General features: G+C 60.9%; 31 protein-coding genes and 2 pseudogenes (1 of these 33 running past the window's edge). 5 read left to right on the top strand and 28 right to left on the bottom strand.

The genetic code is table 11. The features are described from left to right. The 17 genes and pseudogenes from HBO10_RS09375 to HBO10_RS09295 all read right to left on the bottom strand — a co-directional run. A protein-coding gene (locus HBO10_RS09375) for a DUF637 domain-containing protein (RefSeq protein ID WP_080757642.1) crosses the window boundary here: on the bottom strand, positions 1 to 7,479 show its 5' portion. Its footprint begins 678 nt before the window's first position; 7,479 of the gene's 8,157 nt are visible here — the first part of the coding sequence; its start codon is at positions 7,477 to 7,479; the stop codon falls past the left edge of the window. 30 nt (positions 7,480 to 7,509) lie between these two features. Further along, positions 7,510 to 9,231, bottom strand: a complete 1,722-nt coding sequence (locus tag HBO10_RS09370; protein WP_034125432.1) for a ShlB/FhaC/HecB family hemolysin secretion/activation protein — start codon at positions 9,229 to 9,231, stop codon at positions 7,510 to 7,512. Between the two features lie 455 nt (positions 9,232 to 9,686). Beyond that, a complete protein-coding gene (pgaD, locus tag HBO10_RS09365) occupies positions 9,687 to 10,163 on the bottom strand; it encodes a poly-beta-1,6-N-acetyl-D-glucosamine biosynthesis protein PgaD (protein WP_034125431.1) in 477 nt (158 codons plus the stop codon). A gap of 2 nt (positions 10,164 to 10,165) precedes the next feature. Then, positions 10,166 to 11,508 (bottom strand): annotated as a pseudogene (pgaC, locus tag HBO10_RS09360) (poly-beta-1,6-N-acetyl-D-glucosamine synthase). A 2-nt stretch (positions 11,509 to 11,510) separates the two neighbouring features. Then, positions 11,511 to 13,508, bottom strand: a complete 1,998-nt coding sequence (gene pgaB, locus HBO10_RS09355) for a poly-beta-1,6-N-acetyl-D-glucosamine N-deacetylase PgaB (protein WP_034125429.1) — start codon at positions 13,506 to 13,508, stop codon at positions 11,511 to 11,513. A 12-nt stretch (positions 13,509 to 13,520) separates the two neighbouring features. Next, on the bottom strand, positions 13,521 to 16,001 hold the full coding sequence (gene pgaA, locus HBO10_RS09350) for a poly-beta-1,6 N-acetyl-D-glucosamine export porin PgaA (RefSeq protein ID WP_034125428.1): 2,481 nt from the start codon (positions 15,999 to 16,001) through the stop codon (positions 13,521 to 13,523). Between the two features lie 335 nt (positions 16,002 to 16,336). Then, entirely contained in the window at positions 16,337 to 17,833 is a 1,497-nt protein-coding gene (locus HBO10_RS09345) for a YdgA family protein (RefSeq protein ID WP_034125427.1), read from the bottom strand. A gap of 252 nt (positions 17,834 to 18,085) precedes the next feature. After that, positions 18,086 to 18,718: a hypothetical protein gene (locus tag HBO10_RS09340; protein ID WP_019819550.1), complete on the bottom strand. Its 633-nt coding sequence runs from the start codon at positions 18,716 to 18,718 to the stop codon at positions 18,086 to 18,088. Between the two features lie 81 nt (positions 18,719 to 18,799). Beyond that, the gene (locus HBO10_RS09335) at positions 18,800 to 20,242 is read right to left on the bottom strand and encodes an efflux transporter outer membrane subunit (RefSeq protein WP_034125426.1); all 1,443 of its coding nucleotides are present in this window, start codon (positions 20,240 to 20,242) and stop codon (positions 18,800 to 18,802) included. Further along, on the bottom strand, positions 20,239 to 21,129 hold the full coding sequence (locus HBO10_RS09330) for an efflux RND transporter periplasmic adaptor subunit (protein ID WP_032878498.1): 891 nt from the start codon (positions 21,127 to 21,129) through the stop codon (positions 20,239 to 20,241). The genes HBO10_RS09335 and HBO10_RS09330 overlap by 4 nt, the downstream gene beginning before the upstream one ends. Next, positions 21,126 to 21,335 (bottom strand): DUF1656 domain-containing protein, encoded by a 210-nt coding sequence (locus tag HBO10_RS09325; protein WP_003187469.1) that lies wholly within the window; start codon positions 21,333 to 21,335, stop codon positions 21,126 to 21,128. Before HBO10_RS09325 ends, HBO10_RS09330 begins: the two co-directional genes overlap by 4 nt. Beyond that, complete coding sequence (locus HBO10_RS09320; RefSeq protein WP_034125425.1) at positions 21,332 to 23,410, bottom strand: FUSC family protein; 2,079 nt, start codon at positions 23,408 to 23,410, stop codon at positions 21,332 to 21,334. The genes HBO10_RS09325 and HBO10_RS09320 overlap by 4 nt, the downstream gene beginning before the upstream one ends. Continuing rightward, positions 23,407 to 23,826: a MarR family transcriptional regulator gene (locus HBO10_RS09315; RefSeq protein ID WP_034125424.1), complete on the bottom strand. Its 420-nt coding sequence runs from the start codon at positions 23,824 to 23,826 to the stop codon at positions 23,407 to 23,409. Before HBO10_RS09315 ends, HBO10_RS09320 begins: the two co-directional genes overlap by 4 nt. Before the next feature lie 285 nt (positions 23,827 to 24,111). Continuing rightward, positions 24,112 to 24,396, bottom strand: coding sequence for a hypothetical protein (locus HBO10_RS09310; RefSeq protein ID WP_125919887.1), 285 nt, complete (start codon positions 24,394 to 24,396; stop codon positions 24,112 to 24,114). Between the two features lie 100 nt (positions 24,397 to 24,496). Continuing rightward, positions 24,497 to 25,432: pseudogene (locus HBO10_RS09305) on the bottom strand (Fic family protein); the annotation flags it as partial. A 157-nt stretch (positions 25,433 to 25,589) separates the two neighbouring features. Then, positions 25,590 to 25,835: a DUF2789 domain-containing protein gene (locus HBO10_RS09300; protein WP_034125423.1), complete on the bottom strand. Its 246-nt coding sequence runs from the start codon at positions 25,833 to 25,835 to the stop codon at positions 25,590 to 25,592. Positions 25,836 to 25,867: 32 nt separating this feature from the next. Continuing rightward, a complete protein-coding gene (locus tag HBO10_RS09295; RefSeq protein WP_034125422.1) occupies positions 25,868 to 27,448 on the bottom strand; it encodes a glycosyltransferase family 39 protein in 1,581 nt (526 codons plus the stop codon). Between the two features lie 194 nt (positions 27,449 to 27,642). Between HBO10_RS09295 and HBO10_RS09290 the strand changes: the two genes are divergently transcribed. From HBO10_RS09290 to HBO10_RS09275, 4 genes are all read left to right on the top strand, one after another. Further along, complete coding sequence (locus HBO10_RS09290) at positions 27,643 to 29,805, top strand: outer membrane assembly lipoprotein YfiO (protein WP_169921971.1); 2,163 nt, start codon at positions 27,643 to 27,645, stop codon at positions 29,803 to 29,805. Continuing rightward, on the top strand, positions 29,802 to 30,506 hold the full coding sequence (locus tag HBO10_RS09285) for a DUF3142 domain-containing protein (RefSeq protein ID WP_034125420.1): 705 nt from the start codon (positions 29,802 to 29,804) through the stop codon (positions 30,504 to 30,506). The genes HBO10_RS09290 and HBO10_RS09285 overlap by 4 nt, the downstream gene beginning before the upstream one ends. Positions 30,507 to 30,711: 205 nt before the next feature. Beyond that, on the top strand, positions 30,712 to 31,071 hold the full coding sequence (locus tag HBO10_RS09280) for a helix-turn-helix transcriptional regulator (protein ID WP_014716379.1): 360 nt from the start codon (positions 30,712 to 30,714) through the stop codon (positions 31,069 to 31,071). Continuing rightward, positions 31,013 to 32,269 (top strand): type II toxin-antitoxin system HipA family toxin, encoded by a 1,257-nt coding sequence (locus HBO10_RS09275; RefSeq protein WP_230633820.1) that lies wholly within the window; start codon positions 31,013 to 31,015, stop codon positions 32,267 to 32,269. Before HBO10_RS09280 ends, HBO10_RS09275 begins: the two co-directional genes overlap by 59 nt. A 62-nt stretch (positions 32,270 to 32,331) precedes the next feature. Here the strand turns inward: HBO10_RS09275 and HBO10_RS09270 are convergent, their stop codons facing one another. From HBO10_RS09270 to HBO10_RS09220, 11 genes are all read right to left on the bottom strand, one after another. Further along, on the bottom strand, positions 32,332 to 34,785 hold the full coding sequence (locus HBO10_RS09270; protein WP_034125419.1) for a TonB-dependent siderophore receptor: 2,454 nt from the start codon (positions 34,783 to 34,785) through the stop codon (positions 32,332 to 32,334). 92 nt (positions 34,786 to 34,877) lie between these two features. Further along, positions 34,878 to 35,828, bottom strand: coding sequence for a FecR domain-containing protein (locus HBO10_RS09265; RefSeq protein ID WP_034125418.1), 951 nt, complete (start codon positions 35,826 to 35,828; stop codon positions 34,878 to 34,880). Further along, positions 35,825 to 36,334 carry a sigma-70 family RNA polymerase sigma factor gene (locus tag HBO10_RS09260; protein ID WP_019819531.1) on the bottom strand — a complete coding sequence of 170 codons (510 nt, stop codon included), beginning with the start codon at positions 36,332 to 36,334 and terminating at the stop codon, positions 35,825 to 35,827. The genes HBO10_RS09265 and HBO10_RS09260 overlap by 4 nt, the downstream gene beginning before the upstream one ends. 74 nt (positions 36,335 to 36,408) lie before the next feature. Continuing rightward, complete coding sequence (locus HBO10_RS09255) at positions 36,409 to 37,854, bottom strand: efflux transporter outer membrane subunit (protein WP_034125417.1); 1,446 nt, start codon at positions 37,852 to 37,854, stop codon at positions 36,409 to 36,411. Continuing rightward, positions 37,851 to 38,909, bottom strand: coding sequence for an HlyD family secretion protein (locus HBO10_RS09250; RefSeq protein WP_034125416.1), 1,059 nt, complete (start codon positions 38,907 to 38,909; stop codon positions 37,851 to 37,853). Before HBO10_RS09250 ends, HBO10_RS09255 begins: the two co-directional genes overlap by 4 nt. 15 nt (positions 38,910 to 38,924) lie before the next feature. After that, positions 38,925 to 40,460: an MFS transporter gene (locus HBO10_RS09245; protein ID WP_034125415.1), complete on the bottom strand. Its 1,536-nt coding sequence runs from the start codon at positions 40,458 to 40,460 to the stop codon at positions 38,925 to 38,927. A 227-nt stretch (positions 40,461 to 40,687) separates the two neighbouring features. Next, positions 40,688 to 41,608, bottom strand: coding sequence for a LysR family transcriptional regulator (locus tag HBO10_RS09240; protein ID WP_034125414.1), 921 nt, complete (start codon positions 41,606 to 41,608; stop codon positions 40,688 to 40,690). 60 nt (positions 41,609 to 41,668) lie between these two features. After that, the gene (locus HBO10_RS09235) at positions 41,669 to 42,541 is read right to left on the bottom strand and encodes a TauD/TfdA family dioxygenase (RefSeq protein WP_152612693.1); all 873 of its coding nucleotides are present in this window, start codon (positions 42,539 to 42,541) and stop codon (positions 41,669 to 41,671) included. A 213-nt stretch (positions 42,542 to 42,754) separates the two neighbouring features. Further along, the gene (locus HBO10_RS09230; RefSeq protein ID WP_014716369.1) at positions 42,755 to 44,119 is read right to left on the bottom strand and encodes an HlyD family type I secretion periplasmic adaptor subunit; all 1,365 of its coding nucleotides are present in this window, start codon (positions 44,117 to 44,119) and stop codon (positions 42,755 to 42,757) included. Further along, on the bottom strand, positions 44,109 to 46,265 hold the full coding sequence (locus tag HBO10_RS09225; protein ID WP_034125412.1) for a type I secretion system permease/ATPase: 2,157 nt from the start codon (positions 46,263 to 46,265) through the stop codon (positions 44,109 to 44,111). The genes HBO10_RS09230 and HBO10_RS09225 overlap by 11 nt, the downstream gene beginning before the upstream one ends. Before the next feature lie 41 nt (positions 46,266 to 46,306). After that, positions 46,307 to 47,662, bottom strand: a complete 1,356-nt coding sequence (locus HBO10_RS09220; RefSeq protein ID WP_034125411.1) for a TolC family outer membrane protein — start codon at positions 47,660 to 47,662, stop codon at positions 46,307 to 46,309. A 339-nt stretch (positions 47,663 to 48,001) separates the two neighbouring features. On the opposite strand from HBO10_RS09220, the gene HBO10_RS09215 reads away from it, so the two are divergent. Next, the coding region (locus HBO10_RS09215) for a retention module-containing protein (protein ID WP_169921970.1) at positions 48,002 to 57,671 on the top strand (9,670 nt) is incomplete at its 3' end.

Here is a 57,671-nt window from a genome sequence, read left to right as displayed (position 1 = left end):
GAAGCCCCGAACGATAGACTGTTCTGCTTTGTTGAGCCCGCCGCTCTGATCATATTTATCCAGCGCTGCATTACCCGCCTCCACGTCTAGGCGCTGCGCATTACAACTCGTAGGATCATCACACTTCAGCAGCGTAATGCCAGTTTTCTTATCGCTGATTCCTGCGTACTTAGTAGCCACATCGCTACGGCAGGATGAAGGGCTGGCTGCCCCACGGCACCCTTTCAAATCCTTAACTAAATCATCAACTTCATGGTGATTTAGGTAGTTATAGGCCGTGGCATTTTTCGCGATTTCAGCACCTTTCTGCACGTCACCGTCAGTCGCACCAGCGGCCGCAATTCCGACCAATTGCGAAGCGGCTAGCAACAACGCTGGATCGCCATCTACCACTTTCGCCAGTGAGGTTACCAGTGCTTCGTTAGCTCCAGCAGCGAGAGCGCCCGTAGCAAAACTGCCGCCGCCAGCTTCACTCAAAAGCCCGCCAACCAAAGCATGCAGAGCGATTTTTTGAGGCCCTGATTCTGACCATTTTTGGCCTTTCGAGTAATCGCCTACAGCGTTAAAGGCGACCGCTTGCAACGTGCTCTGCAACTGCGACCGTAGGGAACTACCGAGATTGTCTCCAAAACTACCGCCTTGAATAGCAGTGCTTAAACTTGCTTGGGCAACTCCTTGCGCCCCCGAATAGACGGCAAACCTACCGATGTCAGACGCGGAACTGAGGTCAAACCCTTTTGTAATGTGATTGACGTTGTCGCCAGTTACACCAAACGCAGGATCAAGCACGCCAGCGGTAAAACCTGCAGCTAACGCCCCAGTTGCATACCCCTTCAAGGCTTTGCTTGACGTAATGTCTTGAAAAGTTGCACCGATGTTTCCGCCGTTATTGATGAAGCTGACGGTGCTTCCACTGGCAACTGAAGTTAACGCAGCAGTTGCCATAACGTTGCCCCAACCGGCTGCTGCGGTCCCAACCGCCGTACCAGCTGAGACCATAGCCGAACTGCCTGCCGCAGCCATTGCCGTACCAGACCCGGCACTGGCACCCGCAGCAGCGCCCGCGACGCTACTTGCGGCCCCAGCCGTCAAAACTGTCACTACGATGATGATCGCCAGCATGGCTCCTTGGCCTAAGCTGGAATGGCTGTACTTGAACGAATCATGCAGTTCCTGCACTTGCCGCCAATCCACATCCCCACGCTTCTCGGCTTCTTTCAACCAAGCCAACTGTGGGTCTGCTTTGGCCATCACATCAATCGTCTGGCTAACCGTGTTCTGATCAATCTGTTTAATGTCGATCTTCAGCCCGTTAACCGCCTTGATCGCCAACTCACCCTGTGCCTTCAACTCACTTTGGCGCAACGTCTCGTCGGTATTACCCTTGCCCTTGGCGCTGGTCCAAGCCAGGTCACCCTTGCTTTTCTCGTGACTCTCCTGGTGCAGGTCTTTGACTGCCTCGAACGTCACCGCACCGCCACTGGTGATCGCCAGGTCGTTACCACTCTCAAGCTTGGCCCGCTGATACAACTGATCACCGCCACTGACCAGTGACAGATCACCACCAGTCTTGATCTCAGTCCCCACATTCGTGACGTGGGTCACCTCATCACGCTTGGTCTTCTTCGCGCCCCAGCCCCCCTTCTCCTTCATGTCGTAAAGGCTGTAGGTGCTGTTCTGCGCAGCCAACAAACTCAACTTATCCCCGCTATACAGATAAGCCTCATTCCCCGCACTGATCCTGCTCGCCACAATCGTGGTATCACGCCCCGCCTGGCTGACAAAATCCCCACCCGCCGTCAGTACGCTCGCCACTTGAGTGGTCTGGTCGTCCGAGGTCTTGATGCGCTTTTTGCCGTCCTTTTCCTTGCCCTCGACGTTGTGCATGTCGCTGACCGAGGCGACGTTGAGGTCGCGGCCGGCGGCGATGTTGAGGTCTTTGCCGGCGGTGGCGGTGCTGCCAATGATGTTGACGTCTTGCCCGGCCTGCATGTTGAGGTTGCCGCCCGCCGTGACGCTGGCGGCGAGGTTTTTGACGTCGGTGGTGATGCTGGATTTCTCGCCGCCGTCGCGGGTTTCGTGTTTGACGCGGGTGTCGCTGGCGGCGATGAGGTTGAGGTCGCGGCCGGCGGTGAGGTTGGCGTCGTTGCCAGCGGTGAGAGCGCCTCGGTTGGTGAGGTCGCGGCCGGCGTCGATGGCGAGGTTTTCGCGGGCGACGATGGTGCCGGCGCTGGTGTCGGTGAGGGTGCGCATGCCGGCGCCGTCACGTACCTGGATGGCGGTGGTCTCGTTGGTGATGTCGCCTTTGAGCGCCGTGAGGCTGACTTGTTTGCCGCGGATTTCGCCGGCCATGGCGTTGCGGATGCTGTCTTGGGCGAGCAGGTTGAGGTTGTTGCCGGCTTCGACCAGGCCGCCGGTGTAGATGCTGCCGCTGCTGATGGCGGAGAGGTTGTTGCTGGCGCGCAGGGTGCCGACGTTGATCAGGTCGCCACCGGTGACCAGGTTGAGGTCGCGGCCCTGGATAAGGCTGTTGCCGCGCACGTTGCGCGAGTCGGCCTGGGCCAGGTACAGCACCGGTACGAGCACGGTCTGGCCGTCGATGACGCGGTTTTCCATCCACACGATGTCGTGGGTCAGGGCGCCGACTTGCTGGTCGGTGAGGGCCACGCCCAGGCTCAGGCGCAGGGCGTCTTTGCTGGCGAGGCCGTTGTCCATCAGGTAGCGGAACTGGTCGGCGTCGCTGTACAGGCCGCCGGCGAGGAAGCGCTGGCCGGTTTGCGCGAGCACGGCGTCGCGGATCAGGCGGGTTTCGTACTGACCGTCTCCGAGGCGGCGCCAGGCGTTGTCGGCGTTGAAGCCGAGCTTGCCGAGCAGGTAGTCGGAGCTGAGGAAGCCCGATACGGAAGTGAACTCGGGGTTGGTTTCGATCAGGTAGTGGCTGGCGGGGTCGGCGTTTTTGACGAACAGGCCGTACTCGCCCTTGGGCAGTTGGAAGGTGGGCGAGGTGGTGGGGTCGACCGGGGCGAAGGCTGTGCCGGTGTAGTCCACGGGCACGAAGCCGCCACCAGGGGCCACGCCTACCACGGGCAATACGCTGCCGGGCGCCTGGGCGCTCGGGTCGTTGGCGTGTTTGCTCAGGTTGATGTTGATGCCGCCGACGGGGATGCCGGTCTGGTCGTCGCCGAGGGTGCCGGTCAACTGGGCCAGGGTGTTGTTGTGTAGCGTGCCGTTTTGCAGGGTGCGGGCGACATTGAGGCTGACCGTGCCGCCCGCTTGCAGGGTGGCGTCGTAGCCGGGGCCGCTGTTGTTGGTCCAGGTGGTGACGTCACTTGCGTAGGCGAACGGCAGGCTATTGGGTGAGCGGCTTTTGAGTTCTTCGAAGCGCGCCTTGTCGAAATTCCCGGCCGCCGTGGCCGCATTGAACGCGGGCACATCGACATATTGCATGCGTTCAAACAAATCGTCGGAGACGTGACCTGGCGTGCCGATGACAAGCTTGCGCTGGCCCGTGCGCGTGGCGGCGCCCTGGTTGAGCAGGTCACCGGCAGTGATGCTCAGGTCGCCATTGGCGGCCATCAGGCTGTGGCGGTTCTGCACGTTGTCGCCTTGCAGCAGCATGTTTTTGCCCGCCACCAGGCGCGCCGCTACCGAGTCCTTGGTCGCCGCCTCAAGGTACGTCTCGTAGATGGTGATCTCGCCGCGTTCCCAGTTGTCGCTCTCGCCGCAGTGCTGGCCACAGATCCAACTCAAGCTGCCGGTGGTCAGCGTTTGCCCGAGTTCGAATTCATCTTTGGCGTTTTCGATAAAGCCCGCATTGATGGCGATCGAGCCTTCGCTTTCCACGGTGCCGGAGCGGTTGCTGAACAGCACGGCACGCCCGCCATCGCGGGCGGCGAAGCTCAGGTTGCCTTTGCTGTAGACATCGCCATAGCTGTTGCTGAAGCCATTGCTGCGCAAGGTCATGTCGCCGCCGCTGAACAGCAGCGTATCGGCGGCATTGGTGATGCCGTTGACTGCGGTGAGGTTCACTGCGCCCTGGGCACCGAGGGTGCCACGGTTGTTGATTTGCGCGGCGGCGATGTCCAGTTGCTGGCGGGCGGTGAGGAACCCGAGGTTGTCCAGGGTGCCGCCCAGGGTCAGGCGCGCATTGGTTGCGGCCAGGCGGCCGCCGTTCTGGCTGAGGTTGTTGGCGGCGACGGTGAGTGTTTGCAGGGCCGAGACGCGGCCGCTGTTGGTGATATCGCCGGTGGTGATGCTGATGTCACTGTCGCTGAGCAGTTCGCCGCCGTTGTCCAGGCTGGCCACGTTGAGGATCAAGCCCTTGGCGCTGGCCATGCGGTCACCGGCCTTGAGGGCCAGCCCTTGGTCGCTCTTGTAGGTGAGCACGTCGTTGAGTTGCACACGGCCCAGGCCGTCGACTTTACCGAATGCCCAGTCGGCGCTGCCCATGCCCTGGATATTGCCCTGGCTGCCTTCGAGGCTGGCGGTGTTGAGGTGGAACAGGCCGGTGCCGGCGTGTTGCAACATGCCGTTCTGGTTGTTGACGCTGGCGGCGTCAAGGCTGAAGGCCTGGCTGCCGAATTCGAGGGTGCCGTTCTGGTTGTTCAACGCACCGCTGAGGTTGAGCTTGCTGCTGGCGCCGCCCAGGGCACGCAGTTGGCCGTCGGCGCTGTTGTCCAGGTTGCCGCCGGTGAGGGTCAGGCCCTGGTTGGCTTCGATCAGGCCGCCCTGGTTGCTGAGGGTGCCACGTGAGGTCAGGTTGATCTGGTTGCCGCTGATCTGGCCGCCCGCGCTGTTGTCGAGGCTGGCGCCGCTGACGGTCACTTGTTCTTTACCGAACAGTTTGCCGCCACGGTTGGCCAGGGCTTCTACGGTCAGTTGCAGGTTACCGACCAGGCTGGCCATCAGGCCGCCGCTGGCGTTGTCGACGCTGCTGGCGGTGACGCTCAGGCTGTCGCCCTGCACGGTGCCGCCCTGGTTGTCCAGGCGGGTGGTGTTCAGTTCGGTGAGGGCGCCGCCGCTGAGGATCAGGCCCTTGCGGTTGCTCACATCCTGGCCGCTGTAGCTCAGGCCTTCGGCGCCGGCCAGCAGTTGGCCGTTGTCGTTGTTCAGGTGCTGGGCGGCGATGTCCAGGCGCTTGCCGCGCAGGGTGCCGCCGTCGTTGTTGAGGGTGGTGAGCTGCTTGACCAGCACGCTGCGTTCGCCTGCGTCGATCTGGCCGCCGACGTTGGTGAGCAGGTCGCTGACCTTGAGCACCACATCACCGCCATCGCTGACCAGCGCGCCTTTGTTGCTGTTGGTGAAGGTCTGCGCGGTGACGTCGACGGTCTGGCCCAGCAGGATGCCGGCGCTGTTGTCGAAGCGCTCGCCTTGCAGTTGCAGCAGGCCCTCGCTCTGGATGCGGCCCTGGGCGTTGAGCAACTGGCCCGGGCCTTTGAGCAGCAGGCTTACGCCCTGGGCACCACCGGCCAGCAGGCCGGCGTTGCGGTTGTCGAGGCCCGAGGCGCGCACGTCGAGGTGGTCACCCAACACGCGCCCGGCGCGGTTGTCGATATCGCCGCCGGCCACGTCGAGCAGCAGTTGCTTGCCGACGATGGTGCCGCCCTGGTTATCCAGGTTGGCGGCGTGCAGTTCCACATCGCCCTGCCCGGCCTGCAAGCGGCCCTGGGCGTTGTTGAGCTGTTGCGCGGCGGTGAGGGTGAGCTTGCCGGTGTCGGCGCTCAGTACGCCGCCTGCGTTGCTGCTGAGGGGGCCGGCCTTCACGTTCAGGTCGGTGCTGGCCTGGGCGAAACCCTGGTTGTTATTGAAGGTGTTGGTAACGGCGAGGTTGAGCGCGCCGCCGTCAGCCTGGATCAGGCCCTTGAGGCTGTTGTCGAGGTTGCTGGCAGTGACGGTCGCGGTCTTGGCCACCAGTACGCCGTTCTGGTTGTTCAGGTTGCCGGCGTTGACGGTCAGGTCGTTGGCGATGACTTGCCCGCCGCTGTTGTTCAGGTCGGCGCTGGTGAGCACCAGGCGGCCACCGGCCATTTCGATACGGCCCTGGCGGTTGTCCAGGGAGGCGCTGTTGAGCGTGGCGGCCTGGCCTTCGCCGAAGCGGATCAAGCCGCCGAGGTTGACGATGGCCGGCGAGTTGATCGCCAGGCTCTGCTCGCCAAACAGGCGAGCGCTGGCGCCCTGGTTGGTGAGTTTGGCGCTGCTGACCTCGACGGTCTTCGCCTGGATGATCGCGCCCTGGTTGGTCAGCGCCTGCGCGGCGGTAATCGCCAGTGCGCGGCTGGCCAACAGGTTGCCGCTGGTGGTGACGGTTTGCGCGTTTACCACCAGATCGCCGGTGGTGTTGCGGCTGTTATCGGCGGCGACGCCGGCTTCGATGATGCCGGGGTTGTTCACGCTGGCCGCGTTGATTTCGATGCGCTGGCCGGCGGCGATGCTCTTGCGGTTGACCAGGGCCTGGGCGCTGGTGACCTGCACGTTGCCGTTGGCGTAGACCTTGTCGGTGAGGTCGACGTTTTGCGCGGTGACCTTGACGTTACCGGTGGCCGCCGCCTGCGCCATGCTGAGGCGCCCATTGGCGTCGAGCTGAATATCGCCACCACTGGCCGCCAGCGTGCCGTCGAGCTTCACGCCCACACCGGCCTCGGTGCCCACCAGTTTGATCGCGCCGGCATACATGCCGCCCAGGGCCGAGGAGTCGATCGCCAGCTCGGGCTTGGCGCTGCCGTCATCGGCACGGGCGGTGGTTTTCAGGCTTTGCGCGTCGACGTCGTTGCGCCCGGCGATCACGTTGAGTTCGCGGGCGTTGATTTGTGCGTTGATCTTGGCCGAGCGGGTGATGATATCGAAGCGTTCGACATTGCTGGCGTTCAAGCCTTCGCCGTCGATGGTCACGGCGCCGCCATCCACTTCATAGCGCTGCAACTGGCCGCTTGCATCGAGTACCGGTTTGCCGGTGGTGAGGGTGACGTTGGGGGTGTTGATAAAGCCGCAACCGCTGCACGTCACGCCGTACGGGTTGGCGACGATGACCTTGGCCGACTGCCCCGCCACTTCGGTATAGCCGCGCAACTGGCTGGGGCTGCCGCCGTTGACTTCGTTGAGGATGACGTTCGCCGCGCCGCCCTTGAGGTTGGGGTTGCCGACAATGATCCCGCCCAGTTGGGTGTTAGTCATGGTGCCGTTGGCGTTGTTGAGGATCACGCCGTTGGGGCCGACGTTGTAGTCCTTGAACTGGTTATGGGACAAGCCCGCGCCATTGGGGGTAGCGATGTTTACCACCGGCACGCCATTGCCCGCCGCGCCCACGGTGGTGCCCGGCGCACTCACCACAATGCCCTCGGCCTGGGCCAGCAGCGGCTGCCAGAACAGTGCGTTGGCAAGGATCAACGCCAGCCCGCGCTTGGGCAGGCCGAAGAACGCGTCCCGGCGCTTCAGGGCGGCAGAAGGTTGGCGGGCCAGGAAGGCGAATTGGCGAACATCCATTGTCAGGCTCTCATGCAGCGGGGCGTTGAATTACAGGAAAAAATCCATGCGGAAGTAGATCGGCGCTTCGCGCTCGGTAACCACACCGGGTCTTTCTAACGAATGGGCTAAGGTCACGCTGGTGCTGACGTGTTTGCCACGGGCGAACAGCTCCAGGGAGTTGCTGGACACCCGGCCATGAACGTTGTCGTTGTAGCGGTCGTTGCGGATCACGCCCTGGTCGTAGCCGACACTGGCGCCGTACTCGGCGAAGGCCGGGCGCATCCAGTCGAGGGTCACCGGGCGCGCCCAGCGCACTTCGTTGCGCCAGTAGCCGCCGCTGTCGCCGGTCAGCAACTGGTCCTTGAAACCGCGCACCGAGGCCGAGCCGCCGAGGCTCATGCGCTGGGGCGAAAACAGAATGTCTTCGCTGCGTTGGCCGGTGGCCAAACTGCTGAAGCTGAACGACTCGCCCCACAGGCTGAACGGTTGCAGGTAGCTGACGGTGGCGGTGTATTTGCGGTAGCGCGAATTGGGCTGGCGCCGACCGAGCGGGTCACGCTCGTCTTGAGACTGGGCGTCGAGCAGGCCGATGCCGCTTTGCATGCCAAGGTCCAGGTTGACGAAGGCACTGCCGATGCGCCGACCGTGGTTGACGCCCAGTTGCAGTTCGCTGAGGCGGTTGCTGCTGGCCTCGGTGCGTGCGTCGAGGATGTAGTTGTTGGTGCGCAGGTGCGCCAGGCCGACGTTGACCGAGGTCTTGCTCACATCGTCGCGATGGATCACCCGCTCGGCGCGCAGTTGGTGGTTCTGGTTGTCGCCGTCCTGCTTGAATTTGAAGCCGTCGGTCACGCCGTAGGTGCGGTAGTCGCTTTCGCTGTAGGTGTAGCTGAAGTTCCACCAGCCCCAGGGCAGGTTGTAGTAGAGCATGGTGTTTTTCGAGGTTTTCTGGTGGTCGCTGATGGCGTCGTGGCCGCCGCGCAGCATCAGTTGGTCGCCCAGGCCGAGTGGGCTGTCCCACTCAAGGCCAGCGCCCCATTGCTGTTCGCCGGTGCTTTTCTGCCCATCGTTGTTGCGCGACAGGCTGGCGCGCCAGGGCTTTTGCGCGGTGTTCTTGACCACCACGTCGCTGCCGCCGATTTGCTTGCCGGGGGTGAGTTCCATCTGCGCCTGTTTGGACGGCAGGCGGTTGAGCTGGTCCACCAGTTGCTCGATTTCACGCAGGTTAAGTGCTTCGCCAACTTTGCCGGGAAAGGCCATGGCCAGTTCGCGGTCGGTCACCGTGCTGCCTTCGGCGCTGCGCAACGCTTCGAGTTTGCCTTCCACCACCAGCACTTGCAGATGGCCGGTGGAGAGGTCTTGCTGCGGCAGGTAGGCACGGCTGGTGACGCGGCCTTTGCCGAGGTAGTAGTCGGTGATGGTTTTGAGCAGGTCGTTCAGTTGGGACACGCCCAGGCACTGGCCGATGTAGGGCTTGAGCAAGCGCTCGCGGTCGGGCGCCGGCAGGCTGTCGGCGCCTTTGAGTTCGATGGTTTTGATCGGGAAGCAACGGGTGTCGGCCGGGGTTGCCGGGGCTTGGGGCTTGTCCGCTTTGCCGGGCAGATCCTGCAGCTCCTGGAGGCGCCGCTGTTGCTCTTCAAGCAAGCGGTTCTGCCGGTCGCGGATCAAGTCTTGATCGCCAGGCGTGGGGGCGGCGGATGCACTGTTCAGGCCCATGCAGGTGAGCAGGAGGGTGCAGAGCAGTAACCGGGTCCGTGGCAATAACGAAGACATGTTCGATCCATCGAAAATCAAGGGCCGCGAAACTAACATCGAACTTCCAGCCCGCCTAGAAACGGGCGACGTGGAGCCGTTCGACTGATTAGCTTTCTAACCTGTTGATTATTAATGATAATTTTTCATCAAAAGAGTTTAAGTCGGGCACTTGCAGTGATTATTCCGACAAGTGGCAACTGTTTTGATGGCGATTCGACGAATGACTTTCCGACTGCCATTACTTAGCCATCAGATGTTCGCCGAGTTAGGTTAGTACCGGAGAAGGGGGAAAAGTTCGCGGGGGTTTTGTGAATTGGATCCCATTTATCGGAATTGCGACACGTGCGTTGAATCAGGTGGGGAGCACTCGCGCCATTTTGTAGGAGCGAGCTCGCTCGCGAAAAACTCACAGGCGCCGCGTTTATTCAGAAAGCACGCGTTATCGCTGGCGTTTTTCGCGAGCAAGCTCGCTCCTACATAATGCCCTTGTCTTTGTCGGGTACCAGGGTCAGGCCGGGGCGTTCGACGTCGCGGGAGACGTGGGACTTCACTTCTTCGACGCCGCCCTCTTCATCGTTGTGAATCACCAGCACGCCGGGGCGGCGCAGTTGTTCGAGGTCGCCGTCGCCCAAGTTGAAACTTTCACTCAGGTGCTGGTCGCTCAGCGCATTGGCCTCGGCACGGCGCTGGGCGAATTTGCGCCCGCGATGCTGCTGATAACGTGCCCAGCTGATCAGGATCACCGCATTGAACAGCGCGATCCACAGGTAAACCTGCAAGGTGTTGAGCGCAGCAAAGATAGGCGCCTCGATGCGTGGACCGCCGTGGGTTTCAAGCATAGCGCTGATGCCTCGCGCCAGCAGCCAGATCAACCCACCCCAGGCCAGCAGGGTCAGCAGCACATCGACGATCCACATCAGTGTGTTTTGGCGAGTTCTGACCAGTTTCATGATCACGCCTCCTCTTGTGCAGGTTTGATACCGCGGTCCGGGCTGACCCAGCGGGCGCGTTTCTGATGCTGGTTGAACAACACCTTGGGAAAGCTGACCAGGGTGGTGAGCAGGCTGACCAGCCAGAACACCATCGGGTACCACACGGTCCAGAACAGGGTTTTCCACAGGTCTTTTTCGTAGCGTCGGTCGATCAGGATGCTCACCGCAAACTGCAGCAGGCACACCATCGCCAGCACCAGCCCGGTGAACGCGGGCGGCACCAAAGAGCTCACGGTGATCGCCGCCGGCAGCGAGACGAATTTACCCACGGCCCAGAAGATCACCGACAGCAGGAAGGTAAAGGCCCAACCGGTAGACAGGCAGTACTCGAACAGCAGCGGCCACAGGTAGCGGTGGCGCCATTGCCAGATGCCACGGATGTTCTTGAACAGCACTTCAGCGCCGCCCTGGGCCCAACGCAGGCGTTGTTTCCACAGGCCGCCGACGGTTTCGGGCATGAGGATCCAGCACAGCGCGCGCGGCTCGTAGAAGATCGCCCAGTGATCGAGTTGCAGCTTCCAACTGACATCGATGTCCTCGGTGATCATGTCGGTGCTCCAGTAGTCGATGCGGTCCAGGGCCTTCTTGCGAAACGCCACCCCACCACACCGGAGACCGTGAAGATCCGACCGAATACCCGCTGGGTACGCTTGATCAAACCGATGATCGAGGAGAACTCGCCCACCTGCACCCGGCCGATCAGGGTCGAGCGGGTACGAATGCGCGGGTTGCCGGTGACGGCCCCCAGGCGCGGGTTGTCGAGCATCGGCGCGACCATGTAGGCGGCCGCGTTTTTGTCGAGCAAGGCATCGCCGTCGATGCACACCAGGTATTCGCTGCGGGCGGCCACGGCGCCCATGCGCAGGGCCACGGCTTTGCCCTGGTTCTGCGCCAGGTGCAGCACGCGCAAGCGCGGGTGTTGCAACGCCAGGGCATCGAGAACTGCGGCGGTGTTGTCGCTGGAGCCGTCGTTGACCGCGATCACTTCGATGTTCGGGTACAACTGGCCGAGGGCCGCGCCAATGGTGTCAGCGACGTTATCGCCCTCGTTGTAGCAAGGGATGATGATCGAGATCAGCGGCTCGCCGGCCAGGGTCGGCGCCGGCGTGTCTTCTTTCCACGGCCAGTGGCGTTCCCAATGCAGCCAGAAGTAAAGGCCACCGGCGATCCACAGCGCCGACATGAACAACGGGTAGAAGAACACGAAGTCCATCAGGAACTGCCCGGTCACCAGGAAGATCAGGCCCAGGGGCAAGCCCAGTACCAGTGCCAACACGAATAGAGCCAGGATTCTGTCAACCATGATCAAGGGTTCCATTGGTTGGAGAGGGCCGGACGAATAGTTTTCAAGTCCGGGGAGTTTTCCAGGAAGTTGTCCGGGTAGTAGCCGAAACTGGTGACGCCCTCGCGTTTGAGTACACCCATCCACTCTGCCAATTGCTCAGCGCTGATATCCGGTGCGGCCTGGGTACGCCAGTCTTTGGCTTGCAATTCGAAGATGGTTTTTTCCATGGCGCCGGGGCGCGCCTTGACCGTGGCGATGAGTTTTTCCAGCCAGGCGTTGGAGGTCTTCACTTCCTGGCCTTCCATCAACGGCATCGCCATCGGCGCGGTCCAGTCGTAGGCCTGGAGGAAGTCATCAAGGTTCTGCGCGAACCAGGTTTCGCTGCCAGGGTTGAGCATCGGCTCGGCGAAGATATTGCGCGCGGTGAGTACCTGCGGCCCACGGATAGCGCGGACCTTGGCGGTGAGCTCATGGGTGAAGTCGATCAGGTAGCGGCTTTTGAAACGGGTCCAGCGCTGCATCACGGCAGGGTCAGCCCGCAGGGCGGCGATGCTGTCCGGCAAACCTTGGGCCGCATAAGCCTTGAGCGCTGCGGGGCTGGCGTCTTCGAAGTCGTTGAACACCGCATCATCGTGGTAAAGGATGCCGTCGATCGGCCCTACACGCGCCAGGTCTTGGTAGATCTCACCGATGATCTGCCGCACCTTGGGATCAAACGGCGACAGGCGCTTGTATTGATCCGGGTCGGGGCCGACCTGGCCGGTTTTCGGGTCCCAGCGGGTGACACGCGGCAGCTTGGGGTCCAGGGCAAAACTCAGCACCGGCATCCAGGCGTACACACTGGCATGGGCACGGGTGTGCAACTGCCAGGCGACACGGTTGAAAAGATCGGCCCGCATCGGCAGGTGACGGTTAGGGAAGTACAGCGAATGCACCAGGCCGTCGCCCTTGGGGTCGGCGAAGGCTTGCAGGAACACGGTGCCAGCACCCATGTCCACCACGCGCTGAACCAGCACGTCGAGGTTGCGTGCCTGCTGGGCCGGGTCGGGGTCGTACACGTTGTCCAGGTCTACGTGCAGCACGCGCATCGGCGCTTTGGTCTGCACGGCGACCATGCTGTTGGCAAAATGCTCGCCGTCCGGGTCTGAGGCCACCAGAAAGCGTGGGCTGTTCATCAGGTTGCCGAGGTCGTCGAGCCCGTCCTCCAGGGTCAGCGCCATCTCGTAGCCGTGCTCGCCGACCACCGCCAACGAGGTGCCATCGGCGGCCCCGTACGGCCACACCCATACACGCGGCGCCTTGCCGGTGACGGTTCGGATTTTGTTCGAAATCGCGGCGACGTCAGCCCGCATACGCGCCTGGAACTGCGCTTCGCTTTCGTAGCCGTTGGTTTTGGGGTCAAAACTTCGCGTGGTGGCGGCCGGTTCCAGGTTGCCCTGGGGGTTGGCCAGGATGCCCTTGTGATTGGCATCGGTGTGGGCGGCGATTTCCACCAGGCCAGACTGCGACACCTCGCGAATCTGCTGCCACGTCAGGAACTCTCCCCGTGGTCGTGGCGTACCGGCAAAATCCACCGGTTGGTTCAACGGCGTGTCGATCCAGGACCCCACCGGTGCCAGCAATGCAGGCCAGTGGTAGGCACGCAGAATCGGCATCACGCGGGTGTAGAAGCTGGAATAACCGTCATCGAAGCTGAGCATCACCGCCTTGGGCGGCAATGCCGGGCCGCCGCGCCGGGCTGCCAGGATCTGGTCGACGCTGACCGCCTGGTAGCCGTTTTCACGCAGCCACGCCAGCTGCTCGATCAAACGCTCTGTGCGCACCGCCACCACGGCTTGATCGGGGTCGCGATCTTCTACGTCGTGATAGGCAATGCCCAAAAAGTGGTTCTTCGGCCACGGCGCTTCGTTGGGCGCTATCGGCCGTTCGGCGGGTGGAGTGTAGGGCGCGGGTTGTTGGGCGCAGGCGGCGGCCAGCATTACACCCAGGACCAACAAGCAACGGCTGAGGACGGTCATGGTCAGGCTCTTTTAGAAACGGTAAGTGAGGTCGACGAGCAGGCGCAGATCGCGTTCGCGATCACCGTCATAAGGTCGGCTGATCAGGCTGAGGTTGGCGCCCATTTCCAGTACGTCATTCCAGCGATAGCGTTGGCCGTAGCCAATCAGGCCAATACCGCCGGTGGAGTAGTCACGCTGGCTGTAGGTACCCGCGCCGATTTGGAACTGCTGACTCCACTGGGTTTCGTAGCGGTGATAGAGCACGTGATTGACGTTGATCATGGGCAACACCGTGAAGTCCGACTTCGGGTTGAAGTACACGGTGTCTTCCTTGCTGTTGCGGCTGGCGCCCACTTCCAGGCCCAGGTCCACTTGCACATGGGGCGAGCTGTAGAGGCCCTCGCGGCCGGTGAGCAATGCTTCGAAGCGGTCGTTGCCGTCGCTGAAATGGGACGGGCTGAGGGTCAGTTTCCACTCGCGGCTTTCGTTGGCGCGCCAGCGGATAAAACCGCTGCCGCCGTTGGCTGTGACACCGTCATTCAGGGCCCGCAACGGCGTGGTGCTGAGCAAATAGCCAAGGCTGCCGCCGTATTGCCAGTGGTCGTTGATGTCGCGGGCAATCGACACGCTGGCGCCTTGCTTGGAACCGTCGCCATAGGAATGGTTGGACACTTCGGCTTCGATGGTCATGTCACGGGTGCGACGCTCCACGCCCACGCGCTGCCAGCGATGTTGGCCAGTGCCCTCCTGGAAGTCGGCGGTGGCATAGCCGGCACCGGCAAACAGGCGCCAGTCTTCGTCGATGGGAGGCGTGTAGATCACGCTTTCAATGCCCCAGTCTCGGCTGCCGGAGACGGCACCAGCGTCGTTGTTATTGCCGCCACCGTAGCTCTTGCCGGTGTAGGCCTCGACACGCAACTCGGCCATGTCGTGCACATCGCGCAGGCGGCTCAGGCGCTGCACCTGACGGTTGTCCGGGTTACGGGCGAGCACGTCGTCGGTGAGCGCGTCCATCTGCCGCCATTCTTGCAAGTCCATGGCGGTATAGGCTTGGGAGACTTCCAGATCGATATCGCGGGGAGCCTGGGTTTCAGTTTCCTTGAGCGTGCCTTCGGCGCGACGCGGCCAGTCGCGGGCGCGGTACATGTCGGCCTGGGCCAGGCGCAGGCCCACATTGCCCGGTGCCTTGGCCACCAGGGCTTCCAGGCTGGCTTCGCTGCCGGGCAGGTCACCGCCATAGGTACCGGCCTGGGCGGATAATTGTTGGGCGTCCATCCAGTTGTCATTGGGGTTACCAATGGGCAAGCCCTTGAGCTCAACGCGGGGGTTTTGCTCCTTGGCCAGGTTGTTGGCGACCTGGCGAGCCTCTTCGACCTTGTCGCTTTCCAACAAGGCGTAGAACAGCGCCGTGCTGTCATCGACCCGATAGCTGGCATCGGTGTCGGGGGCGGTGAGTACCTGGCGGTACAACGGCTCGGCCTTTTCCGGCTGGCGCTGTTCCAGGTAAGAGCCGGCAACCCAACGCAACGCGTAGGTAGGCAGTTGCACGCCTTCGCCAGTGAGGGTCTGGTAATCGCGGATCACCTCGGCATGCCGTGCTCGCGCTTTGAGCGCGCCCAGGCGGTCAATGCGCCAGCGGATGACGTCGTCCTTGGCTGTGGCGTCCGGCGCCCAGCGACTGATCAGTTTGTCGTAGTCCTGCAGGGCACGGTCTGCGATGACGTAGCGTTCCTTCTCGCTGCGTGTGGCGAACTCAGCCATGCGCACACGCTCGGCGGCAAGGTCACCTTCGAGGCGGCGCTGGGTGACTGCGTCCACCAGCCCCGGGCGCTTGGCCGAGAGGCGCAGTGCCGGCTCCGGCAGCCGCGCCTTTTGCAGGGCAACGATGTATTCACGCGCCACTTCGGGTTTATCGCCCGCCCGGATAAAGGCTTGGTCGAATTCGAACAGCGCGTCGTAGTTCAGGCCGGCACGTGTCAGTGCATATCCCAGGGCCATGCGGCGGTTGGGGTCATTGGGTTGCGCCGCCACCAGCGTGCGCAGGCGTTGCACCGCTTCGTTGGCTTTGCCGCCATCGGCCTGGGTGAGGGCCTGGCCCAGTTGCAGGTCGACGTTATTGGGTTCACGCAGCAGCGCCTGGCGATAGACCGCTTCGGCCTGAGCCCACTGCTTTTGATTGCGATAAGTGCGCGCCACCGTGGCGAGTGCCTGGGTGGTGAGGTTGCGATGCTTGCCTTGCGCCTCGTACACCTTGAGCACTTCAGCATCTTGCCCGGCCCAGCCGGCGATCACCAGGTGGTCGCTGACCTGGCCTGGGGTCTGGCGTTCGGCGGAGAGTTGGCGAAGTTGGGTCAGCGCCGGCGTGAAGTGACCGTTGCGGGCCTGGATGATCAGGGCGTCGTAGGCAGGGTCGGCAAATGCAAGGCCTGGGACCAGCAATTGGCTGCACAGTGCGGCTCCGATAAGCAGACGCAACCGGCCTGAGGCACTGTAGGGGTGGTTTCGCAGCATGTCGTGAGCTTCCTTACACACGGAAAGCTCTAACGATAGATGGTCCTGAGCGAAACGCTTCAGGGTGTCGGCGTCTCGGGACCCGACCTAGCTTTCCTGTAGGAACTATCCCTTAGGGAAGTAGGGGGAAGCACAATTCAGAACAATTGTTCAGAATTGTACGACCGCGATTTTTTGCCCTCACACAAAACAAAAGTGGGAGCCGGGTTTGTGTGGGAGCCGGGCTTGCCCGCGATGCAGGCACCTCGGTCGTCCAGCCAGACCGGGGCGATGCTATCGCAGGCAAGCCAGCTCCCACACAAGCCAGCTCCCACATTTTTTACTGCATTTCAGGTTTATTGGGCGCCGCTGACCGCACCGGCTTTGGACATCACAAAGCTGAGGAACTGCTCAACGGTCATCTTCTGGCCGTTGAAGGTCACCTCGTTGTTGGCGTAGTGCAGCTTGGAAACCACGTCGGTGCCCACCAGGGTCGCCAGTTGAGTACCGACCGCCATGCTGCTGACCATCTCGGCCGCCATCTGCGATTGCTGTTCGATGGCTTGCGGGTCGGTCACGCCGCCCACCTGGGCTTGCAGGGCCGCCACGTCGCTGATCATCGGCTTGGACAGGGTCAGGTTGGCATCCAGCAGCGAGACCATTTGCTTGCCCAGTTCAACCGGCGGCAGCTCCATGGACGTTGGCTTGGCCAGGTCCACCACCAGGTTGAACTTGCTTTCGCCACGGGTGGTTTTGAGCGACAGGTTTTCCACGGCCAGTTGCGGCTTGGCGGCCAGCACCTGGTTGACGTTGGCTTCTGCCAGGGCTTGCTCGGCTTCGGTCATTTGCAGCTCCGGCACCGGTTGACCGGCAGCAGCGGCAGCTTGCACCGGTTGCATCTTGTCCTGGTAGAGCTTGGTCAGCACCAGCATCGCCGGAATGTCGACGTTCTTCATGCTCACGGCCATGGCGGCCGAGCCTACCGCTTTGCCCTGGTAGCCGATCTCGTCGATCTTGTAGTCGACGCGGCCAGCCAGGTTGTTGTCCTTGGTTTCGCTGGAGTCTTTCTGCTCGAAACCCTTGAGGGTCAGCACGGCTTTCTGCGGGCCGAAGGTGACCTTGGTGTCGGTCAGCTCCACGGTGTTCTGGCCGGTGTAGAAACCGAAGGTGGTTTTTTCCAGGTTGCTGGCGACGGTCAAGCCGGCCAGCTCCGCTTCGAACGGTGCGCCTTCGGCGTCCACTGCGGCAACCTTGAGGCTGTTCATGAAGCCTTCGGCCTTGACCTTCTGGCCTTCGGCGCTGCTGTCGAAGTTGAGGTTGGCGCCGGAGAAGCTCACCGAGGAAGTGGCGTCCTTGAACTCCAGGGGCAGCAATTCGATGTTGCCGCTGACCGAACGGCTATAGCCGATATTCGCCACGCCTTTGAGCGGCGACACGTCTTTGCTGGCGGCGAACCATTTTTCGGTGGTGGGGTTCTTTTCCAGTTCGTAGTGACTGGTGGCCATGACCGGCAACCACTTGAGGGTCACCAGGCGCGAGAACGGCAGCGGGCCGTGTTCGATGTGGTCGACGAACAGCAATTCGGGGTTCGGGTTGTCTTCGCCGAACACGCTGCCTTGGCCCTTGAGGCGATAGTGCGCGGTGCTGCTGAACACGCCACGGTCCAGGGACACCAGCTCCAGGGTCACGCTGCCATCGACGCCGGCCATGGAGGTCTGCAGTTCTTTATTGGCGCTCTGGATAGCGGTTTGCAGGACCGGCTCCAGTTGTTTACCGGTGTACCAGGCACCGCCCGCACTGACGGCGCCGACGGCGACAACAAAACCCAAGAAAACAACGGCTGGCTTATTCATGAAGTGACCTGATCAAATCCTGTGAGAAGTGGGCTGTCTTCCTTGAACCCTGTAGGGGTTCCTGTAGGAGCGAGCGTGCTCGCGAACAACGCATAGGCATCGCGTTCATTCAGAATGCACGCGTTATCGTTGGCGTCTTTCGCGAGCAAGCTCGCTCCTACAGTCGTGGCCCGTGTGGCCAAAGGCTGGGGAAGATTAGCACTGGCGGGCGTAAACGGCCCAACCTTTCAGAGGGATCAGTTCAGCAGGAGTTCAGGAGTACTCCTGTTCGACTTCATCCAGTTGGTGATCAAAACTCTTCAAGCGTGCGGTCCAGGTGTACACCAGCACCTCGAACTCACGATGTATCACGGCATTGCCGGGGGTGTCGGCCTTGGGGTCGCAAAAGTCCAGCTGGTAGCGCTCCCGGGCCATTTGCGTGGCCACGTCGGACAATTCCCGCGCGTTATCCAGCCAGTGCCTACCGTCAGCAACTTGCCGATCCAGCAGCACACATTGTTTTTTCAGGACTTCGAGGCTTTTTTCCAGCGGCGTGCCTGTGAGGTCGCCCATGACTTCCTGGAACGTGCGCCCCGGCTGCCAGTAACTGCCCCAGAAATAGCGATCGAACACGGTTTCGACACGGCGCAGGGCGACCTTGGTGTCCCAGATCGCCACGCGGGTCTTGCCCTGTTCGAGGAGTTTTTTCTTCACGCGCTGGTTTTGATACGACGCCCAGGCCACCACGCCGATGGACAAGGTGCCGATCACCAGGCAGGCGCTGTCGAGGAACACCATGGCCTTGTCGAGTTGATGGGCGAGCATGACGCCATAAAAATACGCGGCCGATAACAAAACCAGTGCGAAGAGCACGCACCAGAAAGCGGGAGCATAAGGGTTTTTCATTCTTGGAATCCCCATGAGCAAACGCGAGCTTTGTCGGGTGAGGCGCCAGCGGGCCTCACCCAAGAAAGCATAGCAATCACCTCACGGTTTGCCGGGTTTTTCCCCTTGCGTTCGTCCGCTTTCCCAACCGCCGCCCAGGGCCAGGAACAGGTCGATCTGGCTCATGGCAACCTGGGTGTTGGCCGCCGCCAGTTGCGCACGCATATCGGTGTAGGTGCGCGTGGCTTGCAGGTCGGCCAGGAAGGATTCGCGGCCGGCCTGGAAGAAGCGATGGGTCTGGCCGGCGGCTTCTCGCGCCGACTGTTCGGCGTCGGCCAGGGCGTCGCGGCGTTGCAACACGGCGGTGTATTGGGCCAGGCCGGTCTGGGTTTCGCGGATGGCGTTGAGCACCACGCCGTCGAAGTGGGCCAGGGCACCCTGGGTCGCGGCTTCAGCTTCATGCACGCGGGCGCGAGCGCCGTTGGTCGGTACAGTCCAGCTGATCATCGGGCCAAAGCCCCAGCGGTTGGTGGCAGGCGTGCCGAGGTTCTCCAACAAGCCGACGGTGCCGACCGTGGCGCCGATGCTGATGTCCGGGTACAACGCGCCGGTCGCCACACCGATGCGTGCCGTGGCGGCGGCCAGTTGGCGTTCGGCCTGGCGCACGTCCGGGCGGCGCTTGAGCAGCGTGGCGCCATCGCCTACCGGCAGCAGTTGAGCAATATGTGGCAGCTCGGCACAGGTGCCCGTGCCGGCTGGCAGTTGGTCGACAGGTTTGGCCAGCAACATCGACAGCCGGAACAGCGCCGCCTGACGCGAAGCTTCATAGCGCGGTATGTCGGCGCGCAGGGATTTGTATTGGGTTTGCGAACGAGTCACTTGGGTCTCATCGCCACGCCCGGCATCTCGCAAGCGCTGGATCAGTTTGGTGCTCTGGGCTTGCAGGTCGAGGGACTCGTTGGCAATCGCCAGTTCTTCGTTGGCCGCGCACACCTGGGTATAGGAGCGCACCACATCGGCTACCAGGGTGATGCGGGCGATATCCGCCGCGGCCTGGGTGGCATCGGCGCTGGCCTGGGCGCTTTCGATGCCGCGCTGCAAGGTGCCGAAGAGGTCGAATTGATAGGACGTGGTAATCCCGACGCTACCGATATTGCCTACCGGGACTTTGTCCGGCAGCAAGAAGGCCTCGCCAGATTCCTGCAAACGCTGGGCCTCGGCCTTGACGCCGGCACTCCAGCCGCCAGCGGATTCGGCCTGCTGCACCTGATAACGGGAGCGCTGCAAGTTGGCGGCGGCCACGCGCAGGTCGGTGTTGGAGGCCATGGCCTGGCGTACCAGTTCGTCCAGGCGCGGGTCTTTGTACAGCTTCCACCAATCCGCCGGCACCGGTGCCGACACCACGTTTTTGCCTTCACCCATGATCGGCCCTTGCAGGTCGCCACGGTTGACTGCGGCCTGTTCCGGCAGTTTGTAATCCGGGCCTACAACTTGGCAGGCCGACAGCAACAACCCCAGGGAAGCGGTTGCCAGAAGCCGCTTCATGGTTTGTCCCCGTCTTTAACTTTGTCGTCAATGATCGACACCGTCGCCGTGCGCCCGGCGATCATGCGAAAGTCCGCCGGCACGTCATCGAAGGCAATGCGCACGGGGATCCGCTGGGCCAGGCGCACCCAGCTGAAAGCAGGGTTGACGTTGGGCAACAGGTTGGAGCCGCTGCTGCGGTCGCGGTCTTCGATACCGGCGACGATGCTCTGCACGTGGCCATGCAGGCGCGCGTTGTCGCCGATCACACGGATATCCACGCCCATGCCGACGTGGATACCGTCGAGTTTGGTCTCTTCGAAATAGCCGTCGATGTGGAAGGAGTTGCTGTCTACCACCGACAGCACCGGGCGCCCGGCGGTGACGAACTCCTGGGTACGCGGTGCGCGGTCGTTGACGTAGCCGTCCACAGGGCTGCGGATCACCGAGCGGTCGAGGTTGAGTTGGGCGGAGTCCACCGTCACTTGCGCTTCGGCCAGTGCCGATTGGGCGCGGGCGACGCGGGACTGGCTCTCTTCCAGTTGCTCGCTGGGCACCAGGTTGCCCAGGCCACGGTTACGCTTGTACTCGCGCTGGGCCTGGGCCAGGGTTTCCTGGCGGTCGGCCACGGCGGCCTGGGCTTGGCGCAGGGCCAGCTTGAAGCGGTCCTGGTCGACGGCGAAGAGCACCTGGCCCTTGGTCACCAACTGGTTGTCGCGCACGTCAACGCGCTGGATCAGCCCGGAAACGTCCGGGGCGATCTGCACGATGTCGGCACGGATGTGGCCGTCACGGGTCCAGGGCGCAAACATGTAGTACATGACCATGCGCCACACAACGACGACCGCGAAACTCACGATCAACAACGTCAGGACGACACGGCCGATAGTCAAAAAAGGTTTTTTCATGTCATCAAATATCGACTGAGTGAGTCCACCGCGCCCAGCAACAGCGCGTAGAGCCCCACATTGAACAATGCCCGGTGCCAGACCAGGCGATAGAAGTGCATGCGCGTCAACAGCCCGTGCACCACCAGAAACAACACATAAGTAATGCCCATCAGTACCAGCAGCGTAGGCAGGAACACCCCACTGATATCCAGGTCACCGATCATAAAGGCGCTCCATCAGGTAACGGCGCTTCCATCTCTGTACCGCCAATGAACTCCACACCGGGCAACAGCGCCAGACGCAGGCCGGCCAAGGCGTGCAGCAGATGCAGGCGCGTGTCGTCTTCGTCTTGCAGACCCTGGCCATTGAGGGCGCGACGCGTGCGGTCCAGGGTCATCAGCAGACCGCTGGGCGCGGGCAAGCGTTCACCCGCCTTGAGGCAGGCCTTGAAGTAACCGCCCACACCTTCCACCACCTGGTTGAGCAACACCCGTGGCACACCGAGGATGCGTGGCGAGTAGGCCAGCAGGTCGAGCAGGTTCAGCGCCACGCGCAGGTCACGCAGAGCGATGCCCGTGTCCTGGCCGGTGAGGGCCAGGCGCGGCAGGTGTTGCATCAGGCGGTCGAGCATTTGTACGGCCATGTGCCGGTGCTCGGCCAGGGTGGCGGGCTCGGTGAGGCTGACGATGTCGCGCCAGCTGAAACGGGTGAGGCGCTTGGCCGCCAATTCAGCGCCGAAGGGTCGGGCGATCAACGTCCACACGAACGCGAACAGCAGGCCAACGGGCCCGGCCAGGTTGACGTTGGCGAAGTTGAGAAAGTCCGCGTCATAGGCGCCCTGGATGCTGATGAACGACGATGTGTTCACCAGCGTCAGCAACATGCCCAGGTAGAAGCGTGGCTGAACCGTAAGGGTGCCGATGCAGATAAACGGCACGGCGAAGGCCAGCACCAGCATGGGGAAGTCATGCAGGTTGGGCAGCACCAGAAACAGATACAAGCTGGCGAACAGCACCGACATGGCGGTCCAGAAAAAGAACCGGTAGATCTGCGGTGCCGGATCGTCCATCGAGGCGAAAAAGCTGCAGGCGACGGCGGCAAGGATCACGGCGCTGCCGCCGTCGGTCCAGCCCAGCAGAATCCACAGCACCGAGGCGACGATGATCGCGGTCACGGTGGAGAACGCCGAGTAGAACATCAGCCCACGGTCGAGGAACGGCGTGAGCCGTCCCAGGCGCCAGTGGCGGTAGACGGCGCGCCAGGTGTCCTGGCTTTCACACTGGATGGCGGCTTGCAGGCTACGACAGTCTTGCCACAGGTCGACCCATTCGCCCAGGCGGTACAGGGCGTTGGAGAACAGCAACGTATGACGGTCATCCAGCGCTTCGCCCTGGGGTTGAGCGGCGTCGATCTTGTCGCGCAGCAGGCGCCAGCTTTCCAGTGGCGCGGCTTCGGTGGTGCTTTGCAGCCAGGCGCTGGCATCTTCCAGCAGCGGCGTGAGCTGATCGAGAAACTCTGGCGCACGGTGCTCAATGGCGTACACCGCATCGTCCAAAGCGTCGATCACTGGCAGCAGGTGAATCATGCGCCCGCGCAGTTCCTTGGTGTTGCGTACCGTCTGCGGGCGTGCGCCTTCGTGGGGCAGCTGGCCGATCATCAATTCAAGGGTGTTGAAGGTGGCGACCATGCCGCCGCGCAGGTTGCTGACTTCTTGCGGGTCGACCTTGCGGCTGAGAAAGCGCTGGCTATAGACCTGCGCGTCGCTGAACCACTTGGCCACCGAGCCATCGAACACCGGCATCAGCCGCCGAGGCCAGAACATCGCGCCCACCACCGCTGCGACTGCGATGCCGAGGAAGATTTCTTCGGTACGCGCCTCCGCCACATCCCAGACCGCCAAGGGGTTATCCACCACCGGCAAGGCAATCAGCGGCAAGGTGTAGCCGGCCAGCATCAGGGCGTAGTTATTGGCGGTGCGCAGGTGCATGGACAGAAACAGCAAGGTGCCGGTCCACAACGCAATCACCACCACCAGAATGTAGGGTGACTGCACGAACATCGGCACAAACAGCACCGCCGCCGCCGCGCCCATCAAGGTGCCGATGGCGCGGTACAGGGCTTTGGAACTGGTAGGGCCGACAAACGGGCTGGATACGATATACACCGTGGCCATCGCCCAGTACGGACGCGGCATCTGCATGAGCATGGCGATATACAGCGCGATCATCGACGCGGCGAAAGTACGCACCCCGTAGAACCAATCGCGGGCAGGCGGGAAGCCGGTAAAAAATCCGTTCAAGGCGACACAGCCTCGGCCGCTTCGAAGGCGCGCAATACACGCAGTGCCGCTTGCAGATCGTCGGGGGCGATATCCGCCAACACGTCCTTGCGCAGGCGCACCAGTTGCGCCTCCACCGCCTGCACCAGCTCACGGCCACGCTCGGTAAGGCTCAAGGCCTTGGCGCGGCGGTCGTGGATGTCTTCGGTGCGGCAGACGTAACCGTCACCGCACAGCCGGTCGAGCAGGCGCACCAGTGATGGGCTTTCCATACCGGAAGCCTGGGCTACTTTGACCTGGTGTACCCCGTCGCCCAAGCGACCGATCATCAACAACGGCACGGCGCAGGCTTCGGAGATGCCATAGCTCACCAGCGTGGTCTGGCAGATTTTGCGCCAATTACGGGCGCCCACCACCATGCTGCTGCTGAGGCTCATCTGGAGTTGTTCGAGGGATTGAGGCACTGGATAGTTCGCATACAGTTAGTTTGCTAACTATCAATATGGTCGATGCATGGAGCATCGTCAAGTTTTGAAACAATTTCGCAGATGAGTGGTGGGATGTGGCTTGAGTAAAGCGGGTTTTAGGGTAGGCATCAGCAAATCGCTGATATTCGCCATACGACAAACAAAATGTGGGAGCTGGCTTGCCTGCGAAAGCGGTGGTTCAGTTGAATATTCAGTGACTGACACGCCGCTTTCGCGGGCAAGCCCGCTCCCACATTAGGTCAGCGTCAGCATTTTTTGCTCCATCGCCACACGCTCCAGACTTTTAAAATCTCCGACGCACCGATCAATCCAGCCATTGCCAGTACGTTGTAATGCGGGAAAACTCGAGCGCCAATCAACAGGAGCGAAACGGACGGAATAATGTGCACAAGTCGTAAGGGGGTTTGAAAAAAGACAAGCCACCTGACTGATTTTTTCTGAAGAAAAAACATGGCACAGGATGCGAAAATTGAGGCCTGTAAAACCAACCAACGCCCCCATAAACATGACAATTTGCACATCACTGTGCTCTCGCAAAACATCTGAGGCGCTTATCACATCACTCAGATACGGAATTCCTTTTTTTCAGACGCCTCATCTGGCGTGACTGGATGACCTCTTACTCGCCCATCAACCTCAAGCTCTCCTCCTCAATAAACCCAAACACCTCTTCCGCCACACTGTACTGAAACCGCTTACGCCGATGCTTGGAAAGCTTCCCACCGTTATCCAGGCACATCATCACCAGCTTCGACAGATCGCTGCCGCGCACGTCGTAGCGTTGGTTCACCGCTTTGATCACTTGGTCATAACGGTCGAGGAATTCGGTTTCTTCGCGCAGTTCCACTTCCAGTGCGCGGCGGGCCATTTGCAGGGTGAATTCGACGCAGCGGGTCGCATCCCAGTAGCGATAGATCGAGGGGTGGCCGATGAAGTCGAACGCCATGTGGTCGGCGTCCAGCCAGGTGACGTTCCAGAATTCCCGAGTCGGCTGGGAGAAGGTCTTGAGTGCCTCCAGATAGGCTTGTTCCTCGTGCTTCATGGCGACAGAGACCGGTAGCAGCAAGCCATTTTCCAGTGCGCCGTAGTGGCAGAGCGTCTGGTGAATCAGGAAGCGAGACAGGCGCCCATTACCGTCCATGAACGGGTGCAGGAAGACGAAACCAAAAGCGGTGACCGCGGCCGCCACTAAAGGATCGACGTCTCGCACGGGCTGGTTGGCGAAGGCCATCAGCTCTTCCATTAATTCCTGGCAAAGCGCGGGAGCTGGCGGCACGTAGCTCACACCGGCTGCGCCGCGTAGCCCGTTGTGCAGATGGTTCTGTTCGTGGCGAAACGCGACAGCTTTGTCAAACGGATTGGAGATGGCGCTGTTTTGCAGCTCGACCAAGTAGTCCTCGGTGAGCAACCGGCCTTCGTGGGCCTGGCGCAGGAGTTGGACGAAGCGGCGGGATTTTTCTTCGCTGGGTTGTTCTTTTTCGATGGCAAATGAGTCGCGGGTTTCGTGCAGGTATGCCCACTGGATGGCGCGGTCCATCATTTCGGGAGGGAGGGTGCGATAACCTATAGATCGAGCGCCTCACACAGATGTGCGTATCCGACTGTTGGCATGGCGAGCTTTTCCAGAAAAAATTCACTTAAGCGATTAAAGCCCAGTTTTTTTTACCGCTCACCATTTTTTTTTACATACTCGCATTTCTTGGGATATTTTTTTACACCCCTCGCCCACTCCGCAACATCAAGTTCAACTCATCCACCACCACCGCCCAATCCGCATCATCCAGAATCTCTTCACGCAAAAATGCCTTCTGGGCGTCGCTCCAAAAAAACGCATCCGCCAGTTTCAACTCCGGCTTGAGCGGCGAATGAGAGGCGACAAATTGCTCGATACTGACCGGGTCGTGCGGTAAGCCAAGCTGTTTGAACAAAGCCGGTAGGCTGTGCACTGGCGATTCCATGGAGGGTTCCTCATAAGTAGGTTGAAGTGAGTCTAGCGGCAGCCTTCAGGTTGCGGCGCCGGTGCGTTGCATAGCACGAACAACCGCGCCCTGGCGCCACCGCCGTCCTGGCGACTGAGTTCGCGCCAGCCGTTGGGCAGTGGCGCGAATTCATCCGGGGCTTCGTTGCTGCTGATCAACCATACCCGTCGCGTTTGAGCAGGCAGTGCTGAGAGGCGGTCCAGATAGATGCGGCCACCGTCCTGGTCCACCAGTGTGCCGAAACCATAGGCGTTCGGGCGAGTGGCAGTCCCGTCGGGTTTGGGGGGTGTGTAGAGCTGAAGTTGGGCGTCGGTCTGGTCGTAATACACGTAGCTGAGGTACCACATCATGTCGCTGAGGACGATGCGGTCGCCTTCCTGGTAGTTGCGATTGACGAACTCCACCGGCACGTTGAACTGGTCGTGTTCATCCACCTCGAAGTTGTTCTTTAACCCCAGCAGTTCTACGCCAACAAACAGTGCGAACAACGCCACGCCCAGCCAGGACAAACGGGACGGCAAACGGTCGATGGCAAGCGCCAGGACTATCGGCAGGCCTAACGCATACACCGTGAGGTAGCGCTCGATAAACACGGGCGAGATAAAGGACACGCCATAGACCAGCAGCAGCGGTAGCAGGCAAAACAGTGCCGGTAGGCGCGCCGCGTTATTGCGCCAGGCCGTCGATACAACCACCACGGCCAGCAGCAGGGGTAACAGCCAGAACAGCGGCGGCCACAGGCCGAGACCGTCATCCTGCAGCAGGAACTGCCAGACCATCGACGGCAGTGACAGCAGATTGACCGGCTCTTCCCAACCAATGTCGCCGCCGACTTTGAGCTGTTCGACGTGCTGCACCAGGTCCAGCAGGTTGGGCAGCCAGGGTAGATACAGCGACACTATCGCCACGTTGGCGACCCACCAGGCAGGTCGCGTGATCAAGCGCTGACCCGGCGCCTGCAACCCCAGGTACGCCCAATGCACCAGCACGCACAGCGCAGTGAAGTAGTGGGTATAGAACCCGGCGCTCATCAGCAGCACATACACAGCCAAATAGCGCGCGCGTTCGGGCTGCCTCACCCAGTACACCAGCGCCAGCGTGGCGCCCAGTAGCCACACGCCGAGCAGCGAATACATACGCACTTCCTGGCTGTAGCGCACCGCAGTGGGCAGTAGAACCAGCAGGATCCCCGCCAGCACGGCTGCGCGGCGGGTGGACAGTTGCCGTGTCAGCCAGATGCCCAGGCCCACGACGGCCACGCCGGGGATCGCACTCAGGCTGCGAATCGAGCCGATGCTGTCGCCGAACACCTCGATCCAACCGCGCAGCAGCAAGAAATACAGGGGTGGGTGCACATCATGGGCTGCGTGAAACCACAGGTCGGCCAGGGCGTATTCGCTCAGTAACAGGCTGGAGCCTTCGTCGCCCCAGATCGCCGCCGAGGTGAGGTGGTAAAACCGCAGGGCCATGGCCAGCGCCAGGATCGGCACCCACCACAGGCGGCTGAGCCAGCCGGCACCTTCCCAGCTCAAGCGATGAAAGGCAGGCAATGCCTCGACTTTTTCGTGTTGCTCTACCACAGACCGACGCATATCGACTCCGCTACTACTGCCCCTCTTACAGGACAAACACTGCGCATGCGCAAACACCGCCACTCTAGGCCAAAAGCCCTGGCCTCGCTGCTGGAATCGGACAAATCAGCAATTTGTGTAGGCCTTCACCGAAGCACTCGCCGGATCAGGCTATTATTGCCCCTTCTCCAAGGACTCAGGATCAAGGAAACGTTATGCGTATCGGTTTGCTGTCACCTCTGGCCCTGGCCCTGCTGGCCGGTTTTTCCCTACCGGCCCAGGCCAGTTCTGACGACTCGTGCTACCCCGACTGGCGGGTATCGCGTGACAGCTACGAGCCGTGCAGCAACCAGCCGTTTCTCAGCCCTGGCAACGACAGCCGAGTGAACCTGCGCCTGTTGCTGGCCGACAAAAAAGCCGCGCCCCTGGCCCCCAATGCCTTGGGCGAAGACGATTTGGCGCAAGGGTTCGGCCCGGTGCCGTTTCCGGTGTACCGCCTGGTGCCGGCTCCGGCCACGAATGAGGAGCCTGACAACAAGGCTGACGATTCACGCACAGCCGAACTCGACACTTTGCTCCAGCCCCTGGGTATCAAGCGCGAGGAGTACAAGACCGCAGGCCAGGCCTTCCTGAATGGCGAAGGCAGCCGTTGCCGCAGCAATGACGATGACAGCGCCACGGCGTTTATCAGCCAGGTGATCAAGGCCCAGATGCCGCCCGCCGAGCGCGATGTGTTGGTCAAAGCACGCCTGCAATTACTGAGCACCTGTGACTGGAGCCGCCAGGTGGTGGACGCGCAGCTGACCCCGTCGGCCAATGCTCAGTTGTTTCGTACCTACTTGCAGGCCGCCGGCGATTTCTACAGCGGGCGCTTCGATTACGCCGAGCGCGGGTTCGCCGCCGCCGCCATCAGCGATGTGCCGTGGCTGAAGGAAACGGCGCTGTACATGACTGCGCGTACGTCGCTGAATCAGGCCCAGGCTGAAGCCTTCGACGAATACGGCATGCCGCAACGCGAGCATGTGGATAAGTCGGCCCTGAGCGATGCCGAGCAAGGCTTTCTCGGTTACCTGAAAACTTACCCACAGGGCGATTACGTCGCCTCCGCCCGCGGGCTCTTGCGCCGTGTGCACTGGCTGGCGAACGACGACGCCAAGCTTGCCGAAGACTTCACCTGGCAATTCACCGAGGCCACCGACGCCCAGCGCAATGTGAGCGTGGACGAACTGGTGGAAGAGGCCGACCTCAAGTTACTGATGGTCGGCAACAAAGCCGCGAACAGCCCGATGCTGCAAGTGGTCAGCGACCTGATGGCGATGCGCGCCCACACCCCGCCGCTGTTGAGCCGCGAAGACCTGGATAAGCAAAAGAGCACCTTCGCCACTGAGCCCGCGCTGTTTGACTTCCTGCAAGCCAGCTATGCCCTGTACGTCGAACACCAACCCGACACGGCCTTGAAGCACCTGCCTGCGGATGTGCCATCGAGCCTGGATTACTTCGCCTTCAGCCAACAGACCCTGCGCGCCCTCGCCCTGGAGGCCAAGCAGGACTGGAAAGGCGCCGAAGCCCTGTGGCTGCAACTGCTGCCGCTGGCCAAGCAACCGCTGCAACGTGACCAGCTGGAGCTGGCATTGGCCATGAACTACGAGCGCAGCGGCCAACTGGCCAAGGTGTTCGCCGCCGACTCACCGATCAGCGCCAAGCAAGTGCGCTACATCCTGCTGCGCAACGTCGCCGGCCCCGACCTGCTACGCCAGCAGATCGCCAACGCCAGCGACCCGATCGAGCGTCAGAGCGCGCAATTCGTGCTCCTCTACAAAGACCTGCTGCGCGGCCAGTACGCCACCTTCGCCGATGACCTCAAGCAGGCCTCGCTCTCTGACGACAAACTCGGCACCAGCCTGGGCTACACCTATACCAGCGGCCAGACCTTGAAGCTGTTCCAATGGAACGGCGACAAGGCCGAATCTGGGTACGCGTGCCCAAGCATCGCGCAAACCGCGGCGACCCTGCAGAACGAGGCCAAAAACCCGCACGCGTTGAACTGCTTCGGTGAGTTCATCCTGCGCAACGGCCTGGACGGTATGCCGTTGGAGCAACCCCGCGCCGCCGGCAGCCTGGGCAGCACCGCCTCGCAGTTCAAGGGGGAAACCTTCTCGCGTCTGGACGGCTACAAACAGGTGATCGCCAACGCCAAGGCGCCGAAAACCGACAAGGCGTATGCGCTGTTTCGCGCCATCAACTGCTACGCGCCAGCCGGCTATAACAGTTGCGGCGGCGAAGACGTTGCGCCGGCAGTGCGCAAAGCCTGGTTCCGCCAACTCAAGAGCAGTTTTGCCGATACCCAGTGGGGCAAATCGCTGCAGTACTACTGGTGAAATCGCTGTGGCTAGGCTTGCTGTTGCTGGCAAGCCCGGCTTTTGGCGCCGTTGACGCAGGCGACTACGACGCCTTCTGGCTGTGGAGTGGCGTCACGCCCCAGCCGGTCATCAAGCAGGCAAAAACCCTGTACATCCTGCAAGGCCAGATCAACGCCACGCGCCGCGCACCCCAGCGCGGTGTACAACTGATCGCCCAGGGCATGAGCGTGCCGCGCATTACTCAAGGCCACGTCTGGGTGGTGTACCGCGCCCACACCCTGCGCTGGCCGGAACGGGTCTACACCCAGGTGCTGGGCCAGGTGCAACGCTGGCGTGACGCCGGCAACCCGGTGGTCGGTATCCAGATCGACTTCGATGCCCGCACCCAATACCTGCATGAATACGCCGACTTCCTGCGCGACCTGCGCCAACGCCTGCCCGCCGGCCTGCGCCTGAGCATCACCGGCCTGATGGACTGGAGCAGCAACGCCGACCCGGCCGCCATCGCCCAGCTCAAGGGTGTAGTGGATGAAGTGGTGGTGCAGACGTATCAGGGGCGGCACAGCATCCCTGACTATGCCGCGTATTTGCCGCGGATGAATCGGCTGGGCGTGCCGTTCAAGATTGGCTTGATTCAGGGCGGGGAGTGGCAAGAGCCGGGGTATCTGCGGGGCAATGAGTGGTTTCGGGGGTATGTGGTGTTTTTGCAAAACCTTTGAAGTTTGGTAACACCTGTAGGAGCGAGCTTGCTCGCGAAAAACGTCAACGACAACGCGTGTTTCCTGATTGAACGCGGCGCCTGTGAGTTTTTCGCGAGCAAGCTCGCTCCTACAAAAAACCTTAGCATCGAGCCGGTTTTTTGCAGGTGGCCTTAGAGACGTGGATGATATAAGTTACCTTTATTGCTTTAAAGAGTGATATATCATGCAAGAAACAGCGAAGCCCTACCCGCACAAAGGGTACATCTCAGAGAGAAGCGCTGAGCTAATGAGAGGTATCGGGAACGGTATCGAAATAGCCCGCATTCGTCGCCGGTTGAAAATCTCCACCATATGCAGCCGCGCGGGCATTACGCGGCAGACGTATCAGCGGCTGAGGCAGGGCGAGGCCGGCGTATCCCTCGGCGTGCTGATGAATGTGCTTAGCGCGATGGACTTGGAAGAAGGTATGGCGAGCATTGCGTCACCAGAACTTGACCAGGTTGGCATTACCATGAGCCTCGCCCGTGAGCCTGAGCGAATTCGCACTGAAGGAGAACACGATGTCCTGGAAGCCGATTGGTAATGCCTTTGTGTTTTCAGCTCACTTAGTCGGTGACCCGGTCCCTGTTGGCGAAGTGGCCATGCATGGGAATGGATTCGTTTTTCGCTACGCCAACAGTTGGCTCGCACGGCCCGACGCATTTGCGATTGACCCGCTGAGTTTGCCACTGACCCCTAACCAGTATTCCTCGACGCGCATGTTTGGTGTGCTCGACGATGCAACGCCCGATAATTGGGGTCGGCGTGTTCTGCTGGCGACCCACAAACAGCATCCACAAAACGAAGTTGAATGGCTGCTTGCCTCGCGGGGAGCAGGAGTGGGTTGCCTGCTGTTCAGTGCGTCAAGAAGTCAGCTGCCAACCCTGCACCAACCCCCGCAATTTGAAGACCTTGAGAAAATCATGGTGGGCCTTGATCGAGTCGAGAAGGGTGACGTCGACCTGCCTGCGGAAATCGCACGGTTATTCGAGTTTGGGAGTTCCATGGGCGGCGCCAGGCCGAAGGTCACCGTGACCCATGAAGGCAAGGAATGGATAGCTAAACTCGGCCGTAGCGACGATGTGTTCGACCAGCCACGGGCGGAATTCGCCAGCCTTCAAATGGCGGATGCAGCAGGTCTACCCGCAGCCAAGCACAAGTTGGTAGAGGTCGCCGGCAAACCGGTGTTGATGGTCGAGCGTTTTGACCGACATGAAGCCGATGGTCGCGAGCACTATGTCAGCTGCAACTCTCTGGTAAGCACTGAGAAGCCGAGAATGCGGGTTGATGCGGCTGACGGTGCCGTTTCCTACTCCAGGATCGCCGACGTATTGAAGAAGGTCAGCGACGATGCCACCTTTGACATGCGTGAGCTTTACAAGCGTATGGCTTTCAATGTGCTCATCGGCAATAGCGACGACCACCTGAAACAAACCGGGCTGCTGCTGACCAGCGCCTCGGGCTATTCCCTTGCGCCAGTATTTGACGTGTTGCCCCACCCTACCCAACTAGGCTTGCAGGCGCTCATCATCGGCAATGAAGGCCGGTTATCGTCTGTCAGTAATTTGCTGAGTACGCCTGAACGCTTTGGGTTGGGGGCCGATGAAGCAAGGTCCATCGTCACGGATATGTATGCCGTCGTGCGAGAAGCCTCCGGCTTTTTCGAAGCGGCAGGCTGTAGCGGTGCCGAGGTACGCATGCTTTCCAATGTGTGTACACGATTTGCAGCGGACCTGGTGTAGGGCGGCAACAGAGCGCACCCTTGAAGGGTGCGCGCCGCAGCAAATATCACCTAAACGCTAAGTTACCAATCGTACGTCAGGCTCGACACCACCGTGCGTCCTTCCCCGTAGTAGCAATCCAAATCACTGGTGCACTGCGAGACGTAGGTCTTGTTGCTGAGGTTCTGCACGTTCATCGCCAGTTTCACGCCCTTGAGCTTGAGCGGCGAGGCGCCCAGGTCGTAGCTCAGGCTTGCATCGTAGACGCTGTAGGACGGCACATTAAAAGCGCCTTCGTAGTCGTCGCCCAGGCTTTGACGGGCATAACGCACGCCCAAGCCCGCGCCCAACCCTGCCAAGGGCGTGTCGCCGAGCACGGTGTAGTTGACCCACATCGAGGCGGTGAGTGGGGAGATGCCGGCCGGGTGGCGACCTTGGCGGCCATCGTTGTCCTTGGTGTATTTGACGTCATTGCGCGCAGCCGAGGCGACCACTTCCCAGGCGTCGCTCAAGACGGCCTTGGCTTCCAGCTCAACACCCCGCGAGCGCAGGGCGCCGCTTTGGGTGCTGAAGGTGGTGTCCACCGGGTTGGTGGTCAGCACGTTTTCCTGATCCAGTTTGTACACCGAGGCCTGGATGAAGCTCTTCTGGCCCGGTGGCTGGAACTTCACGCCGACTTCGTATTGTTTGCCGGTGGAGGGTTCGAAGGGTTTTCGGTTCGCATCAGTGCCGGCCAGCGGCAAGAAGGATTCCGAATAACTGACGAAGGGCGATACGCCGTTATCGAACAGGTACACCAGGCCCGCACGGCCGGTGAATGCCTGGTCTTTGCTGGCAAAGCGGGTGTCCTGTATCGGCTCCTTGTTCACCACATTCGCCCAGTCATAGCGGCCACCGAGTACCAGCACCCATTTATCCAGCTTGATCTGGTCCTGCAGATACAGGCCGGTCTGGGTAATGGTGCGGTCCCAGCGGTACGGTTGGCCGAAGTTCAAGGGCTGGCCGTACACCGGTTTGAACAGGTCGATGATCGGCGGGTTGCGGTCATACAGGCCATGGAACTGCGAGTTGGAATGGTAGTAGTCCAGGCCAACGATGAAGGTGTGGGACAGTGCGCCCGTGTCGAATTCAGCCTGGGCGATGCTGTCCACGCCGAACACTTTGTTGGTCTGCGACCAGTCCACGCCGAAGCGTTGCAGGTAGCGTTGGTCCTGCACGCCGGTATTGGGGTTGGCGACAAAGCGGTAGCCGTGCAAGGGCGCGGTGTAGCGGTCGTCGACCTCGGCGTAACGGGCGTTTTGCTTAAGGGTCCAGATGTCGTTGAGGCGATGGGAAACTTCGTAACCCAGCACGTATTGCTCGCGGTTGTACTGGTTGACGCCCGGCTCGCCGATAAACACATCGCGCTTGATCTTGCCGTTGGGGTTGTCCCACAGCGTGCCGGACGCCGGCAGGCCTTGGGCTTCGGGCACGCCTTTATCTTTCTGGTACTGGGCGAACAGGGTCAGGCTGGTGTCGTCGTTGGGGCGCCAGGTGAGGCTGGGGGCGATGAACTGGCGCTTGTTTTCGACGTAGTTGATTTCGTCTTGCGCGTCATTCGCCAGGCCAGTCAGGCGGTAGAGAAACTGCCCCTCCTCGTCCAACGGGCCGCTCAGGTCGATGGCCGCGCTTTTGTGTTCGTAGGTGCCGGCTTCCAGTACCACTTGGTGTATCGGCGTTTCGCTGGGGCGCTTGCTGACCATATTGACGATACCGCCCGGCTGGTTCTGGCCGTAAAGCACGGACGCCGGGCCTTTGAGCACTTCGATGCGTTCCAGGGAATACGGTTCGATCTGCAACGCGCCCCCGGTGCTGCCTCCGCCATAAGGCAGGTGCAGACCGTCCAGGTACAGCGGCGTGGGCGAGAAGCCGCGTGACGTCGGCTCATCGAACAATTTGACTCGGTCGGCAAAACCACCCGCGCTCATACCTGGGGTGTAGAGCAACGCCTGGGTGACACTCTGGGCGCCACGTGCCTTGATCTCGGCGGCGGTGATCACGTTGATCGTCTGGGGAATTTCCACCAGCGCCGAGTCGGTCTTGCTGCCCGAGGCGCTGCGCTTGGCGACAATACCGTCCACCGGGCCCCAGGCGCTTTCCTGCTCCTGCCGGCCACTTATCTGGGTCGCGCCCAACTGCAAGGCTCCGTCGCCGGAAAGGGCCTGCAACGACCAACCGCCCTGGGATTGCACCGCCGCCAAACCGCTGCCCGCCAGCAAGCGCTGCAACCCCGAACCTACGCCGTAACGCCCTTTCAAGCCGGCGCTGCGCTTGCCGTCGGTGAGCGATGCGTCAACCGACAGCAAGATGCCTGAGGCACTGGCGAAACGGTTCAACGCCTGGTCGAGGCTGCCCGCGGGAATGTCATAGCTGCGCAGCGCTTCGGTGCTTTCTTCGGCTTGAACCATGCTCGGCAGTACAGGCGCCGTTGCCAGCAGGCCGGCAAACAGGCCACGACGCAGCGCGCGGGCCAAAGGTTGGATTGGGTGGTGCGACATGGCAGGACTCCCCGTGAGAACGCTTCTTGATTGGCTTTCAAGAGGTATCCCGAACGGGCCGCAGAAACCGACAAGCCCTGTACAAAGTATTTTCAGACCCGCGCCTTGATCGTTACCCAGTAACGGGTCACCGCCTGCACGTGCACGGGCAATGAACGCTCCAAGGCCGCCAGGATCGCGTCGGTGTCGTTCAGCGGGAACACGCCGGTCAACAGCAGCTTCGACACCGCCTGATCACAGCGCAACAGGCCCGGGCGGTAGCGGCTCAGTTGCGCCACGAACTCACCCAACGGCTGGCGCTCGGCAACCAGACGGTGCTCGGTCCAACTGCCGGCATTGGCGCTCACTGCCGGCAACGCGGTGCTTTGACGCGCGTTGAACCACAGGCTGTCCCCTGCCTGCATATGCACCGGCGTACCCTGCAACGGCGTGACCCGCAGGCGACCTTCGTACAAATCCACGCGGCTGCCGTCGGGCAGTTCACGCACCGCAAAGCGCGTGCCCAACGCCTGCACATCACCGGCTGGCGTTTCGACGATCAACGGGCGCGAGGCGTCGTGGCCGCTGGTCAGCAGGACCTCGCCTCGGATCAGCCGAATACGCCGCTCGGTAGCACTGAAACGCAGGTCTACGGCGCTGTCACTGTTAAGGTCCAGTTGCGTGCCGTCGCTCAAGGTCATATGGCGAATTTCGCCCGTGGCGGTACGCAGCCCTGCAAAGGCCGCTTGCCAGGTTTCACTGCGTTGCACCAGGTAGCCGCTGCCACCGGCCACCAACAGCAGGCCGAGCAGTTTGAGCGCGGCCCGGCGTTGGGTATCCGGGGTGTCGCGCAATACTGCGCGAGCGCTGTCGGCAGGTACGCCGCCCAGGGTGTGTTGCAGCTGCTGCAAGCGCTGCCAGGCGCGGCGGTGTTCCGGGTCAGCGGCCTGCCAGCGGGCAAACGCCTGGCGCTGCTCGCCCTTGAGCTCGCCGCCCCATTGCAGCATCAACCACTCGCTGGCTTGCTCGACAATCGCAGGGGCGATGGGCGCGTCGTGCTTCATTCTTCGTACACCACCTGGTAGCAGGCGACGATGGCGCGGGTCATGTACTTCTGCACGGAGCTGACGGTGACGCCCAGGCGTTCGGCGATTTGCGCATAGCTCAAGCCTTCGAACTGCGACAGCAAAAACGCACGGCGTACATTGTCGGGCATGCGGTCGAGCATGGCGTCGATCTGCATCAGAGTTTCGAGGATCAGGGCGCGGGTTTCCAGGGACGGCGACTCGGGCTCGGGCAGGTGCGCGATGCTTTCCAAGTAAGCACGCTCAATGCGCAGGCGGCGCCATTGGTCGATCACCAGGTTGCGGGCGATCTGCGCCAAGTAGCTGCGGCTTTCTTTGTCACCCGGGAAACGCCCGGCCACCAGCAGGCGCAGGAAGGTGTCCTGCGCCACATCGGCGGCCTGTTCGCGGTCGCCCAGGCGCTTGCGCAACCAGCCTTGCAGCCAGCCGTGATGGTCGCGGTACAGGATGTGAAGCTGTTGCTGGCCGTCAGTCGCGATGCCCATGAAAAGCTCAGAAGTGTTATTGAGAGCAATTATCATTACATCTTATTTGGCGACTGACAAAAACTCTTTGTTGCTCAGCGCCCAGCGGTCTGCAACGGGTACACCGACTCCCACCCTCCTCCCAACGCTTTGTACAGCCCGACCATGGCCAATGACACGCCGGTGGAGCTCTCTACCCACTGCTCCTGGGTCGCCAACAACGCGCTCTGCACGGTGAGTACGTTGACGAAATCCGCCACGCCTTCGACGTACTGGTGTTGGGCGGTGGTCAGCGCAATTTGGTTCTGGCGCACAGCTTCCGCGAGGCTGTCGCGGCGCAGTTGGCTGGCGTTGTAGCGGGTCAGTTGGTCGTCGATTTCATGCCAGGCACGCAGCACGGTTTGCTGGTAGGCCAGGGCCGCTTCCTGTTGCTGGGCTTCGCGTAAATCCACCATGCCTTGCAGGCGCCCGCCGTTGAACAGCGGTAGGCTCAATTGTGGGCCGAAGGCAAAGGCGCGGGAACCCCAGGAACCAAAATCCGAGAGCTGCATGGCTTGGGAACCCAGGCTGCCGGACAGGGTGATGCGTGGGTAAAAGTCGCCCTTGGCCACGCCGATGCTGGCAGTGGCAGCGTGCAAGCGAGCTTCTGCCTGACGGATGTCTGGGCGCCGTTCAGCCAGCTCCGATGGTAGGCCGATCGCCACCTGGCGCTGGGTTTGCGGCACAGGTGCATCCTTGGACAGCTGCGCGTGCAGGGCCTGAGGCGGCTCGCCCATCAGCAGGCTCAGGGCGTTGATCAACTGGTCCTGGCGCTGTTGTAAATCCGGCAGGCGCGCCTCGATAGCCGCGACTTGAGCGGCGGCTTCGGCCACGTCCAGGTCGGTCGCGACGCCGTCGGCCAGACGCAATTGCGAGAGCTTGAGGCTGTGGCGAGCGACGTCGAGGTTTTGCTCGGTCACGGCGCGGGTATTTTGTACGCCGCGCAGTTGGATGTAGTCCTGGGCGGTCTCGGCCAGTACCGACAACAACACGGCGCGACGGTCGTTTTCGGCGACTTCCAGGGTGGCGTCGGCGGCTTCGGTTTCGCGCTTGACCCGGCCCCAGAAGTCCAGCTCCCAGGCGGCCGAAAAGCCCATGTCCCATTGGTTGAAAGCAGAGCCGCCGTTCTCGCCGGAAGGGTCGTTCAAGCCTTTGCCGCTGTTGCGCTTACGCTGGTAAGCGCCGCCGACATCAACGTTGGGGTAGCGCTCGGCCGTGGTCACCTGGCGGATAGCGCGGCTCTGTTGCAGGCGGCTGCTGGCCAACTTCAGGTCGAGGTTATCGCTGAGGGCGCGGCGTGTCAGGGCTGAGAGCTGCGCGTCGTGGAACACGTCCCACCAGCGCTCCTGCAAGGGATCGCTGACGGCACGGCTGGCAGCTTGTCGGCCCTGAGGTTCGCTCCATTGATTGATCTTCGGGCTCTCGGGCCGCTGGAAGTCGGGACCGACCGTGCAGGCACTCAGGCTGATCAGGCTCAAGGTGAGCCAGGCAACGTGTTTCATTGCTGGGCCACCTCACGCTGTTGCGCGACCGGCCGGGTGTCGACGCTCGCTTCCACCGACATGCCGACGCGCAAACGCTCGGTCAGTGGCTGGTTCGGTTCCAGGACGATCTTCACCGGAATACGCTGCACCACCTTGGTGAAGTTGCCGGTGGCGTTGTCGGGCTTGACCGAGGCGAAGGTCACCCCGGTGGCAGGCGCCAGGCTTTCCAGATGGCCTTTGAGCAGTTCGCCGTCAAGGCTGTCGACGCTGACTTGCACCGCTTGCCCCGCGTGCATATGCGACAGTTGCGTCTCCTGGAAGTTGGCCACCACATAGGCCTCGGCCAGCGGCACGACCGCGAGGATCTTGCTGCCCGGCGTCACATAGGCGCCGACCCGCACCGCACGCTCACCGACCATGCCATCGACCGGCGCGACAATACGTGTGTAGGACAGCTGATAACTGGCCATTTCAAGCGCTGCCTGGGCGCGCTTGAGCCCACCTTCGGCAGCGTCACGCTGTGCGGTGAGGATCTCCACCTGCTTGCGTTCGGCGGCCAGCACTGCGGTGGATTTGGCCAGGCGCGCGGTAGCCTGGTCGATGCGGGTCTTGGCTTGCTGGGCGTTCTGCACGGTGCCCGCACCGACGCCAGCGAGGTGGTTGTAGCGGTTCAGTTCGTGTTCGGCAAAGGCCACTTCGGCACGATCCGCTGCCACCGTGGCCTGGGCCTGGGCGATCACCGAGCTCTGGCGCTCCAGGGTCGCGCCAGCGTTTTTCAATTGGGCTTGGGCGACCAGGGTATCGGCATCGGCGGCCTGGGCGGCGGCTCGAAAGTCGCGGTCGTCGATCAGCGCCAACAGTTGGCCGGCCTTGACGCGCTGGTTGTCCTCTACCAGTACTTCCTTGATGAAACCCGCCACCCGCGGCGCAACCAGGGTGAAGTCGGCGGCGACGAAGGCGTCGTTGGTGGTCTGGTGCTTGCTGCCCAGTACGCCCGGCGCAATCAGGTAAACCAGCACGCCGACGGCAAATACAGCAATAACGGAGACGGCAATTTTGTCTTTGCGTTTCATGGAAAGTCCTTGAGGTCAGGCCGGAGCGCGAGGCGGATAGATCCGCGTGGGCATCCAGAAAATCAGCAGGATCAACGCCACCGCGACACCGGCCATGACGACGTAAAGATCCGAAGAGGTCAGCACCACGGTCTGCTCGTGCAAGCGGTGGGCGAGGCCCGGCGCGTCAGCGTCGGCCAAGGGCGAATTGCCCAGGCGGTCCACCAACATGGTTGAATGGAAATGCCCGCGCTGGGTGGTCAATGTATCCAGCACCGCGGTGGCGATCACAGCAGCCAGGCCTTTGACGGTATTGAACCAGGCCGAGGCAAACGGCCCTTCGATGGGCTGGATACTGCCGGTGGACAGCATCAGCAGAGGCAACACGGCCATCGGCTGACCGAAAATCTGCAGCAGGTACCAGCCGTAAAAGTCGTCACGAATCCACGCCGAAGTCAGGTGAGAACTGCCGATGCAGCACAGCACCAACATGCTCAGGCCAATGCCCAGCACCCAGCGGCAATCGACCCAGCGCAGGTTGCACAGCGCCGCCACCAGCGGCAGCGCAATCAACTGTGGCAGCGCCATCAGCAGCATCACCGGCGCAGTTTGCAGCGGCCGGTAACCCTGGACCTGGGCGAGGAAACTCGACGGGATGATGATCACCGAGGTCAGCACCATCAGCACGCCGGCCAGCACGATCAGGGCGAAGGCCAGGTTGCGCAGGCCGAGCATCTGCAGGTTGAAGAAGGGCAGCGGCTGTGACCATTCGTTGAGCATGAACAGCACCAGCAACACTGTGCCGCCACACAGCAGGAAGGTAATCAGGCCCGATTCGAACCAGTCCAGGCGATTGCCCTGCAACAAGCCGATCACCAGCATGCAAATCGCCGGAAAGCCCAATAGCAGGCCACGCCAGTTGAACTGCTTGAAGCGCTCCAGGCGCAGCGGGTCTTGTGGCAAACCGTAGGCCACGGCCGCCATGGCCAGCAGGCACGGCGCGACGATCTGCCAGAACGCCCACTGCCAGCCGACGTATTCGGTCCACAACGCCGCCAGCGGCGTGCCCAGGCTGGGCCCGAAGGTGGCGGTCAGTGCGTAACCGGCCAACCCGTACAACTTGACGTTGGCCGGCAAAAAACGCAGCGCCACGGTCATCAGCATCGGCGGCAGCGCGCCACCGGCCAGGCCTTGCACGGTACGCAGCAGCAGCAGGCTTTCGTAGTTCGGCGCAAACGGGCAAAGGATGCCCAGCACGGTGAACAAACCGATAGCGCACAGGGTGAAGCGACGCAGGGAAAACGTCACCGAACACCACGGCGCGAAGGCCATGGCTGCCACGGAGGTGGCGGTATAGGCGGCGACCAACCACGTGCCTTCATCAAAGCCGATGTACAGCGCGCCACGGATATCGGCGAGAGCAACCTTGGTGACCATCTCGTTGAGACCGGAGACCAGCACCGCCAGCAACACGCCGAGCAAGCCGATGATGATGCGCGGGCCGAACACGGGTGGGCTCGGGGCCGTAGGTTTGGCTGCGGCCTGGAGGACGGGGGCAGCGAGGGACGTCATGAACAGGTAACTCGGAATGAGAAATACCCGAGCAGTTTAATCAGGCACTCTCATGACAAAAAGTTACTTGTTGGCAGGTTATAAGTGCGCCAGGCGCAACTTTGAACATCAACACTGAACCCTGTGGGAGCTGGCTTGCCTGCGATAGCGCCAGTTCAGTAAGAGATTCAGTGACTGACACGCCGCCTTCGCAGGCAAGCCAGCTCCCACATTCATCCGCGTTCGCTTTATACCGGCTGGGCTTCTAGCCAGGTGGCATGACAGCTTTCGCGCATGGTTTCACGCAGCCATTTGTGCGCCGGGTCTTTGTCGAAACGTGGGTGCCAGGATTGGGCCAGGACCAGGGTTGGCAGTGGAATCGGCAAGGCAAATGCACGCAGTGGCAAGTTCAGACGCTTGGCGCTCAGGAGGGCTTCCTTGGGCACCGGCAGCAGCAGGTCGGAATCGGGCAGCATGAACATCGCACCGTGAAAGCCTGGGGCGATCATGGCCACACGGCGCTCCAGGCCTTGGGCATTCAACGCCGTATCGATGGGCCCACGGGCGATGCCGCGCCGGGAGATGCTGATGTGGGAGTAGCTGGCAAAGCGTGCCGCCGTGATTTCTTCGTCGAACAGCGGGTGGTCTTGTCGTGCCAGGCCGACAAAGGTGGTGGAGAACAGGTTTTGCACCTTCACTTCCGGGCTGGCAGGCATGGTGTTGCTCACCCGCAAGTCCAACCGCCCTTCCCGCAGGGCTTCATCGTCAGTGTCGCCTTCGGGCACAAAGCGCAGCTCACACAACGGCGCCACACGCTCCATGGTGTCGAACAGTCGCCCGCCATACACGCCGATGAAAAAGTCATTGGCGCGCACGCTGAAGCGGCGGCGCAAGGTGCTCAAATCGACTTGGTCCGCCGAACGGAACAGCAACGCAGCCTGCTCCACCACATTGCGCACCTGGCCTTGCAGCTCGAGCGCCTTGGGCGTCGGCACCAGGCCACGGCCGGCACGCACCAGGATAGGGTCACCGACCGCTTCACGGATACGCGTGAGGGTGCGGCTCATGGCGGCCGGGCTAAGGTTCATCCGCCGCGCGGCGCCCACCACACTGCCCTCGTCGAGCAACGCGTCGAGGGCGACCAGCAGGTTCATGTCCGGTAGTTGCATGCCAAGCACTCGTAATCGGTTGGGAGTGAACTGGGCGCAATCCTAGCAGGCTTTATCGCGTTAGAAAGGCGCATCACCCTGAATGGTGGTGCGGTACAACTTGCGCCGCAGATGGCTTGGGCACCCGGCGGCCAGGTGGATCAGCGAGCGGTTGTCCCAGAACACCAGGTCGTGGGGCTGCCACTGATGGCGGTAGATGTTTTCCGGCAGCACGCTGTGGGCGTAGAGCTGGGCCAGCAGGTCACGGCTTTCGTCATCGGGCAGGCCGACGATACGGGTGGTGAAGCCCTCGCTGACGAACAGCGCCTTACGGCCGTTTTCCGAGTGGGTGCGCACAACGGGGTGCACCACTTCGGCAACCTGGGCGAGCTGTTCGGGGGTAAGGGTTGGGCGCCAGTTGCCTTCGAATTTGGTCTCGCTGTAGCGCGCCGTGTAGGAATGCGCGGCGCTGCGGCCTTCGACCGCGTTGCGCAGGTGACCTGGCAAGTGCTCCCAGGCTTTGTGCATATCGGCGAACAGAGTGTCGCCGCCTTCAGATGGCAGTTCCTGGGCATGCAGCATCGAACCCAGGCTGGGCAGTTCTTTGTATGACAGGTCCGAATGCCAGAACTTGCCTGCATCCCCCAGGCCGATGGATTGGCCGTTCTCGATGATGTTGGAAACGATCAGGATCTCGGGGTGGTTGGCCAACAGGAACTGCTTGAGCACATGGATCTGCAACACGCCGAAACGGCGGCTGAAGGCGATCTGTTGTTCGGGGGTGATGCGTTGGTCGCGGAACACGATGACGTGGTAGTCCAAGTGTGCGCGATGGATGCGGGCGAAGTCCTGCTCGTTGACTGGGCGGGACAAGTCCAGGCCGATGATCTCGGCGCCGACACTGCCGGGGAAGGGGTGGATGTCGAAGGTTTGGAGGGCGGTGGTGGCAGACATTTGATTCATTCCCGGCGGACAGGGGAGTGAATTTATAGGCATAAGGATGGAAGCTTAAATACCGTTAGCGCATATGGATATGGCGTTTGGTTTGAGCTGTAGCGTGATGCTGACGGCTCACCGGGGGCAAGCCCCCTCCCACATTCTGATTGGTGAACACATTCAAATGTGGGAGCTGGCTTGCCTGCGATGAGGTCGGACAGGCGCTGAAGATCAACGCTCGTGCAACGCCTCGGCCCGCGCCTTGATGATCGGCTTGAGCAGGTAGCTTAGGATGCTTTTCTTGCCGGTGATGATATCCACCGAAGCAACCATGCCGGGGATGATCAGCAGCGGCTTCTCATCGGTGCCCAAGTGGCTGCGGTCGGTGCGCAGAGTGATCATGTAGTAGGTGGTCTTCTTGTCTTCATCCGTGATGGTGTCGGCGCCGATGCGTTCGAGCTTGGCCTTCAGGCCACCGTAGACCGTGTAGTCGTAAGCGGTGAACTTGACCACCGCTTCCTGCCCTGGGTGCAGGAAGGCGATGTCTTGCGGGCGGATCTTGGCTTCTACCAGCAGGGTGTCGTCCAGCGGCACGATTTCAACCATATCGCTGCCCGGCTGGATCACACCCCCAACGGTGTTGACCAGCAACTGCTTGACGATCCCGCGCACTGGCGAGGTGACCAGGGTGCGGCTGACCCGGTCTTCCAGCGCGCGGCCGGTGGACTCGGCCTTGTTCAGTTCAGTACGGGCTTCGTTGAGTTGGGTCAGGGCTTCGCTGCGGAATTTGCCGCGGGTTTCATCGATCTTGCGTTGCACTTCCTTGATCGCCGATTCAGCACGCGGGATCGCCAGGGTGGTTGCGTCCAACTGCCCGCGGGTTTCCATTTCGGCGCGCTTGAGGCGCAGCACTTCTACCGGCGACACCGCGCCCTGGGCCACTAGAGGCTCGGACATGTTGATTTCCTGGCGTTGCAGGGACAACTGGCTGCGGTATTGGCCCTGCTTGGAGGTGAACTCGCGCAGTTCCTGTTGGCGTTGCACGAGTTGTTCCTGCAAGCCGCCGACTTCGTCTTTCAACTGCTGGCGGCGGCTTTCATACAAGGAGCGCTCGTTGGCGGCCTGGCTCGGCGCGGCCTTGAGCACCTCGTCAGGGATGTTCAGCGGGCGGTCATCCACCTGGGCGCTCAAACGCTCGACACGCAGTTGCATGGCTAGGCGCAGGGCTTCGGTTTCCCCGGCGTTGGAGACAAACCGCGTGTCGTCGAGACGAATCAACGGCGCGCCAGCCTCTACGATCTGGCCTTCCTTGACGTACAGCTCGGCGACGATGCCGCCTTCAAGGTTCTGGATTTTCTGCAGCTTGGACGACGGAATCGCCTTGCCGTCGCCACGGGTCACTTCGTCGATCTGGGAGAAACCGGCCCACACCACCAGAAATACAAAGAACGCGATGATTGCCCAGATGGTCAGGCGGATGACCCGTGGCGCATCTTCGATCAGCGCCTTGTTGACCTCGGGCAGCGGCTGGCCCTGCAGCGAATCGGAGCCTTTGAAGTAGCGGCCGACCGCACTCTTGATGGAGTTAAGCAACACTGATCTGCCCCTTCTTCAACGCTTCCATGACCACGGCTTTCGGGCCGTCCGCGAGAATCTGCCCACGGTCGACCACCAGCAGGCGATCAACCAGGGAGAGCAGTGAGGCTCGGTGCGTGACCAGCACCACGGTTTTGTTTTGCACCACGGCTTGCAGGCGTTGCTTCAAGCGTTCTTCACCGGTGTTGTCCATGGCGCTGGTGGGTTCGTCCAGCAGCAGCATGGGCGGGTTGAGCAGCAGCGCACGGGCCAGTGCAACGTTCTGGCGCTGGCCGCCGGACAGGTTCTGCCCACGCTCGCCGACTTGCAGCTCGTAGCCTTGGGGATGCAGGCGGGCAAATTCGTGCACGCCAGCCAGTTCGGCGGCTTGCAGGACCATTTCATCCTCGACGTAGCGCGCACCGCTGACCAGGTTGTCGCGCAGGGTGCCGGCCAGCAATTGAATGTCTTGGGCGACATAGCCGATGTTGTGGCGCAGTTCGCTCACGTCGATCTGGCGCACGTCCACGCCGTCCACCAGCAAGGAGCCGGAGTCGGGTTGGTAAAGGCCGACGATCAGCTTGGCCAGGGAGCTTTTGCCCGAGCCGCTGCGGCCGATGATGCCGATTTTTTCCCCTGGCTTGATCACCAGGTTGATGTTTTTCAGCGCCAGGTTCTGCTGGTTCGGGTAAGTGAAGTTCAGGCCCCGGCACTCGATGGCGCCTTGCAGGGTGCGCCGGCTCATGGGGCGCTCTTCGAAGTTGCGCTCCTGGGGCAGCTCCATCATCTGGTCCACCGAGGTCATGGTGACCTTGGCTTGCTGATAGCGCGTCAGCAGGCCCGACAGCGAGGCCAGCGGGCTCAAGGCGCGACCACTGAGCATGTAGCAGGCAATCAGGCCGCCCATGCTGAGGTTGCCGTCGATGATCTGGTACACGCCGAACACGATCATGATCACGCCGGCCAGTTGCTGGATCAGCAGGGTCATGTTCATCGACAGGCCCGACAGCAACTTCACCCGCAGCTCAAGCCGGCTCAGGGTGCCGATGGTCTGTTCCCAGCCGTACTGACGCTCGCTCTCGGCATTGTTGACCTTGACCGCATCGAGCCCGGCGAGGGTTTCGATCAGGCTCGACTGGCGCTCGGCGGCCAGCGCCATCGTGCGTTCCATGGTTGCGACCAGGGGCTTTTGCAAGGCGTAGCCGATGCCCAGGGCCAGTGGGAACGCCAGCACCGGGATCCACACCAGGTGCCCGCCGAGAATGGCGATGACCAGGAAGATCAGCAGCGTAAACGGCAAGTCGATAAGGCTGGTGAGGGTCAGCGACGCGAGGAAGTCGCGCAGGCTTTGAAACTCATGGATGTTCTGCGCGAAGCTGCCGACCCGCGCCGGGCGGTATTTCATGGACATGCCGACGATGCGCTCGAACAGCGTGGCCGAGATGATCAGGTCGGTCTTTTTACCGGCCAGGTCCAGGCACAGGCTGCGCAGGCTTTTGAGGATCAGGTCGAACAGGTAGGCACCGCAGATGCCCACGGCCAGCACCCACAGGGTGGCGGTGGCCTGGTTCGGCACAACGCGGTCGTACACGTTCATCACGAACAGCGGCGCGGCCATGGCGATGATGTTGATCAGGAAGCTGGCGGCGATGGCGTCGGTGTAGAGCCAGCGTGAACGCATGAGGGTGTCACGGAACCACGAGCGCGCCCGCGGAATCAGGCTGCCGTGGTTGACGTCGAACTTGTGCTGCGGCTGTGCAAAGAAGACTTTGCCGATGTAGTCGTCGGCCAGTGCTTCGCGCTTGATCAGCACTTCACCGCCGTCGCTTTCGCTGAGCAGGATCCGCGCTTCATCTTCGCCCTCCCAGCCCACCAGCACGGTACTGCGACCGTCCTTGAGCAACAGCAGCGCCGGCAGTGCAATGGTCGGGATCTGTTCCAACTTGCGTTGCAGCAGCCGGCCTTGCAACCCGGCCCGCGCAGCGGCACGCGGTAGCAGTTCGGCACTCAAGCGTTGCGAAGGCAGCGGCAGGCCGGTGGTGAGCATGGCCGCACTGGCCGGTTTTTGATGCAGGGCGCAGAGCGCCAACAACCCGTCGAGTAACGGGTCGTCGTGCAGTGCGCGTGGATCATGACTGAGATGAACTCGACTGACTTCAGGTTCCACGCGGGGCACTCTCGACTAACAGATGGGGCTATTGGGGTGGCTCAATTCATCCCAGGCAGTTGGACTTTAGGTTTCACGTCGTTCTGCACGACGGAGGCCATTGGTGCAACCACTCCCTGGCTCTTGAGCAATTCGCCCATGGTCGCCTTGATTCGGTACTGAGTAAATAACTGAATGTTCTTGATTTCTTCCAGGCGGCGGGAAGCGGTGAACAATTCATTTTCGCTGTCGAGCAAATCCAACAGCGTACGTTGACCAAGGCTGAACTGTTGCTGGTAGGACGTGCGTACGCGGGTGCTGTGATCCACGTACTGCTGGGCGACCGGCAATTGCGCATTGGCGTTGTTCAGGGCGTTCCAGGCCAAGCCTAGTTCTTCATTGAGTTGGCGCAAGGCATTGTTACGGATGTCCAGCGCCTGGTTGGCCTGGTAGGACTTCGATTGCAGGTCGGCCTTGTTGCTACCACCGGCGAACAGGTTGAAGCGCATGCGCACCATGGCTTCCCAACCATTGCTGTGGTTGGGATCACCGGAGACGTTGTTGTCGGCGTTGGTACCCAATTCAGCGTCAAAACGCGGATAGAAGTTGGACTTGGCGGCGTCGTACTGCTTCTCGGCGGCAGAGATATCCGACTCGGCCGAACGCAGGATCGGGCTGTTGTCGAGCATCTGGCGACGCGCTTCATTCAGGTCTGCCGGCAGCATGGCCATGAATGGGGCCGGACGCTCGAGTTCGTCGGGCATCTGGCCGACGGCGCTGAGGTAGTTGACCTGCGCATCGGCCAGGTTGGTCTGCTCGGTGATCAAGTTATTACGGGCCTGGGCCAGGCGCGCTTCGGCCTGGTCCTGGTCGGCACCGTTGCCGACGCCGCGCTCGGTGCGCAACTTGATCTGGTCGTAGATGCGTTCGTGGTTGCGCAGGTTATCTTCGGCCAGGCGTACGAACTCACGACGGGTCAATACTTCCAGGTAAACCTGGGCAACGGTCAGCGCGGTGCGCTCGGAAGTCCCGAGCAAAGAGTAAGCGCGGGAATTAACGTTGGCTTGTTGACGCCCGACTTCGCTGGAGGTGGCGAAACCGTCAAAAATCATTTGCTGCAGGCGCAGGCTGGATTCACCGCGGTTGAGCGTGTCCCAGTGATTGCCGCCAGGGTTGTTGGCGCGGGTGGTGGCGTTGTCGGTTCCTTGGCGGCCGTAACCGGCGTTCAGGTCGACACGCGGCAAGTAGCCGCCTTGTGCGGCGCGCAATTGGTAATCGGCAGCGATGCGGCTGTTAACACCTGCCTGGATTTCCGGGTGTACATCCAATGCCTGTTGCATGGCTTGGGGCAGTGTCTGGGCTTGTACGAAACTGGCGGCGAGAACGAACGGTATTGCCTTGAACAGGTGCAGACGCATTTAAAATTCCCTAGGACTTCTTGTCTCAAATCACAGCGATTGGCACCGCTGCGTCGGATAATGGCTACCGTAATGACCGTACGTCGGAAAGTTCAAAAAGCGGAACTGCTTCACACACATGTAGGACGGTTCGCCGCATAAATATCAATGTGACATTACGGGGCCGATTGTTTAGGATGGCGGCCCTAAGGTCAATAGTTTGGCACTAACTAGATAGCTAAAAAATCTAGCCAATTATTTGACGTCAATGCATATATAGACTACGCCCTCCCAATTGGCAGCCCTAATAGCGCGCTGCGAAATGGAATTTGTCGAAACGGATCGCCGGAGAAAATTTTAATGAGCAGTGTTGTTGCCATCGTCAAAAGCATTGTTGGTCAAGTTTTCGTTATTTCTCCGGAAGGTGCTCGGCGCGTCCTCGTTGAAGGTGATCGCTTGTTCGCGGGCGACCAGATCGACACCGGTATGTCGGGCGCCGTGAGCCTGGAGCTGGCCGACGGTCGCATTCTGGACCTGGGCCGTGACACCCAGTGGAGCGCCGACCTGCCGGACTCCAGCCTCGACCTCGCCGCTGCCAGCGAGCAAGCCGCGCCATCGGTTGCCGAGCTGCAACAAGCCATCGCCGCTGGCGCCGACCCGACCACCGACCTGGAAGCCACCGCCGCCGGCGCAAACGCTGCCGGTAACGGCGCAGCCGGGGGTGGCCACAGCTTCGTGGTGCTGGACGCGACCGCCGGCCGTGTCGATCCGACCATCGGCTTCCCCACCGGTACGCTTGGTCAGGGCACTTCGGCTCTCAACGCGCTGACCGGTGCCCCAGGCTCCGCTGACGCGGGCAACCTGGTGCTGCAGCCTTCGACCCTGTCCCTGAGCGCAACCCCCACCATCACCGAAGCCGGTGGTGTGCTGACCTACACCGCGACCGTGACGCGGCCATCCAGCAGCGACCTTACCGTCACCTTATCCAATGGCGCGGTGATTACCATCCCGTCAGGCCAACTGACCGGTACGGTCAACGTACCCCTGGCTCCCAACGACACCCCGTACAACGATCCGAGCCAGATCAGCGTGGGCGTTACGGGCACCACCGGTGGCGGCAACCTGGTATTGACCATCGACCCTAACCCGGCCGTGACGCAGATCACCGACACCATCGACACCACCACGGTCACTCTAACGGCTGGTTCGACCGTGACCGAAGGCGGCCAGATCACCTACACCGCCACCTTGACCAACCCGGCGCAGACGCCGGTGAATGTCACCTTGAGCAATGGCTCGGTGATCACCATCAAGGCGGGCGAATCGACGGGTACCGTTGTGGTCGATACACCGGTCAACGACGTCTACAACAATGGTTCGACGGTCAGCACCACGATCACGGGCGCAACGGGCGGTAACTTCGAGAACCTGGTACCGAATACCACGCCAGCGGTTACCACCATTACCGATTCGATCGACACCACCACGGTCACCCTGACCGCGGGTTCGACCGTGACCGAAGGCGGCCAGATCACCTACACCGCCACCTTGACCAACCCGGCGCAGATGCCTGTGAATGTCACCTTGAGCAATGGCTCGGTGATCACCATTAAAGCGGGTGAGTCGACAGGCAGCGTTGTCGTTGATACGCCGGCCAACGACGTTTACAACAATGGCTCTACCGTCAGCACCACCATCACGGGCGCAACGGGCGGTAACTTCGAGAACCTGGTACCGAATACAACGCCAGCGGTCACCACCATTACCGATTCGATCGACACCACCACGGTCACCCTGACCGCGGGTTCGACCGTGACCGAAGGCGGCCAGATCACCTACACCGCCACCTTGACCAACCCGGCGCAGACGCCTGTGAATGTCACCTTGAGCAATGGCTCGGTGATCACCATTAAAGCGGGTGAGTCGACAGGCAGCGTTGTCGTTGATACGCCGGCCAACGACGTTTACAACAATGGCTCTACCGTCAGCACCACCATCACGGGCGCAACGGGCGGTAACTTCGAGAACCTGGTACCGAATACAACGCCAGCGGTCACCACCATTACCGATTCGATCGACACCACCACGGTCACCCTGACCGCTGGTTCGACCGTGACCGAAGGCGGTCAGATCACCTACACCGCCACCTTGACCAACCCGGCGCAGACGCCTGTGAATGTCACCTTGAGCAATGGCTCGGTGATCACCATCAAGGCCGGTGAGTCGACAGGCAGCGTTGTCGTTGATACGCCAGCTAATGACGTCTACGTCAACGGCAGCACCGTCAGTACGACGATTACGGGCGCGACTGGCGGCAATTTCGAGAGCCTGGTGCCGAGCACCACGCCAGCGGTTACCACCATTACCGATTCGATCGACACCACCACTGTGACGCTGACAGCCCCAACCGAGGCGAACGAAGGTGGTCAGGTGACGTATACCGCCACGCTTTCCAATAAAGCGGGCACTGATGTCACGTTGAAGTTGGATAACGGTTCGTCGATCACCATCAAAGCTGGCGAAACCGTTGGCACCGTGACCGTGCCCGCCCCTATCGATGACGTGTTCATCGACAAAAGCACCCAAACGGTCAAGATCACCGAAACCACCGGCGGCAACTTCGAAAAACTGGAAGTTGCAGGCAGCGGCGCGACCACCACGATCAACGACACCATCGACAAAGTTGATGTGGTTCTGACCGCTACCACCACCGTTGGCGAAGGCGGCAACATCGTCTACACCGCTAGCCTTGTGGATAAAAACGGCGCGCCGGTGACTAACATCACTAACCCGTTGACCGTCACTTTGGATAACGGTCAGACCATTACTATCGGTGTTAACCAATCCAGCGGCACCGTTACCACCGTGGCGCCAGACGATATTTATAAAGGCGATCAGACCGTCACCGCTGCTATCAAGGGTGTGACCGGCGGCGAGCATTTTGAAAATCTGGTTCCAGGTACTACCCCAGTTAACACGACCGTTACCGATACACCGGGCACCGATAACACCACTACCGTGACACTGACGGCTCCGACCGAGGCGAATGAGGGTGGCGAGATCACTTACACCGCCACGCTTTCCAACAAAGCGGGCACTGACGTCACGCTGAAGTTGGATAACGGCTCAAGCATCACCATCAAAGCTGGCGAAACCGTTGGCACCGTGACCGTCCCTGCGCCTACCGATGACGTGTTCATCGACAAGAGCACGCAGACCGTTCAGATCACCGAGGCCACTGGCGGCAACTTCGAAAAACTCGAAGTGGCAGGCAACGGCTCGACCACCACGATCAACGACACCATCGACAAGGTCGATGTAGTTCTGACGGCCACTACCACTGTCGGCGAAGGCGGCAACATCGTCTACACCGCCAGCCTTGTGGATAAAAACGGCGCACCGGTGACTAACATCACCAACCCGCTGACCGTGACCTTGGATAACGGCAAGACAATCACCATCGGTGTGAACCAGTCGAGTGGCTCTGTCACCACTATCGCGCCGGATGACGTTTATAAAGGCGACCAGACCGTCACTACCGCTATCAAAGGCGTCACTGGTGGCGAGCACTTTGAAAACTTGGTCCCTGGCACGACGGCAGTGAACACCACTGTCACCGACACCCCCGGTACCGACAACACAACGACTGTCATCCTGACTGCGCCAAATGCAGTTAACGAAGGTGGCCAGATCACGTACACCGCGACCTTGAGCAACAAGGCCGGCACCGACGTCACGCTGAAACTCGACAACGGCTCAAGCATCACCATCAAGGCTGGCGAAACCGTAGGCACCGTCACTGTCCCTGCGCCTACCGATGACGTGTTCATCGACAAGAGCACGCAGACCGTCAAGATCACCGAGACCACTGGCGGCAACTTCGAGAAGTTAGAAGTCGCAGGCAACGGCGCGACCACCACGATCAACGACACCATCGACAAAGTCGATGTGGTCCTGACCGCCACCACCACCGTCGGTGAAGGCGGCAATATCGTCTACACCGCCAGCCTTGTGGATAAAAACGGCGCACCGGTGACTAACATCACCAACCCGCTGACCGTGACCTTGGATAACGGCAAGACAATCACCATCGGTGTGAACCAGTCGAGTGGCTCTGTCACCACTATCGCGCCGGATGACGTTTATAAAGGCGACCAGACCGTCACTACCGCTATCAAAGGCGTCACTGGTGGCGAGCACTTTGAAAACTTGGTCCCTGGCACGACGGCAGTGAACACCACTGTCACCGACACCCCCGGTACCGACAACACAACGACTGTCATCCTGACTGCGCCAAATGCAGTTAACGAAGGTGGCCAGATCACGTACACCGCGACCTTGAGCAACAAGGCCGGCACCGACGTCACGCTGAAACTCGACAACGGCTCAAGCATCACCATCAAGGCTGGCGAAACCGTAGGCACCGTCACTGTCCCTGCGCCTACCGATGACGTGTTCATCGACAAGAGCACGCAGACCGTCAAGATCACCGAGACCACTGGCGGCAACTTCGAGAAGTTAGAAGTCGCAGGCAACGGCGCAACCACCACGATCAACGACACCATCGACAAAGTCGATGTGGTCCTGACCGCCACCACCACCATTGGTGAAGGCGGCAATATCGTCTATACCGCCAGCCTTGTGGATAAGAACGGCGCGCCGGTGACCAACATCACCAACCCGCTGACCGTTACCTTGGACAACGGTAAAACCATCACCATCGGCGTAAACCAATCGAGCGGTAGCGTTTCGGTTGTTGCTCCTGATGATGTGTACAAGGGCGACCAAACCGTCACCACCGCCATCAAAGGCGTGACCGGCGGCGAGCACTTCGAAAATCTGGTTCCAGGTACTACCCCGGTTAACACCACCGTTACTGATACACCGGGCACCGATAACACCACGACCGTAACGCTGACAGCTCCCACCGAGGCGAATGAGGGTGGGCAGATTACGTACACCGCCACGCTTTCCAACAAAGCGGGCACTGACGTCACGCTGAAGTTGGACAACGGCTCGTCGATCACCATCAAGGCTGGCGAAACTGTTGGGACCGTCACCGTGCCCGCCCCTACCGATGACGTGTTCATCGACAAGAGCACGCAGACCGTCAAGATAACCGAGACCACTGGCGGCAACTTCGAGAAGTTAGAAGTCGCAGGCAACGGCGCAACCACCACGATCAACGACACCATCGACAAGGTCGATGTAGTTCTGACGGCCACTACCACTGTCGGCGAAGGCGGCAACATCGTCTACACCGCCAGCCTTGTGGATAAAAACGGCGCGCCGGTGACCAACATCAACAATCCGCTGACTGTGACTTTGGATAACGGCCAGACCATCACTATTGGCGTAAACCAATCGAGCGGTAGCGTTTCGGTTCTAGCTCCTGATGATGTGTACAAAGGCGACCAGACCGTTACCACTGCTATCAAAGGCGTGACCGGCGGCGAGCACTTCGAAAATCTGGCTCCAGGTACTACCCCGGTTAACACCACCGTTACTGATACACCAGGTACAGACAACATCACTACTGTGACGCTGACAGCGCCTAACGCTGTTAACGAAGGTGGACAGATTACGTACACCGCCACGCTTTCCAACAAAGCGGGCACTGACGTAACACTGAAACTCGACAACGGTTCAAGCATCACCATCAAGGCCGGCGACACTGTTGGCACTGTGACCGTGCCCGCCCCTACCGATGACGTGTTCATCGATAAGAGCACCCAGACCGTCAAGATCACCGAAACCAGTGGTGGCAACTTCGAAAAGCTCGAAGTGGCAGGCAGCGGCGCGACCACTACGATCAACGACACCATCGACAAGGTTGATGTAGTTCTGACCGCCACTACCACTGTTGGTGAAGGCGGCAATATCGTCTACACCGCTAGCCTTGTGGATAAGAACGGCGCGCCGGTGACTAACATCACCAACCCGTTGACCGTCACCCTCGATAACGGCAAAACCATCACCATCGGCGTAAACCAATCGAGCGGTAGCGTTTCGGTTATTGCTCCTGATGATGTGTATAAGGGCGACCAAACCGTCACCACGGCTATCAAAGGCGTGACTGGCGGCGAGCATTTTGAAAACCTGGTCCCAGGTACAGATAACGTCACTACAACTGTGACTGATACACCGGGTACCGATAACACCACTACCGTGACACTGACGGCTCCGACCGAGGCGAGCGAAGGTGGTCAGATTACCTATACCGCGACCTTGAGCAACAAGGCTGGCACTGACGTCACCCTGAAGCTGGATAACGGCTCGTCGATCATGATCAAGGCTGGCGACACTGTTGGCACCGTGACTGTCCCTGCGCCTACCGATGACGTGTTCATCGACAAGAGCACGCAGACGGTCAAGATCACCGAAACCACCGGCGGCAATTTCGAAAAACTCGAAGTGGCAGGCGACGGCGCAACCACCACCATCAATGACACCATCGACAAGGTAGATGTGGTCCTGACCGCTACTACCACCGTCGGCGAAGGCGGCAATATCGTCTACACCGCCAGCCTTGTGGATAAAAACGGCGCACCGGTGACCAACATCACCAATCCGCTGACCGTGACCCTGGATAACGGCAAGACCATCACTATTGGCGTAAACCAGTCGAGCGGTTCTATCACCACCATCGCGCCGGATGACGTGTACAAAGGCGACCAGACCGTCACTACCGCCATCAAAGGCGTGACCGGCGGCGAGCACTTTGAAAATCTGGTTCCAGGTACTACCCCGGTTAACACCACCGTTACTGATACACCGGGCACCGATAACACCACTACCGTAACGCTGACAGCTCCGACCGAAGCGAATGAGGGTGGCCAGATCACCTATACCGCGACCTTGAGCAATAAGGCCGGTACCGACGTCACGCTGAAGTTGGATAACGGCTCTTCGATCACCATCAAGGCTGGCGACACGGTTGGCACCGTGACTGTCCCTGCGCCTACCGATGACGTGTTCATCGACAAGAGCACGCAGACGGTCAAGATCACCGAAACCACCGGCGGCAACTTCGAAAAACTGGAAGTTGCAGGCAGCGGCGCAACGACCACGATCAACGACACGATCGACAAAGTTGATGTGATTCTGACCGCTACCGCCACCGTTGGTGAAGGCGGCAACATCGTCTACACCGCCAGCCTTGTGGATAAAAACGGCGCACCGGTGACTAACATCACCAATCCGCTGACCGTCACCCTCGATAACGGCAAGACCATTACCATTGGTGTGAATCAGTCGAGTGGCTCTATCACCACCATCGCGCCGGATGATGTGTACAAAGGCGACCAAACTGTCACTACCGCCATCAAAAGCGTGACCGGCGGCGAGCACTTCGAAAACCTGGTCCCTGGCACGACGGCAGTGAACACTACTGTCACCGATAACCCTGGCACCGATAACACCACCACCGTTACGTTGACGGCTCCGGCTGAGGCAAACGAAGGTGGTCAGATTACGTACACCGCGACCTTGAGCAACAAGGCCGGTACTGACGTCATCTTGAAGCTGGATAACGGCTCTTCGATCACCATCAAGGCTGGCGACACGGTTGGCACCGTAACCGTGCCCGCGCCGACCGATGACGTGTTCATCGATAAGAGCACTCAGACCGTCAAGATCACCGACGCTTCCGGCGGCAACTTCGAAAAACTGGAAGTTGCAGGTAACGGCGCGACCACCACGATCAACGACACCATCGACAAAGTTGATGTGGTCCTGACGGCCACCACCACCGTTGGTGAAGGCGGCAACATCGTCTACACCGCTAGCCTTGTGGATAAAAACGGTGCGCCGGTGACTAACATCACCAATCCGTTGACCGTCACCTTGGATAATGGCCAGACCATCACCATCGGCGTAAACCAATCGAGCGGTAGCGTTTCGGTTATTGCTCCTGATGATGTGTATAAGGGCGACCAAACCGTCACCACGGCTATCAAAAGCGTGACTGGCGGCGAGCACTTCGAAAACCTGGTCCCTGGCACTACGGCAGTGAACACCACTGTCACCGATACCCCCGGTACCGACAACACAACGACTGTCACCCTGACTGCGCCAAGTGCGGTTAACGAAGGTGGTCAGATTACCTACACCGCGACCTTGAGCAACAAGGCTGGCACTGACGTCACCCTGAAGCTGGATAACGGCTCGTCGATCACCATCAAGGCTGGCGAAACTGTTGGCACCGTGACTGTCCCTGCGCCTACCGATGACGTGTTTATCGATAAGAGCACCCAGACCGTTAAGATCGCCGAGACCACCGGCGGCAATTTCGAAAAACTCGAAGTGGCAGGCGACGGCGCAACGACCACGATCAACGACACCATCGACAAAGTTGATGTGGTCCTGACGGCCACCACCACCGTTGGCGAAGGCGGCAACATCGTTTACACCGCCAGCCTTGTGGATAAAAACGGTGCGCCGGTGACTAACATCACCAACCCGTTGACCGTCACCTTGGATAATGGCCAGACCATCACCATCGGCGTAAACCAGACTAGCGGTAGCGTTTCGGTTCTTGCTCCTGATGATGTCTATAAAGGCGATCAAACCGTCACCACCGCTATCAAAAGCGTGACCGGCGGCGAGCACTTCGAAAACCTGGTCCCTGGCACTACGGCAGTGAACACCACTGTCACCGATACCCCCGGTACCGACAACACAACGACTGTCACCCTGACTGCGCCAAGTGCGGTTAACGAAGGTGGTCAGATTACCTACACCGCGACCTTGAGCAACAAGGCTGGCACTGACGTCACCCTGAAGCTGGATAACGGCTCGTCGATCACCATCAAGGCTGGCGAAACTGTTGGCACCGTGACTGTCCCTGCGCCTACCGATGACGTGTTTATCGATAAGAGCACCCAGACCGTTAAGATCGCCGAGACCACCGGCGGCAATTTCGAAAAACTCGAAGTGGCAGGCGACGGCGCAACGACCACGATCAACGACACCATCGACAAAGTTGATGTGGTCCTGACGGCCACCACCACCGTTGGCGAAGGCGGCAACATCGTTTACACCGCCAGCCTTGTGGATAAAAACGGTGCGCCGGTGACTAACATCACCAACCCGTTGACCGTCACCCTCGATAACGGCAAAACCATCACCATCGGCGTAAACCAATCGAGCGGTAGCGTTTCGGTTATTGCTCCTGATGATGTGTATAAGGGCGACCAAACCGTCACCACGGCTATCAAAGGCGTGACTGGCGGCGAGCATTTTGAAAACCTGGTCCCAGGTACAGATAACGTCACTACAACTGTGACTGATACACCGGGTACCGACAACACCACTACCGTGACACTGACGGCTCCGACCGAGGCGAGCGAAGGTGGTCAGATCACCTACACCGCGACCTTGAGCAACAAGGCTGGCACTGACGTCACCCTGAAGCTAGATAACGGCTCGTCGATCACCATCAAGGCTAGCGAAACTGTTGGCACCGTAACCGTACCCGCGCCTACCGATGACGTGTTCATTGACAAGAGCACGCAGACGGTCAAGATCACTGAGACCTCTGGCGGCAATTTCGAGAAATTGGAAGTTGCGGGCGATGGTGCGACCACTACGATCAACGACACCATCGACAAAGTCGACGTCGTCCTGACGGCCACTACCACCGTCGGCGAAGGCGGCAATATCGTCTACACCGCCAGCCTTGTGGATAAAAACGGCGCAGCGGTGACTAACATCACCAATCCGTTGACCGTCACCTTGGATAATGGCCAGACCATCACCATCGGCGTAAACCAGACTAGCGGTAGCGTTTCGGTTCTTGCTCCTGATGATGTCTATAAAGGCGATCAAACCGTCACCACCGCTATCAAAGGCGTGACCGGCGGCGAGCACTTTGAAAATCTGGTTCCAGGTACTACCCCAGTTAACACGACCGTTACCGATACACCGGGTACCGACAACACCACGACTGTCACCTTGACTGCGCCAAGTGCTGTTAACGAAGGTGGCCAGATCACGTACACCGCCACGCTGTCCAACAAAGCGGGCACTG

The sequence above is a fragment of the Pseudomonas sp. WS 5503 genome, assembly GCF_012985385.1.
GTDB lineage: Bacteria > Pseudomonadota > Gammaproteobacteria > Pseudomonadales > Pseudomonadaceae > Aquipseudomonas > Aquipseudomonas paracarnis.
The sequence above is the reverse complement of the archived record's forward strand: the minus strand, read 5'-3'. Positions and strand labels throughout refer to the sequence as shown.

Bases quoted from the DNA above. Each gene is read 5' to 3' on its own strand.
- HBO10_RS09300 (WP_034125423.1), bottom strand. From the start codon at position 25,835: ATGGAATCGCCAGTGCACAGCCTACCGGCTTTGTTCAAACAGCTTGGC.
- HBO10_RS09270 (WP_034125419.1), bottom strand. From the start codon at position 34,785: ATGTCGCACCACCCAATCCAACCTTTGGCCCGCGCGCTGCGTCGTGGC.
- pgaA (WP_034125428.1), bottom strand. From the start codon at position 16,001: ATGCTGCGAAACCACCCCTACAGTGCCTCAGGCCGGTTGCGTCTGCTT.
- HBO10_RS09335 (WP_034125426.1), bottom strand. From the start codon at position 20,242: ATGAAGCGGCTTCTGGCAACCGCTTCCCTGGGGTTGTTGCTGTCGGCC.
- HBO10_RS09370 (WP_034125432.1), bottom strand. From the start codon at position 9,231: ATGTCTTCGTTATTGCCACGGACCCGGTTACTGCTCTGCACCCTCCTG.
- HBO10_RS09340 (WP_019819550.1), bottom strand. From the start codon at position 18,718: ATGAAAAACCCTTATGCTCCCGCTTTCTGGTGCGTGCTCTTCGCACTG.
- HBO10_RS09290 (WP_169921971.1), top strand. From the start codon at position 27,643: ATGCGTATCGGTTTGCTGTCACCTCTGGCCCTGGCCCTGCTGGCCGGT.
- HBO10_RS09325 (WP_003187469.1), bottom strand. From the start codon at position 21,335: ATGATCGGTGACCTGGATATCAGTGGGGTGTTCCTGCCTACGCTGCTG.
- HBO10_RS09220 (WP_034125411.1), bottom strand. From the start codon at position 47,662: ATGCGTCTGCACCTGTTCAAGGCAATACCGTTCGTTCTCGCCGCCAGT.
- HBO10_RS09245 (WP_034125415.1), bottom strand. From the start codon at position 40,460: ATGACGTCCCTCGCTGCCCCCGTCCTCCAGGCCGCAGCCAAACCTACG.
- HBO10_RS09315 (WP_034125424.1), bottom strand. From the start codon at position 23,826: ATGAGCCTCAGCAGCAGCATGGTGGTGGGCGCCCGTAATTGGCGCAAA.
- HBO10_RS09330 (WP_032878498.1), bottom strand. From the start codon at position 21,129: ATGAAAAAACCTTTTTTGACTATCGGCCGTGTCGTCCTGACGTTGTTG.
- HBO10_RS09250 (WP_034125416.1), bottom strand. From the start codon at position 38,909: ATGAAACGCAAAGACAAAATTGCCGTCTCCGTTATTGCTGTATTTGCC.
- HBO10_RS09240 (WP_034125414.1), bottom strand. From the start codon at position 41,608: ATGCAACTACCGGACATGAACCTGCTGGTCGCCCTCGACGCGTTGCTC.
- HBO10_RS09280 (WP_014716379.1), top strand. From the start codon at position 30,712: ATGCAAGAAACAGCGAAGCCCTACCCGCACAAAGGGTACATCTCAGAG.
- HBO10_RS09265 (WP_034125418.1), bottom strand. From the start codon at position 35,828: ATGAAGCACGACGCGCCCATCGCCCCTGCGATTGTCGAGCAAGCCAGC.
- HBO10_RS09260 (WP_019819531.1), bottom strand. From the start codon at position 36,334: ATGGGCATCGCGACTGACGGCCAGCAACAGCTTCACATCCTGTACCGC.
- pgaB (WP_034125429.1), bottom strand. From the start codon at position 13,508: ATGACCGTCCTCAGCCGTTGCTTGTTGGTCCTGGGTGTAATGCTGGCC.
- HBO10_RS09235 (WP_152612693.1), bottom strand. From the start codon at position 42,541: ATGTCTGCCACCACCGCCCTCCAAACCTTCGACATCCACCCCTTCCCC.
- HBO10_RS09345 (WP_034125427.1), bottom strand. From the start codon at position 17,833: ATGAATAAGCCAGCCGTTGTTTTCTTGGGTTTTGTTGTCGCCGTCGGC.
- pgaD (WP_034125431.1), bottom strand. From the start codon at position 10,163: ATGAAACTGGTCAGAACTCGCCAAAACACACTGATGTGGATCGTCGAT.
- HBO10_RS09295 (WP_034125422.1), bottom strand. From the start codon at position 27,448: ATGCGTCGGTCTGTGGTAGAGCAACACGAAAAAGTCGAGGCATTGCCT.
- HBO10_RS09255 (WP_034125417.1), bottom strand. From the start codon at position 37,854: ATGAAACACGTTGCCTGGCTCACCTTGAGCCTGATCAGCCTGAGTGCC.